Origin of the sequence: Vibrio pectenicida, assembly GCA_024347015.1 — a bacterium.
GTDB classification, from domain to species: Bacteria; Pseudomonadota; Gammaproteobacteria; order Enterobacterales; family Vibrionaceae; genus Vibrio; species Vibrio pectenicida.
Genome location: AP024890.1, coordinates 1,036,963 through 1,094,633, shown reverse-complemented (window position 1 = coordinate 1,094,633; position 57,671 = coordinate 1,036,963). Strand labels below are relative to the sequence as shown.

Below are 57,671 nucleotides of genomic sequence, written 5' to 3'. Positions count from 1 at the left end.
GGAGTTATCAAGTCAAGCTGGCACGGCAATTAACAAGATTAATCAGGAAGTACACACCATTGAAGAGATGAACCAGCATATTGCCACTGCGGCTGAAGAGCAAACGGTGACAGTGAATGAAATGAATCGCAATATGGTGAGTTTAAGTGATATGGCTTCATCGGTGTCGGCAGAGTCAGCACAGATGTCGAGTGCGAGTACAGAACTTGACCGTGTCTCAGACAATTTGATGTCAATGATCCATCGCTTCAAGCTAGCTTAGCTTGAGGCCTTGAGCTGATATGGTAGAATCGACTCAAATTGTTCATTAATTAAGTTCCTGATGAGACATTTAAAAACGTCTATCCATCCTGATATTGACCATTTGGATGATAAAGTTATCATTCAAAGAAATGCGGCTAGAGCAATTGTGGTTGATGGAGAGGAGATTCTCCTACTTTACACACAGCGCTATCATGATTACACCATTCCAGGTGGTGGTATTGATGATGGAGAGGATATAATTGCTGGAATGATAAGAGAGCTAGAGGAAGAAACTGGCGCTCAAAATATCCATAATATAAAACCATTTGGCATCTATGAAGAGTTCCGTCCATGGCATAAGCCTGAATTTGATGTATTACATATGCACTCCTACTGCTATACCTGCAAAGTTGACCGTAAGCTGGGAAAACCAGCTTACGAAGATTACGAAATCAAAAACGGCATGAGTGCAATGTGGATTAATATCCATAACGCTATTGCCCATAATGAAAAAACCATTGCGAACAGTCCTAAAAAAGGTATGAGTATTGAGCGTGAAACGTTTCTTTTACACTTAATTGCCAAAGAAATGCTTTAGGCAACATGTTGCCCTTGTCGTACTTTATTATTGGTGCCAAGGCACATTTTTGTTGCTAGTGTTTCTATGAGTGCGATATAAGTGCCTATACTTATTTAAGTAACTGAATTAATAATAATATACCTGAGGTTGGAAAGGATATTGCCAATGAAGCAAATATGCCGCATTCTTTTAGGGGCTATACTCGCTAGCCTTAGCTCCATCGGACAAGCCAAAGTGATCGAAACAACCAGCTTGGTTGGATTTGGAAAAGCTAAATACCCAGACAATTTTACCCATTTTGATTATGTAAACCCCAGTGCACCAAAATATGGCAAGATAACTTATGGCAATATTGGAACCTACGATAACTTCAATCGTTATGCATCAAGAGGGGTCTCAGCTGCAGCAACTGGAGAATTGTATGATTCTTTGATGTACTCCCCCAGTGATGAAATCGATGCATATTATCCTTTAATTGCTCAAAGAGTCAGATATTCTGATGATTTTACTTGGCTTGAACTTGATATTAATCCCAAGGCTCGATTTCATGATGGAGAGTCAATAACAGCGGAAGATGTCGCTTTTACCTTCGATAAATTTATGACCGAAGGGGTGCCTCAATATCGTTCTTATTACAAAGACATCAAGTCCGTTATAGCAAAAAATAAATATACGGTGCGGATTGAGATGGCGACGCCAAATCGCGAAAAGTTATTCAGTTTTGCTCAATCCACACGGGTATTGCCGCAGCATTTTTGGAAAGATAAAAACTTTTCAGAACCAATACCTGTTCCCCCAGTTGGCAGTTCGGCTTATAAAATTATCGATTATAAGTCTGGCCAAAGTGTAACCTACGCTTTGGTAGAGGATTATTGGGCTAAGGATCTTCCAGTTAATGTTGGCCGGCATAATTTTAAGCAAATTCAATACGATTATTATCGTGATGATACCGTTATGCTTGAAGCATTTAAGGCGGGTGAATTTGATTTTCGCCTCGAAACCTCGGCAAAATTTTGGGCCAATTCTTATACAGGGGCCAACTTTGATAAAGGTTTTATCACTAAACAGGAAATCCCCCATCAAAAGCCTGAAGGTAATAAAGGATTTGTTTTTAATACTCAGAGGGAAGTGTTCAAGGATGCAAGAGTAAGAGAAGCGCTGAGCTATGCGATGGACTTTGAGTGGATGAATAAAAATATGTTTTATGGTCAGTATTCGAGAACTCGTAGTTATTTTCAAAATACAGATTATGAAGCGAAAGGCTTACCCAGTGAGAAAGAGCTCAAGGTTTTGGAACCGTTCAAAAAAGCTATTCCTCCACGAGCTTTGACACAAGAGTTTGAGCCACCAAAAACCGATGGTTCGGGGCATATCCGTGCGCAGATGAGAGTCGCGTTTAAATTGTTAAAAGAAGCGGGCTGGGAATTAAAAAACAAAGTGCTTACCAACAGTAAGACGGGTGAGCCCTTTAGCTTTGAGTTAATGATTTACAGCCCGACGGACGAACGCATTGCTACACCGCTGCAAAATAACATGAAGCGTATGGGCATTAACATGAAAATTCGCACCATTGATACAACGCAGTATACAAAACGATTGAGAGATCGAGACTTTGATATGATCTCCAGAGCTTATTCTGCAAATCCATATCCCAGCCCTAACTTACTCATTATATGGAATTCTAATTATATCGATTCAAGTTACAACTTTGCGGGAGTGATGGATCCAGTCGTTGATAGCTTGACGATGACAATTGCCCAAAAGCAGCAGGACCCAGAAGCTTTGCTTACTTTAGGGCGAGCGCTTGATCGTGTTTTGCAGTGGAATTTTTACATTATCCCACAATGGTACGTCAGTACATATCGTGTAGCCTTGTGGGATAAATTTGATCGCCCTGAAACGATACCTAAATACGATCTTGGGGTTGACACTTGGTGGGTCTCGAAAGATAAAGCGGCCAAATTACCTGCAAAACGACGTTAACGCTGAGGGATATATATGACAGCTTATATCTTTCGCCGACTATTATTGGTTGTCCCCACTTTATGGGCGATTATAACGATTAATTTTTTTATTATTCAAATCGCTCCAGGCGGCCCAGTCGAGCAAGCCATTGCTCAAATTGAAGGGCACAGTTCCGGAATTATGGAGCGTTTTGCAGGTGGGGGTAGTGAAGTTTCTCTTGATTTAGAAAACGATGTTAGCCTAAGTGGATATAAGGGTTCAAGAGGTTTAGATCCTCAAGTTGTTGAAGAAATTAAAAAACAGTTTGGTTTTGATAAACCTATCCTTGAGCGCTACATAGATATGCTTAAAGATTATGCCACCTTTAACTTTGGAGAAAGCCTCTTTAAAGGTGGTAATGTTATCGATTTAATTGTTGATCGTTTACCAGTATCTATTTCTTTAGGGTTATGGAGCACACTGATTATCTACTTTATTTCGATCCCGTTAGGTGTAATGAAAGCAATACATCATGGGTCGAGGTTTGATATTTGGTCGAGTGCTATGGTGATAGTAGGTTATGCAATCCCAGGCTTCCTATTTGCTATTATATTGATTATTTTGTTTGCTAGCGGTAATTATTTTAGTTGGTTCCCATTACGCGGTCTTGTTTCAAGTCATTTTGATCAAATGGTGTGGTATGAGCAAATTATTGATTACTTTTGGCATTTGGCCTTGCCAATACTCTCAATGGTGATTGGTGGGTTTGCAACTTTAAGTATGTTAACTAAGAACTCATTTCTTGATGAAATTAGTAAGCAATATGTGGTTACTGCTAGAGCGAAAGGCTTGGACGAAAGCAGTATTCTTTATAGGCATGTTTTTCGTAATGCCATGCTAATTATTATTGCTGGTTTTCCGGCAGCATTTATCAGTATCTTCTTTACAGGCTCAATGTTGATTGAAGTTATGTTTTCACTTGAAGGGATCGGTTTGCTTGGTTTTGAGTCCACAATCCAAAGAGACTATCCAGTGGTATTTAGCTCACTCTATATCATGACATTACTGGGTTTGGTGCTGAGTATTATTTCTGATTTAACATACACTTGGGTCGACCCAAGAATTGACTTTGAGGCCCGTTAAATGAAGAAAAATAAGGTGGCTAATCCGTTAAATCAAGCGCGTTGGCACAGGTTTAAGGCCAACAAACGTGGTTACTGGTCGCTATGTATATTTATGGTGTTATTTGTCTCAAGTTTATTTGCTGAGTTAATTGCCAACGACAAGCCACTGTTGATTGAATATGAAAACGCTTGGTATTTTCCTATTACCACTCAGTATGCTGAAACCATGTTTGGCGGTGAGTTTGAAACCGAAGCCGATTATAAAGACCCATATGTCGTGGAGTTAATTGAAGAAAAGGGTTATATGATTTGGCCTACTATTCGATTTAGCTATAGTAGTATCAACTATAATATTTCCGGCTCTGTCCCTTCAGCTCCTGATAGTGTTAATTGGTTGGGGACAGATGATAAAGGTCGTGATGTACTTGCTCGGATTATTTATGGTTTCCGAATTTCTGTGCTGTTTGGCATCATCCTTACTGTGATTTCGAGTGTCATTGGTGTCATTGTTGGCGCAACACAAGGTTATTACGGTGGCTGGTTAGATTTGTTCGGCCAGCGTTTTATTGAAGTTTGGTCGGGAATGCCAACATTGTTTTTGTTGATTATTTTATCCAGTTTTGTCGAACCAAATTTTTGGTGGCTGTTGGGTATTATGGTGTTGTTTAGTTGGATGAGTTTGGTCGGGGTAGTGAGGGCTGAATTCTTGCGTTGTCGAAACTTTGATTATGTTAGAGCTGCATTAGCTATGGGGGTTGGTGATAGTCGCATTATGAGAAGGCATATGTTGCCCAATGCCATGGTAGCGTCTTTGACTATGATGCCTTTTATATTATCAGGTTCAGTGACCACTCTGACATCTTTGGACTTTCTGGGATTTGGTCTTCCTGCTGGTTCACCTTCCTTAGGCGAGTTACTTGCTCAAGGTAAGGCCAACTTACAGGCCCCTTGGCTTGGCTTTTCAGCTTTCTTGGTATTATCTATTATGCTCACCCTTTTAGTATTCATAGGTGAAGCGGTACGAGATGCCTTTGACCCCCACCATCAAGGCAGGTAACTATGGCGAAAGATATACTTACATTGAATGGTTTGTCATTAGGTTTTGGCGTTGGTAAAAATATCGACCAAGTGACAAAAAACGTGTCGTTTACTATCGCTAAAGGAGAAACACTGGCGTTGGTTGGTGAAAGTGGCTCGGGAAAATCAGTCACCGCAAACGCTATCCTCAAGCTTCTGCCCAAAGGCTCTTCTCATTATTTGGAAGGTACGATTAACTTTGATGGTTCAGACATACTTAACTGCTCCGAACGAGAGCTAAGAGGTATACGGGGCAACCGTATTGGCATGATTTTCCAAGAGCCGATGGTTTCTCTTAATCCGTTACATAGAGTCGGGCGGCAACTAGTAGAAACACTGGAGATACACAGTGGTGTTCGTCAGAACAAAGCGCAAAAACTTGCGATTGAGTGGCTAGAAAAAGTAGGAATTCGTTATCCAGAAGTGAAGATAGATGCTTACCCTCATGAGTTATCTGGTGGTGAAAGACAAAGAGTCATGATCGCAATGGCTTTGATAAACAAACCGGAGCTTTTGATTGCAGATGAACCAACGACAGCGCTAGACGTCTCTGTTCAGGCACAAATATTGGAGTTATTAAGAGATTTACAAAAAGAAATAGGCATGGCGATGCTCTTTATTACCCATGACCTAAGTATTGTTCGGCGAATTGCTGACAAAGTTGCTGTGATGCAAAATGGTGAGTTGGTCGAACAAGCGGACTGTTATTCATTATTTTCAGCCCCACAGCATACTTACACTCAGACACTTATTCATTCGGATCCTAGAGGTTTACCGGTAGATGTGCCTGAAGAATCTGAAAGCCTTGTCACGGTCGATAAACTTAAAGTTTGGTTTCCTATAACTGGTGGATTGCTTAAGAGAGTCGTATCGCATATTAAAGCGGTTACTGATATGGACTTTGACTTAAAACGAGGCCAGTCAATGGGTTTAGTCGGTGAAAGTGGCTCTGGTAAATCAACCACTGGTATGGCAATTTTGCGCCTGGTAAATTCCGAAGGCTCTATACGCTACCAGCAACAAGAATTGCAAGGGCTAGGTCGAAAAGAGATGCTCCCATATCGGAGTAAGATGCAAGTTGTCTTTCAAGATCCGTTTTCTGCGTTAAATCCCAGAATGTCTGTCGCTCAAGTGATTGGTGAAGGTCTTTATGTTCATCATGACTTAGATGAATTGACGGTTGAACGAATGATTTGTGAAGCAATGGAAGACGTTGACCTAGATCCAGAGACTCGCTATCGGTTTCCGAATGAATTTTCTGGTGGCCAACGACAAAGGATTGCTATAGCAAGAGCCTTAGTACTCAAGCCTGAATTCATTCTTCTTGATGAACCGACGTCATCTCTTGATCGTACAGTTCAGGCTCAAGTACTTGAATTATTAAAATCTCTCCAGCAAAAATATGCTTTGACCTATTTATTTATTAGTCATGACCTAAACGTAGTAAAGTCGCTATGTCACCATACCATTGTGATGAAGCAGGGGTTGGTTGTCGAAAGTGGAGAGACATTAGATCTGTTTGAAAACCCGAAGCAATCTTATACACGTAAGTTGGTCGAGCTATCAAAGTTTTGAATGTAGATTATTATAAGTTGAAGCCCTAAAAGATGAAGATAAGGCTTCAATGGTTGTTATAGGTTATGGCTTATAGATCTTGCTCTAAATAGGCCTTTATAATACCGTCTAACTCTCCAGTTTCTTTTAGTTTGGTTAGTACTGAATTAAAGGTAGTAACAAAATCATCTTTAAAGGGGTATTTATCGGGCTGGATAGTAGTAAAGCCTAGGTAACCTTGTTCAGCACTCACGACTGCTCCCAAAGTTAGCTTCCAATCAATTGGCAGTAACCCATCAGTAGTCATTCGCCTGATTTCCCATAAAATAGATAGACGATCGTTCATATAACAATCAATCTTATTCTCGTACAATTTTATAAGGCTGGGTCGGCTGCCTTTAGCTTCGGATACTGTGATTTTCCCTGCTTTAACTGCATTCCAAAACTCATTGCCACCTAGTGAAAAAGCTTCATTTACACCAATAGTCAAACCCAAATAATCGGCTGGCCATTTGCTCAGAGGACGATCTTTAACACTGGCGTTATTGCAAAAAACAACGACTTCTTCATTTAAAATCGGCGTTGAGTACGGCGAGATATAAAATCGTTTATCGGCGTAGTAGTATGGTGGGAATAGAGCGAACCCTCGTCCAGACTTGAGCATTTTCAGCCCTCGTTTCCATGGTATGGGTACGATTTTAATTTGATAACCAGGCATATCTTTAAAAACCCGACGAAGAATATCGCTATAGATGCCTTTTGAAATGCCATTTTCTACATAGCTGTAGGGAGGGTATGCGTCATCGCCATAAACCAATACTTTTACGGGTGGTTCGAAAGCAAAGACACGCCACGAAGCAATGAGTAAAATGATTGTCCATTTGAGCAAAGCGGATCCCTTTAATGTGCTCCTTATAGTAGTAACTTTAGTTTATTTATTTCACGATAGGCATTAGACTTTGCTTTTTTCACCTTTAAATTTAAGCAAAATATGACAGAAGACGACAAAAATGCTCAAAAAATTGAAATTGAAGCGATTGGGGTGGATGTATCAAGTCAGCCTGTTGAGTTGTATAAGGTATTTAAACTGGCTAATTTAGTTGGTGGTGGTGGTGAAGCAAAACACTTGATAGCGGATGGTTATGTTGCCGTTAATGGTGAACTTGAAACAAGAAAGCGTCGAAAAATGTATCATGGTGATTTTTTTGAGTTTAACCAGGAGTTTTATGTCGTGATTTGTGATGAGCAGAGTATTGATCAAGAAAGCGTTGATGATGGTATTTCTGGAACTAGTGGTGATGGTGAAATGCAAGCAACAAAATCAGATAAAGGGAAGCGAGAAAAGCGTAAAAAGAAAAATGACATTGGGCGCACCGATATTGATTTCTTCTAGGCAATATTAACTAGGCGGTTTGACGTACACACTTTCAATTTTCATTGACGTGTCGTATAACTCAAAAAAAGCCCCGTAACTTTTAACGGGGCTTTTATGCTTAATACCAAAGGTCTTCAGGGTGTATCTTACTTTCAGGTGCATAGGAATCATCATCGAGTGGATGCTCAGATTTATCGCGCAAGCTCTCTAATTGATGCTCAAGCATTTGGACAGTGTCGTAATCACCCTCTGAGCAAGCAATATATATTTGCTGCTCGATAGCTCGAATACTATCTCGTATACTCATGCCCTACCTCCTGCGTTAACAAATGGTCGGCCGAATAGATTTATCTATTCTCAAAACGATTATAGTCAAGGAGGCCAAATTCTACAGGCTGATTTTCTTTATACCAGTGGTGAATTTCGTTTTCAACTAATGAAAGGTATGCGGCTGGATAGCTACCTATGATGCCATGAACCAAGGTAAAATCATCAATTGTTCTCAAAGATTCGTCATGCTTTGGAGATAGATGAGCTTTTAGTATGTCATACAGTTCTTGCTTTTGGTTATCAGACTGGTAGGGGACCTGACTGGGTTGATTAAACGGTTTATTTTTCGTATAAAAAAGGCCTAACATTTGTGCTAAGCCTCTGGAGGATGGGAATGGTAGTTTGCTATCAGAGGCGTTAGGCTTTTGTTAATCGGCTAATTTTAGCCATTGAAATTGGCTTGGTGAAAAGTGCTATTGCAATACAGGTTGCCATCATGAAAGCAGAAATCGTATATGCGAGATTGTAGTTCTCACCATTAGCCACAGAAAGCCCTACTACTGCTGCACCAATCGCGCCTCCGATTCCCCATGCTGTGTATAGCACACCGTAGTTAGTCCCGTAGTTTTTAAGGCCATAGAACTCAGCGGTAATCGTTGGAAATACAGCCAACAAAGTGCCGTAACCAACCGCAGCAAGGGCAGTTCCGATAATAAGTGTGAACTCGCTATCGAATGTAGCAAACAAAACCATATTGATGCCCTGAAGAATAAACGCCAGCAATAAAGTCTTGATACCACCAATTTTGTCAGCAAGGATGCCAGCGACAACTCGGCCACCAGAGTTAAATATGGCGAGGATTGAGGCTAGATAAACTGCATTTGGTAAGTTTGCTTGTACACTGGCAATCGTAGTAATGTTTCCAATAATCATAAGGCCAACTGATGCAGCAAACGCATACATGATCCAAAGTGAGTAAAACTGAGGTGTTTTAAGCATGGACTTCCAAGTTAGATCGTGAGAATCGCTAATGTTCAGCGTAGACTTACCGGTTTTATTGTTTGGTAAGGCTGGTGTATAGCCAGTAGGTGGATTGTTGATTGTCGCCGCAAGAGGGACAGTGATAGCTAAGATCCCAATACCAAGTACAATAAAGCTAGATTGAATACCTATGCTATTTATTAAAGCTGATGTCAGTGGCGCAAGATAAATAGCTGCAAGACCAAATCCGGCCGCTATAAGACCGTTAACCATTCCCTTTTTCGATGAATGGAACCACTTCATTGCTGATGGAGATAGGCAAGCATATCCAAAACCAATCCCAGCACCTGTCATCACACCAAAGGTGAGGTTTAAAAGCAATGGAGAGCTCACAAAACCAGACGCAATCATGCCAAATCCAGTCAAAGTGGTACCAAGGATAAGAATCTTACGTGGTCCCATTTTGTCTTGGAGTATCCCAGCAATAAGAAGGCAAGTTGAAAAGGTAATGGTCGCAATGGCATAAGGTGATGAAGCTTCAGCGGCGCTCCAACCTAACTCAGTAACTAAGGCTTTGTTGAACACACTCCAAGCATATAGGATGCCAAGACAAAGGTTGATACAGAATCCTGCTAATAGTATTCGTGTCGCTTTATCAATCTTGCTCATTTTTTTTCTCATTTTACCTCTGCACATGAGAGGTCAACGTTATAGTCAGTTTATTCAAATTTAGTTTGCGTTTATCAACAAAACTCATAGTGGGCGCGGATTATACCCAATATTGAAGTGATTGAAATCACTTTTTTGCATGAGTTACTTTTCTATCAGTTGTGGATATGCAAATGTGTATCGTTTCATCTTTCGAGCCTTAGAAATGATAACGCGTAAGCTGGCGCATAAGTGATTTACGTCTAATATTACAAGTATCAATACCGATTTCACTTAGTGTACCAAAGTCTGGAAAAAGTAAGCGGTCGTAGTGACTCACTTAAGGAATGACAAACCATGTTCAAAGGACAATGTGATGGTGCGTGTTAGTCTATTTATTTGCACCTTTCTGTTTACAGCGATTTCAATAGCTGATCAGCTACAATCACAACCTTTGGTTGTAACCAATTCCAAAGCGTGGAAACCATTTTCTTATCTAGATGATGATCAGAATCCAGCTGGTATTCTAATCGACTATTGGAAGCTTTACGCTCAGCATAATGGGATTGAGGTTAAATTCCTTCTACTCGATTGGAATGATTCATTAGAAGCGGTAAAAACCGGAAAGGCTGATGTTCATGGTGGCTTGCTGTGGTCTGAGCACAGAGAAGGCTACCTTGACTACACACCATCGATAATCACTATAGATACCCAAATGTACATTAATCGAGACTTGATTGGCTTAGATCTCAATGAATTCATGTTAGGGCTACATGAGTATAAGGTAGGAGTCGTAACGGGTGGATATGAAGAAGAGTTTACGCGCACACATTACCCAAACCTCAAGTTGGCGGCATTTAATAACAACCAAAAAATGATTGATGCTGCATTTAGTGGGGAGATTTCAGCCTTTGTAGCTGATCTGCAGGTGGGTAATTTTTATTTGCTCACCAGCAATAAAGCCAATGCTTTTATTGGTGTAAGAAACCTTTATTCAGGCGATCTTAGAGCAGCGGTTAAAGAGGGCAATAAGGTCCTACAGGATCAGGTCACCAATGGTCAGGAAGCGATCACGATAAGCGAAAAACAAAGGATACTCAGCCGCTGGATGCACATAAATACCGTGTATCCTGCTTATTTAGCGCCAATTTTAATCGCGATAGCTGTCGTTGGTGCTGCATTATATATTGTTGCTCTTAGGTATTCTGTGCGGATGAAAACTCGTGAGCTGGCTGAGGCAAATGAAGAATTAAAAAAATTGTCAGAAACGGATTATTTGACAGGCTTGAGTAATCGTCGGCATTTTGTATCGGAGTTTCATGAGCGACTTGGTAGGCCGGGTGATGTGTGTGTTATGGTATTTGATATAGACGATTTTAAAATGATCAATGATACCTATGGTCATCAAGTTGGCGATCATGTTATTAAAACAGTTGCTGAGACGATTAAAGGTAGTGCAGGTTCAGAACAGCTCTTGGGGCGAATTGGGGGTGAAGAATTCGCTTTAGTCATGAACAACCAAGATGAGCTGAGAGTCAAAGAGTTATCCCATTCTATCTGTGATTTGATTAGAAATCTTGATTTTGACGGCCAAGCGCCTCACAAGGTGACACTTAGTTTAGGCTGCGCCTATTATCCAAACTCAAGCGCTGATATACAGCTGTCAGATGCTGATGATTTAATGTATCAAGCCAAAGAACAAGGAAAAGATAGAGCTGTAGTACGTAATATGGCGACTTAATGCGCTATTGAAGCATTGCTGAGGTTGAAAAAAGGCCAGTTTGCGCACAAAGCAATCAAACGGACCAGTATAGCGAAAAAAAACCTTTTCTTTTCATATTACTGTGGCATATTAGACGTGTTCCAGCGACGCGGCGTGCATCGTATAATGGCATTACCTCAGCCTTCCAAGCTGATGATGTGGGTTCGATTCCCACTGCACGCTCCAATTTTTTCCCCTCTCAGTTATGATTTTTTATTACTTCAAACAAGTGATTTCTCAAATGTATCTAAAGACTGGATGTACCTAGCCATCATTATTGTGACTATGGTTTCAAGTAAGCCATCTTCTGAAAATACCTTTACCTCTTTCATCTTGTATCCGCTGGCTCTTTGCCTACCAATCTCAATAGGCCTGATGATCTTAAAGTTTAAGTTTCGAAAATAGCAGGCTCGATTCCGAGGGCAGAGTTAGTCTTTCTCATACAGAACATGAAAGGTATTGCAGTGGAAAATGCTGCAAAAGGGGTATTTTCACTCTACCTAACACTAATGATTTATCTGTGGTTTTCGATGGTTCTTGCCGCAGTTGCAGGACCTTTGACTATAGTGTTAGTGTCCTAGTTCACTGCTAACTAGCTGTCATGAACGCTTTAGTATGATTGATGTTGTTAACATAGATAGTTTTGGACTCCATATGTGATGGTCGACTGAATATGTCATATTAACGCTAGGTTGATTGCGAACTATCGAGTGTAACATGCCTCATGTATTACATAACAATGTGTTGAGGATTCTGTAGCGATCGCTTAAAATTAATCTAAATCCTACAGTATAAGGTTTATTATGAATAAGCTTTTAGTTTGGCTTGGACTTTCTGCGACAAATGAAGAACGAGAGATCTTGAAACATTTGCGCCAAAAGCAGGCATCGTCAATGAGAGTTGTGGGTCGCGGGACGTTAACCAACGATGCATCACAAGTACGTTCAACTGAAAAATCAAAAATATTCATCTCCAAGCTTGATCGAATTGTAGGATAGGCATGCTTCTATTGCTTATCCTGCCTACTCTTATTTCAGGTTATATTGTTTTTACAAAGCACCCATACAACTACTACAGATTGCATCGCTACGATGGTCAATTACTCTACTTAGAAAGTGCTAAGTCGGGCTTTATGTGTACAGTATGTAGCAGCTTGGTCACTTTATTTGTCAATAATTATGTTCCACCAAAGGTCGATATCTTTGGTTATGATTTCAATCTCGATCTGTATTCGTTCTTTTATTCCATAATATTACCTATCGCTCATGAAGATGCTGATGAACTTACATGGGTTCTTTTGATCGCTACAGGAGCCATAGGTCTGGCATATTTTTATGCCTTTTGGGGTGCTGCTAGACTCCGCCTGAAGGCCGTTGATTTAACGGATTTACTGTCTATTCGTCGTATAAAACTATCTATTAAAAGACATCGTTTTTTGATGAGGCGTAAAGATGAGTCAGCATTGTCTTCAAAAGAGAAAGCTAAAATTGTACTGATGTCATCAATATTGAAAGACAGCCCAATGGATGCGCTTTTCTATAACTCATATCTTATCGATGGTTTTTATCTAATGATAACTATGGATGATAGAAAAGTGTATATAGGGCGTGTACTGAGCCTTGGTGAGCCAAACGAAGCAGAGGGTATGGATCAAGAAATCACAATAACCCCATACGCAAGTGGATATCGTGATAAAGATACACTAGGTGTCAGTTTAACGACAAAATACAATGAAGTATCAAGAGATGTAGCCTTAACTATCAGACAAGATAAAATTATTTTGGCAACTCATTTTTCTGAGGATATCTATGAAGAGTTCCAACGAAATCTAAAACGTAAATCAAGCTATGTACTTTGCTGAATAAATTACATTTGTGGCAATTGCTTTCAAGAACTACAAATACAAGACCTCCTTAAAAAATACCACACACCAACATGTTAGATTACTAACACTTGGCACTTTCAGTTGTATTATTAGCACTAGACATTATGTGTTTCATATTGCACAGTATTTTTAACTTTAATAGCTAAAAAAGGAATAGCAATGTTCAGTCACGTTATGGTCGGCACAAATGATATTAATCAATCCAAAGCTTTTTATGATGCCGTGATGGCCGTTCTCGGATATTCAGAAGGTATAATTGATGACAAAGGTCGCTGCCTCTATGTAACAAAAGAGGGCGTATTGGGTATTACCAACCCCATAGATGGCGAACAGGCGACTCATGGCAATGGAATGACAATCGGGCTTAAAGTCAGCAGTCCTGAACTGGTGGATGCATGGCATGCCGCTGGTCTAGAAAATGGCGGCACAGCGTGTGAAGCGCCTCCTGGTATACGTGAAGGCGGAGGGCGGAAATTATATTTGGCTTATTTGCGAGATCCTGCTGGCAATAAGCTTTGCGCTACTCATATTGAACAATAAGGATATTGATGTCAAAAGTCGTTTTAAAGGGCTTTATTTTGGTCCCTGAATCAGAATTGGGATTGGTTAACAGTGAACTTATCGACCATAAACGCCTTACGCTAGAAGAAGAGGGCTGTATTACTTTTCAAGTGATCGAAAATCCGCTGCGTTTTGATGCCTCTGAAGAGTTTATCGATAGGGCAGCTTTTGAGTATTACCCAAAACGAGTCACAACTTCTCGCTGGGGGGAAATAACCACTCATGTTCAGCGCTACTATGAAGTGTTTGAATGATTTGCTCGAAGTTTATTCATTGAGTTGAAAAGGACTGAAAACTATCAGTCCTTTTTTGTTTTAGTTATCGATTGGTTATGTTCTTCAGACTGAAAGTCAGAACTACTGCACTAACTTAAACACTAAAGCACTTACCGCGACGGCACCTGTTGCGAGGACAAAGAAAGTGGATAATTTGCCTTTATATGCGTGTAAGCTTTTTACTTTATAGACAGCGAGCATTGGCATTATAAATAAGATCATCGCAATAATTGGACCGGATAATGCTTCCATCATACCTAAAATACTTGGGTTAATAATAGAGACTGCCCAAATGCTTAAGAAGAGTACTAGTATACATACCCCATGTGCCTGACGTTGAGAGAGGGAAGTACTTTTTGTCAGCATCCCAATTAGACTCTCTCGCGCACCCAAAAAATGCCCAATGAAAGAAGAAGTGATTGCAATAAAGGCGACAATGGGTCCAAGCGTTGCGATAAACGGATTATCAGTAGCGTTGGCTAGGTACGACAACACCGAAACATTCTGCTCTTTAGCTTGTGCTAATTGATCGGGTGATAGTGTTAATATACAAGAGATAACAAATAGCATAACAAACACAATCAGCATTATGCTGGTGCGGCGTACAATATCTTCCGATTTAGAAGTAGCTTCTTTGCCGTAATGTCGACGCTGAGCATGAGCGAATGAAGAAAGAGCGGCGACATGGCTAAAGGAAAAAATCACCACAGGAGTGGCTAGCCATAAAGTACTGGTTAAAGAAGGTAATGATGGAATGATGAATTCAGGTACGTGCCAGCTGGGCACCAGGTAAATTGACAAAAATAGCAAAATGGCAACTAATGGATAGACCATGATTGAGAATACTCGAAGCATAGCTTTCTCACCTGCCAGCATGATGGCGATCAATCCGGCGACTAAAACACCAGACAGCCAAGCTCGGGGCATAGAGGCCATATCTGCTTGGTGAACCATAAAGCTATCGACTGTATTGGTGAGACCAACCCCATAAATTAGCAGAACTGGGAAAATTGAGAGGAAGTAAAGAAGAGAAATACCTTGTCCTGCAGCCGGACCAAAATGTTCGACAACGACGTCGGTAAAGTCGGCATCAGATCTACGTGAGGAGAGAACAAAGCGGGTAAAGCCACGGTGTGCTAAGTAAGTCATTGGATAGGCAAGTATGGCCATGATGATTAATGGAACCATTCCGCCTATACCTAAGTTAATGGGTAAAAATAGGATCCCTGCACCGACTGCAGTGCCAAACAGGCTCAGAACCCATTGAGTATCATAGGATGTCCACGGACTTGTCTTCGCTGTTAACGTATTTTGAATGTCGCTCACTTGTGCGTTACCTTTGTCTGTCACGGAATCGCAAAGGCTATATATTTTGTTAATGATTATCACACAATTTATACATTATGGTGATCCAACTCACGAAGTAAAATGTTAAATAGATTCAATTGGATACTTATTAATCATTACTGCTGGGTTAGTAGTTAATATTTTTTATTAATTAGATGTTAAAGACTAGAATTTTAAACCTTTAGCGCTTGGGCTATTGGGATTGGTTTGTATATCGATGCGATAGAAGAAATTCAAGAGCTTCGCATACCCAGTAATTGGTATTGCCTATGGAAAAGTGATAAGTAATAGATAGAATAGACGACTGTTAGGTTTTATAAAATCCAGATTCTATAAAATTAGTCATATCACTAATAGCATAATGTGTAAAAATCAGACGTCGAAACTAATGTCTCGAACACATTTTTGGAAATAACAGGCCTATTTTCTATGATTGGAAAGATCAGTGTTTCACCACATCCTAGCGTTATTTGGTAGTGTGCATCTACGGTTCTAGTGTGACCTGATTGTTCAATGCTCTCAACCAGAGGTTGTAAGTCTTTTATTGGTAGAAAGCGCCCTTTAAAGCATAGTTCCACATCACTTACCATACAGATTTCACCCAGTATTGGTAGAAGGCTGTCTAAGTCTTCAAGTTCAATTGTTACCATGTTTACACCTATAAGTTGTCTCGTTTGTACCATTACTCCCTGTATTTGTACTATTCAGGTGCAGACTTTAAGTTAGGCAATGAATTATATAATAAATATAAATGAACTTTTATGATCTTTTTCTTCACTCTTATATTGTTGGATTTCTAGTGATTTTTAGATTTATGGGTAAGATAATGATGAAGTGAATTAGGAAGTCGTAGAATAGCTGACAGGGTTCTACTTTTAGGAGAGTGCGATAGAAAAGCAGCCAATGGTGAACTTGGCTGCTTTGGGTAGTGTTGATTATACGTCGTAAGTTGTAGACGCGGTATCGCCGCCTGTTCCTGTCCAATTAGTATGGAAGAACTCGCCTCGTTGACGATCGATGCGTTCATAGGTATGTGCACCAAAGTAGTCTCGCTGTGCTTGAAGTAGATTAGCAGGCAAACGAGCAGTGGTGTAACCATCAAGGAAAATCAGGGCCGACGTTGTGCACGGCATTGGGATGCCAGCTTCAAGAGACTTAGCTGCCACTTTACGCCATGCTGTCAGACTGTTTTGTAGGATGTCTTTGAAATAGTCGTCAGAGCCTAAAAATGCGAGTTCAGGTTTTTTCTCGAATGCATCACGGATATTGCTCAAGAATGCAGAGCGGATTATACAACCGCCACGCCACATTAAAGCAACGTTACCATAGTTTAGATCCCAGCCATTTTCGTTGGATGCTTCACGCATCAGCATAAAGCCTTGAGCGTAAGAGATAATTTTAGAGGCGAGTAGAGCTTGACGAAGCGCGTCGACCCACTCTTGCTTGTCACCTTGAACAGGTGCAATGGTTTTACTAAATAGCGCCTCTGTTTGTACACGCTGGTCTTTCAGTGCAGATAAGCAACGAGAAAATACAGACTCTGAAATCAGAGTGAGCGGAATACCAAGATCTAGCGCATTGATGCCTGTCCATTTACCAGTGCCTTTTTGGCCCGCTGTGTCTAAGATTTTTTCAACCAATGGCTCTCCATCGCTATCTTTGAACCCAAGAATATCAGCTGTGATCTCAACTAGGTAACTGTCAAGCTCAGTTTTGTTCCAGTCAGCAAATACAGTTTGCATTTCGTCTGCGGACATACCCAAGCCATCTTTCATAAATTGATAAGCTTCTGTGATTAGCTGCATGTCGCCGTATTCAATACCGTTGTGAACCATTTTAACGAAGTGCCCAGCGCCATCATTACCAACCCAGTCACAGCATGGTTCACCAGCATCAGTTTTTGCAGAGATACCTTGGAAGATCGGCTTAACGGCTTCCCAAGCTTCTGGTGTACCACCAGGCATAATAGAAGGTCCAAAACGTGCGCCTTCTTCACCGCCTGATACACCCGTTCCGATAAAATGAATACCTTTCTCACGAAGTGCTGCAACACGACGGTTGGTATCTGGGTAGTTAGTGTTACCACCATCAATGATGATGTCACCTTTGTCTAGCAGTGGCACAAGGGCTTCAATGAATTTGTCGACCACATCGCCAGCACGAACCATTAGCATCACTTTACGGGGTGTCTCAAGCTTTTCAACCAACTCTTCGAGTGAATAAGCACCAATGATGTTAGTGTCTTTTGCTGGGCCTTGCAGAAATTCATCTACTTTAGCAGCGGTACGGTTATGAGCGACCACTTTAAAGCCATGGTCATTCATATTTAGGATAAGGTTCTGGCCCATGACTGCTAGACCAATAACACCGATATCACCTTTCATTGTTTCTCTCCAATTTTTCAATAGACGCTCGCGTTACGCGATTTTTTCTGCGGCGTCAGAATCTAAGTACCATTCCGTTTCACCAGTTTGAGACTGGATTTTCGCCGCAGGATAGGGCAGCTCAGTTGCGGGAGTGGTATGAATTTCTTGAACAATTTCTACTTTGCCAGCACCAAGTACAAGGTAGCTAATTCGTTTAGCTGCTTGCAAAACCTTGGCAGTTTTAGAGACGCGAATTTGACCTGACTCTGGGTGGGAAGCTAAAACAGAGAGCTTCTGTTCCTCATAGTTAGTCTGGCCTGGGAATAAAGATGCGGTATGACCGTCTGCGCCAACACCGAGCAATATCCAATCAAAAACAGGTGTGCCGTTATCTGTTGGGATGACTTCTTTCATCTCTCTAGCAAATCTCTCAACTTCTTGCTCGGGTTTTTCCTCACCGCGAATTCGATGGACATTCTCAGCAGGAATATCGACTTGACTAAAAAGTAGAGTGTTAGCTTCACCATAGTTGCTTTGCTCGTCATCAGGGGTAACGCAACGCTCATCTCCCCACCAGAAATGAAGGTTTTGCCACTGAATAGACGTTGCGTATATTTCTGAAGCCAATAGCTTAAACAACATTTTGGGCGTGCTGCCACCAGACAGTGATATATGCACAGGGCGGCTAAGTTCGCTCAGTACCTTAATATCGTTAGCTAGGCTTTCAACGACCTGTTGAGCCGTTTGGAAAATCTTATGGTTGATCATAGTTCACAATAATCCGTATCTGTTAAATTTTTGCATGGGAAACGCCAAGCTCTATTGTCACGTTTAAGAAGCTCATCTGACTCTTTTGGCCCCCAAGTACCACAGGCATAACCGAATAAGGCTTGTGGATCTTGTTTGAAGTCTAGAATTGGCTGCACATATTGCCAACATGCTTCAACGGCATCACTGCGAGCAAATAAAGTTGCATCACCATTAAGTGCATCAAGTAACAGGCGTTCGTAGGCCGTTAACATTTGAGTTTCGGGTAGATCAGCATAGTGAAAGTTCATGCTCACCTCTTTTGCATTAAATCCTGCTCCTGGTTCTTTAAGGCCAAAGCTCATCTGAATCCCTTCATCAGGCTGGATTCGAATGATCAACTTATTCTCAGGCGCATTTTGACCAAAAACGGGGTGCGGTGTCTGTTTGAAGTGAATGACGACTTCAGTGACTCGAGTTGGCAGCCGTTTCCCAGTGCGAACGTAGAAAGGTACACCATTCCAACGCCAGTTATTAATATAGGCCTTTAGACCAATGTAGGTTTCAGTTCGAGAGTCATCGGCAACGCCGTTTTCTTCACGATACCCAACAAGATGTTGGCCACGAACATCCGATGCAGTGTATTGTCCGAGGACTAAGTCATTTCTAAGTGCTTGCTCATCTAGAGGCTTAAGGCATTGCAGCACTTTAATCACTTCGTCGCGCATTGAGTCAGCATTGATTTGCGCGGGGGGCTCCATGCCAACCATAGCGAGTACTTGAAGTAAGTGGTTCTGGAACATATCACGAACCGCTCCGGAACCATCGTAATAACCACCGCGTTCTTCGACGCCAAGATACTCAGCCCCGGTAATTTCCACGTAATCGATAAAGTTACGATTCCAGAGTGGCTCGAACATGGCATTAGAAAACCTAAATACAAGTAGGTTTTGAACCGTTTCTTTACCTAAATAGTGATCGATACGATAGATCTGGTGTTCTTCAAAATGTCCGTGGATTTCTTTATCGAGATTTTTTGCTGAATTTAAGTCATAGCCGAATGGCTTTTCTATGATAAGACGCTTCCAGCCATTCGTCTCTTTGTTTAAGCCATGTGCTGCTAAGCTCGCTGGGATCACACTGTACAAGCTTGGTGGAGTGGCTAGATAGAAGAGAGTATTATGTTGCTCAAAATGATACTGTTGTGACAGCTGATCGAGGCGGTTAACCAGTATGCTGTAGTCTGCGGTATCAGAGGTATTGATGGCTTGATAGTGTAGATGGTCAATAAACGCATTGAGCGTTGCAGGCTCTGTTTTTTCCATTTCCTGAAGTGAATGCTTCAGTTTTTCGCGGTAAGACTCATCGCTATATTCCGTGCGGCTGACACCAAGGATGGCGAAATTTGTTGGAAGCTGCTTACTCGCGTAAAGGTGGTATAAAGCTGGGATCAACTTACGATACGTCAAGTCTCCCGAAGCACCAAAAATAACGATGCTGCTGTTTTCTGGTATTACCATCATCTTTCCCTTAGAAACGAGGTAGTTATCATATGTCGTTCATACAGTGAACTCAGAGAGCCAACCCTATCAACGGCAATTTAAAATTGATAATTGGTCATGCCTATTAGTCTAATAGCCAGAAATGAATTATTTCGAGCTATGAGATAAATCATAACTAGGCAGCGTATTGTCTATGAGTATTGAATATACATCAACCTCTGTGAAGGCAATCGATTAAATATTGACTGAATATTGGCTGATTCAGTGGATTCTGCCACCTTTGGCTTCGGCTAAATTGCGCTAGGGTGTGGGATCATAGATGACGATGTTAAAATAATGTTTTTAAGTGATCTTTAACGGCCTTTATATAGTCTTCTCGTGCGACTGGTACGATTTGCGACGAGTCTAAGAACATTTCTGCGTATTTTTGGTCAATTTCATGTTCAAGGAAGAGAAGGTATAGCTTAGGATCAATATGTCCTGATGTGGCCATATGGGTCATTATTTTAAGTGATTCGGAAAGGTTTTTGGCCTTTTTGTATGGCCTATCACTGGATGTTAATGCTTCGAATACGTCAGCAATTGCCATGACACGGGCTGGGATCGAAAGCTCATTTTCACTTAAACCTCTCGGGTAGCCTTGGCCATCGATTCTCTCATGGTGCCCACCCGCAATTTCTGGAATGTTTTTGAGATGTTCTGGGTAGGGAAGGCAGCCCAGCATCGTTAGGGTTTGAATGATATGATCGTTAATCATAAAACGTTCCTCATCATTCAGAGTTCCGTAACGAATCGATAGATTGTAAAGCTCTCCACGATGGTATTTAAGTTTACCCGGTTCTAGGACAAACTTTTCTGTCCAAACATCTTGTGGACTTTCACCTTTAGACCAAGGTATTTCATGAACTTTTTTATCGCTCAGTATCGATTCTAAAACAGGGAGTGGTTGTTTCTCTCCTGCACGTTGTTTTTCTATCCAAGATACGCCAGCTTGATCATCGAGCGTCCTTTTCCATTGCCTTTGCGCGATCTGCTTAAGTTTGTCGATGGCGCTCTCGTCCATTTGTTCACTACCAATGTTGCATTCGGCAATAAAATGGAACTCCTCATCCAGCGAGGTTTGTGTTGCTTGAAGTGTTTTCTTTAAGCTAGCAGCGTCACCTCCATTATGTAGACCTTGCCAATAATCGACTTCTGCTTGAACTTTAAGGAGCTCGAAGCGCATTCTTACTTCGTGTATGCGGTCATAAATAGTTTCAAGCTTGGTCGCCTTATCTATCACATATTCAGGTGTTGTGACTTTTCCGCAATCATGAAGCCAAGCTGCCAGATTTAATTCTTCCCATTGGTCTTCAGTCATCGCGAACTGCGGGAAATAGTCTTTATCTTTGTGGGCTACATTAGTTAACATTTGGGTTAGTTCAGGTACGCGTTGACAGTGGCTTCCTGTGTACGGTGATTTGGTGTCAATCGCGGAGGCGATAAGTTCGATAAAGGCATTCATCATATCTTTTTGCTGCTGCATTTGATGAATGTTTTCTTTAGCAATTTCAGCAAAACTCAAGAGTTCTTTTAAGAAAGCATGTTTATCACTTTGTTCTTTAGTAATGGCTCTTTCATAGCCAAGAAGCAATACTCCGACAAGTTGAGATTCACGATTAAGCAAAGGGAAGAAGTAGACATCTGAGTTATAGAGATTATCGATATATCGACTGAAAGCGTTATCACTGCGGTTCAAGTGGACAATTTCACCTTGGCGTAAATCCTTTTCAAGCCATGCTGTATCTTTAAGAAATTCATTGATATCGATTTTAAATGGAATGATGGCGTGATTTGCGACAATGTCAAAGCTGTTCTCTTTTTCCTGTACAGAGAACAGAACAATAGTTTCAGCGCGAGTGACCAGAAAGCTTTGATGAGTGATGGTTTTACCTAGAACGGAAAAATCTTTGTTACTGGCGGTTTCACGCAGCAAGCGGAGAAGGTCATGTAATGTATGCTCCATTAATTCAATAGATTCAGTAAGATTGGAAACTTCACGAATTAAGCTCTTCGGATAGCGAGTTTTTTTGAAATCAAAACGAGCGATATTATCAGTCAGTTGGACTAGATTCTGTAAAGGGGTTGATAGTTTGGTTGCGACTAACCAAACGGTCATGAAGCTTATGACCAGCATTGCTATCGCTACACTTATCTGTCTGTTTCGCATTGACAATAAATCGCCAAGTAATTCTTCTTGTGGAATGGCTTCCGCGAGAAGAAGGCGAACATGTTCGTTTAACCACACAGGTGTCAGCGTAACAGACCAACTTTTCCCGTCTCGTTCAATGACTTCGTAGAGTGTTTGAGTGCTATGCCGATTTAGAATAGGCTCAAATAAACTATCTTGAATAGCTTGTTGAACCGTTTCTTTTTCTTGGTCTAGATCAATATTGGTTTGATGCTGTGCCAATGGCCGAAACTGAGTGTCGAATAAAGCAACTTGAGTCGTTTTAGAAAGACTAAGGTCAGCAATTTGATCGGATAGTGAAGAAAGTGTGAAGTCTGCTGCTACGACTTCCTGACCATCTGGGGAGCGGCGAGACAAGGTTACGCCATTGGTCTTTAGGAAATAAAAAAAGTAGGGTTCAGTTAGACGTATTTCTCCATCGGACTCTGCATTGATGTACCATGGCCTGACTCTCGGGTCGAATTCATTATCGTTGGTTTTCTTATAGCCAATTCGGTTGTAATCATAATCGAAGAAATGAAATTCATTTAGACCTTCAGCCTTTGTGAAATTGATCATAATACTTGCATTAGGTGGAGCCTCAAACCTTTCTCTTGATGGCTTGTCATGCAATGGACGAAGCATGGTAAACCCGCCATGTTCGTTTGCGTAAAATAATGCAACAAGGCCTTGGTTTCTCTCAAATATAAGATTGGCTGAGGCGAGGAAACGTTTTGCTTTTATAGGCGGCTCTCGTTCATTAATCACAGCACTAAGGGCCATAAAATCGAGCGTGGTTAGTATTGGTGCAGCGCGCACCTTAAAAGTTGACTCAAGTTTGCGACTGTTCTCGTTACTTAGCTCTTTCGCACTGACAGCAAGAAGTTCTTGAGAATGATAGTAACTAATAGAGATCAGAACCACGCCGACTAGTGTAGTCAGAACAAGGAATAAGCTTGTGATGTGGATACTGAGAGAATAGTGGCGTTTCTTCATTTAATTACCATTTAGTGGTTACCTAATAAGTATCGACCAATATACCAATCATGCAAAAGTAAAGATTAATGACTTAACATTTGTGTCCCTAGTTTGATGATTTTCAAATTAAATTGCTGTTATATCGGCTATAACTATTATAGAAATAGTTGAATGGAAGTGATGAAATGTTAACTCGGACGTATCAAGTTGAAGTGTTAGCGACACCTGAGGTGGTTTGGCAAGTGCTAACGGAAAAGAATTTATATGAACAATGGGCAAAAGCCTTTTCGCCACGATCGCAATTTGAAGGTGAGTGGGAAGAGGGTAACAGTATTTACTTTTTCGACCCAGATCTTGGCGGTACTCGCGCTATCATTGATCGAATAGAGGAATATAGAGAGATTGAATATACCCATGTCGCTATTTCTAACCCTGAGCACGTAAAAGACCTTGATAGTGATACTGCACAAAAATGGATAGGGACTCGTGAGCATTATCAGATAACTCCTAACCAAGAATCTGTGAGCTTGAAGGTGGTGATTGATACACATCCAGATTTTGTCGATATGCTTGATGAGGGATGGAAGAAAGCCTTCCCATTGATAAAGGTAATAAGTGAGCAGCAAGGTCGTTAGTTTGGTAAAGTGCGGTTTTACTCTGTAATCAAATCAAGCAAGACCATATAATGAAAAAAATAATTATTGCCCTTACATTTATATTCTCGATTCAGGCTTTTGCATCGGACTTTGATTTGAAAGCCACCATGAAACAAATGAAGATTGAGTTTAAACAAGCAGCACAAGCGACGACTGTCAGTGATATGAAAATGTCTGTAGACAATATGTCACAACTCGTTGAGCAAGCTAAGAAGGGGGATTACCCACCAGAAAAGTTTGACACTTACTTTGAGGGTTTTAGCAAACTCTCTACGACCTTAGACAAGATTGAATTACAACTTGATGCAGGAGATCTTACTTCAGCTCAAAAATCATTGCGTCAAGTGGATGAACTTCGTATTGAATATCATGATAAACGCAACCCAAGTATCTGGAGTAAGATATTTGGCTAAGATGATCCCCGTTCATGAAACTTGGGGAGTTAAACCTGAATCCAATCTTAACCATGTTGATTTTAACCATGGCAGTGAAAAGAACTGCCGTGGAATCTTGAACAATCTGTATTGCCTGAGTCCACTGGGTATATATACGTGGCGCAACTGCTCGTATAGTCGCTGTGGTTTTTCCACTAGATGCAGTGGCTATTATCTTATTTGGACTAATTGATTGGTTTGTTTTCAATTCTAAAAATTAATTAGGTATTTAATCAAATAAGGCCACATTTTAGTGGCCTTATTTTTAATTTTAAGGTGACTACTTAACTTTCCAATTGACCACTTCGCCTGCTCTGATTGGTACAACAATATCTTGACCAAACGGCATTGACTCTGGTGCATACCACTCTTCATTTATGAGTGTTATTGTATCTAAATTTCTCGCAAGACCGTAGAAATCTGGTCCATTATGGCTTGCAAAGGATTCCAAGTTCTCTAACTTACCCTCTTGCTCAAATACTTCTGCGTATAGTTCTAGTGCCGCATGCGCCGTATACGAACCCGCGCAACCACATGCTGCTTCTTTCATTCCTTTGGCGTGTGGAGCAGAGTCCGTACCTAAGAAGAATTTCTTACTACTACTGGTGGCGGCGGTAATTAAAGCCGCTTGGTGAGTATTACGTTTTAAAATGGGCAAGCAGTAGAAATGGGGCTTAATCCCACCGACGAGCATATGATTGCGGTTATAGAGAAGGTGATGAGCAGTAATGGTTGCAGCAACATTATCGTTAGCGCTATTGACGAAGTTTACGGCATCGGCAGTTGTAATATGTTCAAGTACAATTTTGAGGTTTGGGAAGTCGTTTACGATTGGTGAAAGAACGGTATCAAGAAATTCTTTCTCGCGGTCAAAAATATCCACATCGTGGTGCGTTACTTCTCCATGAACGAGTAGCAACATTCCGACTTCCTGCATAGCTTCAAGTATGGGATAAATATTTTTTGCTGAGGTGACGCCTGAATCTGAATTGGTTGTTGCTCCAGCAGGGTAGAGTTTTGCGGCAACGACTTGGCCACTTGCTTTGGCTTTTCTTATCTCATCAACGGAAGTATTGTCTGTAAGGTACAAAACCATCAGAGGCTCAAATTGCGAGCTGGGCTTCTGAGCCATAATTCGCTCACGATATGCAATGGCCATTTCGGTGTCAGTAATCGGTGGGATGGTATTTGGCATAATAATAGCTCGGCCATTGTAGCGACTTATGTCGCGCACAGTGTCTGCCAAGACATCGCCATCGCGCAAGTGAACATGCCAGTCATCGGGACGAGTGATCGTAAGTGTTGTCATTATTGCTCCCACCATAGTTTTAGTTGTCTGATTGGAGCCTAAACGAAAGGGATAAGTGTGAAGGCAAACGCTTACGTTTAGGCGACAGGATGATAGAGCAAAGTGCTGGTAAATGCATCTATTTTTTCGTGTCATGGATTGTACTTAGCGAACCCAATGAATTTTAGCGTTAGTTTTTATCAATGTTCACATCCAGATAACAAACCTCACAATACTTAGGTATAATAGCAAAAATAATTAAATCCTTAGGGATAGCAATGTCAGCTCCAAGTCTCTCACAAATAAACGTTTATCCGGTTAAGTCTTTAGGTGGTATTACTCAGTCTACTTGTTGGGTTGAGAAACAAGGTCTTATGTTTGATCGCCGTTTTATGCTAGCGTTAGCCGATGGTTCCATGGTGACAGCACGAAAGTACCCCCAAATGGTAACCATCCAATCAAGCTTAACAGCTGATGGTTTAATTTTTGTTGCCGAAGGTAAACCACCGCTCAAGTTACGATATGCTGATTTTAAAATGCAAGAAGCGCCAGCTCAGGTTTGGAAGGATAACTTTACTGCATACACGACAACGGATGAAGCCGACGATTGGTTTAGCGATGTATTGAGCTTAAGGGTTGAACTGCTTTTTAGTGGTGAGCAATCGAACCGGGTGCGAGAAAATGTAGGGCACAATGTCAGCTTTGCCGATGGTTACCCCATGCTGGTAATTGGGCAAGGTTCACTTGATGAACTGAATCGCCGCAGCCCAGAACAGCACTCTATGGACCAATTTCGCTCAAATCTTATTGTTTCAACCACCGCGCCTTTTGAAGAGGACAGTTGGAAGCGTATTCGGATTGGTGAGGTGGAGTTTGAATCTGTAAAGCCTTGTGAACGTTGTATCTTGACCACTATTGATGTTAGTAAAGGTAAACTCCGTGAGACTAAAGAGCCACTTAAAACTCTGTCTCAATTTAGAGCAAATGAGCGAGGCGGTGTGTTTTTTGGTCAAAACCTTGTCGCTAAGAATGAAGGCATGATCCGACAGGGTGATATGGTTGAAATTTTGGAGTACAAGGACAAAGAGTCCTACCCAGATAATTCACCCAAGCGGTTTAGTATGACGTGTGTTGAAAAAGAGCCTTTAGCTCGGGATTTTGTGACTTTCTGGTTAGAGCCCGAGCCAGGGGTGACACCCAGCTATTTACCAGGTCAACATCTGCCGATTTCGGTAAAAATAGGCGATGAACATATCGCAAGGCGTTATACATTATCATCCAGTCCATCAAGGCCAGGAAAATTGGCGATTTCAGTCAAGCGTATAGACGAAGGCAGAATATCTAATTGGCTTCATGATCATTTTAACCTAGGAAACACATTGGTGTGTGAGTCTCCGCAGGGCAGCTTTCATCTTGGAGAGCAGTATGATAAGCCAATCTTGCTGTTGTCTGCGGGAAGTGGTGTAACTCCTATGCTATCTATGCTTAGATATTTGTCTGATAACGACCAAGCTGATGATGTGTTTTTTTATCATCAATGTCGAAGTGTCGAAGATATTCCATGCCAGCCGGAGCTTGATGAATTAAAGCGCAAACATCCCGGTTTAAGAGTATTAATTTCTTTATCTCAACCGCCTGCTGATTGGTTTGGCTTGAGAGGTCGCTTGTCGATGTCTCATCTTAAGCAGATAAAAGAGGTAGAAAAAAGACAGGTTTTTGTCTGTGGCCCAGATGGGTTTATGCAGAAAGCCAAAAACTTGTTACTTCAAAAAGGCTTGGCTGAGGAGTGTTATCATCAGGAAGCATTTGGAGTGTCACAAATTAGCACTAAACCATTTGAAGAGCTTCAATTGAGCGTCAATGGTCGCGTGTTTACTGGAAATAACCGAAAGCCACTGTTAGATCAAGCTGAAGATGCTGGAATAAGTATTGCGAACAGTTGTCGAGCTGGTTTGTGTGGAGCATGTAAAGTCACTGTTGAATCAGGCAAAGTACATCAGCCTGATGTGCCTGGATTACAGGACTCTGAACGCAACATGGGTGTTGTACTGGCTTGCTGCTGTGTACCTGAAACAGATATTGAGATCACTAGCTAGGAGGTTTTGTCTAGGTAGTTTGGTGATTAAATAGAGAGCGCTTATTGTCAAAATACGCTCTCTTTATTGTTATTCGTTAGCCGCTGATTATACGACCACTTGTAATATGGTTTCATTATCCTTGGCGTAATTCTCGATTTCTTTGGGGGCTTTTTGATCGGTAATTACAAGGTCTACATCTGCAATTGTACCTAATTTAACCATGGCGTTGCGGCCAAATTTGCTATGGTCAACACCGAGAAAAACAGAGCGGCTATTTTCAATAATAGCGCGTTTGACTCGTACTTCATGGTAATCAAAATCAAGTAGAGATCCATCATAATCAATACCGGATATACCTAATATACCAAAGTCCAGTCTAAACTGTGATACAAAATCAAGAGTGGCTTCCCCTGTCACACCGCCATCTTTACCTCGCACTTCACCCCCAGCCAAAATGACTTTAAAGTCAGGTTTAGACATTAAAATTGTTGCAACATTAATATTATTGGTCACGATGCGTAAATGATGATGATTGCTAAGTAGGGCACGAGCGATAGCTTCTGGTGTTGTCCCAATATCAATGAATAAAGTCGCCCCATCTGGAATGTGTTTCACTAGCTCAAGTGCAATTTTTTCTTTCTCTTTGTGATAAGCAACTTGACGAGTTTGATAGGAGGAGTTTTCTGCACTTGATGTGATGGTTGCGCCACCATGGTTTCTGCGGATCTTATTTTCATCGGCTAATTCATTGAGGTCTCGGCGGATAGTTTGGGGGCTGACGTTGAAACGCTCCACCAACTCATCAGTGCTAACAAAACCTTGTGTCTGAACAAGTTCGATGATTTCTTGATGACGCTTAATGGCTTTCACTAACTATGTCCTTATGTGAGGGAATGGCGCAAGTTTACGTTTTACGTCAGCTAAAGCAACGTTTTATGCGGGGTAATGTTCAAATAATATAGGCTTTATGGCAATATTTATACAGATAGCCAAATATATTGAATAGAGTAAGGTTGACTTTTACCTGTGGTTTTTTGTCGATTACCCAAAGTTTGCGATAGCCCTAATATGGAGTACAAATCCTTGACTACACTTTTGAATATAATAACTAATATACGATGTTTATATGGCATCTATTAACCAGCGTCAGGTAATACTATGAATCAAATAACCACGAATACTCGGCCTAATAAGGTGTCGGTTGTTGCGAGGCAACCAATCATCGATATGAACAAAGAGCTGTTTGCCTTTGAGCTATTGTATCGAGAAGGTGACACTAACGCGTTTAATACTCCTTACGAACAGAGGGCTACTATGCGTTTATTGTCGGAGCAGTTTCTCACCTTTCAAAAGCGAAACCTCAGTGATAAGAAGGGCTTTGTTAATTTTGAATATATTGACTTGATAGAAGGCGTGCCCTGTGATTTTTCTCCTGATGATATTGTGGTTGAAGTGTTAGAGACGTGTTCACCAACTCAAGAGTTATTTGATGCTATTGTTGACTTAAAACAAAAGAACTACCTTGTTGCGTTAGATGATTTTGTACCATCTCCCGCATGGGGCCGTTTTTATCCGCTCGTTGATTTTATTAAGCTTGATGTAAGAGAGTTATCATTCAAACAGTGCGCAAGTATTATTCGTGATTTTAAAAATTCAGATATTCAATTTATCGCAGAGAAAGTTGAAAATCACCAAGAGTTTATCCAAGCACAGAAATGTGGGTTTCACTTATTCCAAGGGTATTTTTATCAAAAACCTGAAGTGATCAAAACGCAAAAGTTAACAGCATCGGCTATGGATATCTTTAAACTTTCAGCTTTGGTAGCCAAAAAAGATATCGATCTGCTAAAAGTTAATCAAATTGTTGAACGTAACCCTGTACTTTCTGTACAATTACTAAATTTTGTCAATAGTGATTCCAGAGTGAATTCAAGAATTGAAAGTACGATGCAGGCACTGTCGTATCTTGGTGGAGATAGGGTGCGCAAATATGTCACCTATTCAATGGCCTCAGCACTTTCTCCAAGCAAACCATCTATTTTAGTTAGAAATTTACTGACACGAGCCAAACTTATGGAGTGCCTTGCTCAGTATGTAAAAGTTCCTTCTGTAACTGAATCTGCGTATTTGTGTGGGATGTTGTCTTTGATTGAGGGCTTGCTGGATATGGCCTTAAAGGATGTGCTTGCATCTCTAACACTTTCAGATTCAATTGTTTCTGCTTTAGTTAATAAAGAGGGCATGTTAGGAGATCTACTGGGTATTGCAGAAGCGATTGAGAGGTCAGACTGGGAATCCCTTGAACATTTACAATCTAAAACATTATTAGACGATAAAACGATAATGTCGTGCTTAGACAAGGCAAATAATTGGATAAACGACTTTGCCGCGTAAATGAATATAACTATATGCATGGTTATAAAGGCTCACTGGATAATTAAGTGAGCCTTTTTTATTGCAGTATCATGACACGTTATGCCACTTTGAAACGATTGACCAAATCTTGCAAGCTACCTGATACTTCAGCAAGTCCTAGTGCGGCACAATCAATCTCTTCAGATGCATTTCTAAGATCACCCGATGAATCTTTTACATTTGAAATGTTTCTGTTGATTTCATCGCAACTCACTTTTTGTTCTTCAGTGGCTGCCGCTACAGTGGCATTGATGGTCGCTAGTTCATCGATTTTTGCACTTAAATTACGTAGGTTAACACTCACACCGTTGACAAGGTTTATACCTTCTTGAGCCGAATGATTACTTCGTTCCATTGAATTAACTGTTGATCGTGTTACCTCGGACAAGCGAGAAATATTGCTTTGTATATCGACTGTGCTGTTTTGAGTTTTGGTTGCAAGCTGCCTCACTTCATCGGCTACGACAGCAAAACCTCGCCCACTTTCGCCTGCTCTTGCAGCCTCAATTGCTGCATTTAAGGCAAGTAGGTTAGTTTGTTCAGCAATACCTGTAATTACCTTCAAAATATTGTTAATTCTTTCTACTTCATTTTGCAATTCTGAAAGGGTTTCTGCAGAAGATTGTACTTCATGCCCGGTTTTTTCGACGAATTGGGCAGCTTGCTGAGCTTGTTCTGAGTTCAGCAATGCACTTTCTCGACACTGATGTGTATAGTCAGAAGCGGTAGCGCTGCTCTGCGATACTTCCAGCAAAGCTTCGTTAAATTGAATCATTGACTCTGTTACGTTACTCGCTTGTAGTGTTTGATCTTCCGCCGCTTTGTATGAGTTGTCTGTAATCTTGCTCAGTTGTTTACTAGAGTGTGTAATTACATCGGTACTTGTTTTTACCGAATCAATAATCACTTTTATTTGTTCGATAAAGGTGTTTACACTTTGTGTTAAAGAGTCGAACTCAGGAATATTAGACATTTTAAGACGGGTGTTTAAATTGGCATCCCCAGAGTTCAGCTCGTAAAATTGATGTCTGAGTATACTAAGTGGTTTAAGCAAGTAGCGAACTAAAACGATGGAGATCACCCAAAAAACAATGATCATAACAATAGTGGTGGCAGTACCTGCTGAAATAATATAATTACCGAGTTGCTCTTTGGGTGCGAAAGCTTCTTTTTCGTCGACTTCAGACATGATAGCCCATGTGTGGTTGGGTACTTTTACAGGGCCATAGGCTGATAATACTGGAACGCCGCGATAATCTTCGAATATATCAAAACTGTTGATGCCTCTTAGTGCTTCGGTTACGCCCGGAGTATTCACCGGTTGCAAAGAAATACTGGTATTTTTTAACTCAATGTCCTTAGCCGCAGAGATCCCTTTTTTACGAATAGTATCAAGGTATGCGCTTTTGTCTTCTATTAGGAATCGACTTTCATTGCGTAAAGTACCGTCAGAGCCCACTAGGTATGTCTCACCTGTGTTACCAAACCCTCGGTCTTTCCACTGACCTCCTTGTGTCATAATTTTATTGAGTTCATCAATTGGCATCTGGAATATGAGTACGCCGACAAGGTTCCCTTTGTCAACAATAGGGGTCGACATAAAACTTGCTGGTGCGTTATAAGAGGGGAGGTAAGGTGCAAAATCAGTTAGGAATACTTCACCTTTTTTGAGTGATAATGCCTGTTGAAAAGCCTGTCCTATTCCTGAATTAGTATATGGACCATTTTTTAAGCTTGTTGCAAAGTCGAGTTCTTTAAAAACGCTATAAACAATGTGGCCGCTTTTGGGGTTTACGATAAATATGTCATAGTAACCAAATGTTTGTAGAAACTGACGAAAAGTATCATGATAATGTTCATGTTCTCGAGCATATCTTGAAGAGTTCTCCAGTACTGTCAAATTATCTTTGTTGCCGAGAGGATTAGGGTTGTCGGCAATAAAATCAAATTGCATGTTATAGGTTAAATCCGATAAGCCAGAAAACATGTCAGTAACCTTGACTTTATCTTGATTTAACTGGCTATATTGAACGGAAAACTCTTTAGTATAATATTCATTAACTGTAGTTTTGAGCTGCGAGTCGCTGAGTTTTCGTATTGGTTCATATGCTGAGAAGGCTTGCGTGAAATCAACAGCAGCTTCTCTTGTTGCTACATTGTTAGCCATAGAAGTGATTTGTCCTTCTATATCTGAGAAGTAGTTTTCTACCTCGGCTCGAACAAGTTCTTTTGTTGCCGTTAACTTTTCTTGAGATTGCTGGAGCAATACTGAGCGCATTTCTTCCATCGACAAATAGGTACTAATGGATGTACTTGCCCCAAGAGAGAGGGCGATTGCACCTAATATAGCGAGTATGAACCTGAGCTGTAGTGACATTATGAATCCCCATCTTTCTTATCGTATGGTGTTTTTCAGAGCGTAAGAAAACTATAGGCATCAAGTTTCATCATTGGTGTTTAACATTGAAATTTTCGTTTGAAAATGAGACTTTGGAGATGTTTTGTAACGTGTATTTTAAGAGGTAAAGGTCTAGCGATAGCCTTGGTTTACATTTTTTTCAGGGCATTTGTGATCAAAAATTTGCTTGATACTTTTTATGAGTGCTGATTCATACTAAGGTTATAAGTACAAATATATTCGAGGAGATATGACTTTGGATGTCGCAGAAAAAAATAACTTAGATAGTCAACAGAATTTAAGTAATGAGGATGCGGTTAAGGAAAGCTCTTCGCCCACTGAAAAACATGAAGATTTTAGCAGTACAACGTCAGAAACTACGAGTTCAATTTGCCTCGGAGAAGATGCCTTCGATAAAGTGATGCCACTTTGCGATGTTGCCTGCATTGTTTCAACTCCGACAGGTAAAGTTCTTAAGTGCCGAACTAAATATATAGGTTTGCATTCTAAAAGTATTCTTTTACTTGAAATGCCAATGGTCTCGCCTCAGGAAAAATCAATTTTTATGAGACAAGGTTACCCCCTTAAAGCCTGTGTTATTTCTTCTAAAGGTGAAGGCGCTAGAGTCTATTTTAAGACTAAGATTGAATATGTTTTGAGTGGTGAGGATACTGACTTGCTGCTCGTTACTTTACCTTCTGCAACACAGGTCGTTGTTGGTTTGCGTGAAAGTGCCCGTTTAGAAATCAATCTCGATGGTTTTCTTGAACCATCAGACAAAAAGTACCAATGCCAAGTAAGGGATATTTCCCACCAAGGGTGCTTAATTGTTGTTGACAGGGATAAAGTTAGTTACCGAATTGGTTCTTTGATAAGTCTAAATATCTGCAGTTCAAACAAAGATGTTCCCCTAGTTGATGAAACGCTTCAAGCGATGGTGAAAAACATATCAAAAATAGGACGTTACTATAAGTATGGTGTTAAGTTTGAAGAGGAAAGCCTCGAAAGTGTGGACTCTCTTATTGAAGGTTTAAACTATTGTGCTTTGCAGCAGAGGTTTACGCTTTAAAAAATTAAATTGTGGTTTCCTCTAATATTAAGCTTTTCGACACAACCTCGATAATATTTTAAACTATACGACAATCTGCATCGGTCTTTATAATATCAAGTGTCTTTTGTCTAAGGCCTATTATCTATAGGACAAAAAATGTGAGAAAGTCGGTTAAACATTTGCATCCGTCATTACCTATTGATAGAGCACCTTCGGATTTTTTTATGAATTTCGAAGCTTTTCTATCGAATACGGAAACAAGAATGCATAGCCATCCTTGGGGGCAGGTTCAGCTAATTAGTGGTGGTATTCTTGAAATGGAAGCTCAAGGAACTCGATTTCTTGCGCCGCCTCACCTTGCGATTTGGGTTCCTGCTGGCGTTATGCATACCAGTTATAATCGAAAGCCTTTGTCATATTGTTCGTTAAATATTGCTGAGCGATTAACAACAAACTTCCCAAGTAGTACCAGTTTGATAAAAATCACACCAATAGTGTCGTCAATCATTGATGATTTTCGTCACAGAGAGATTAATATAGCCCAAAGTGAGCAGGATAAGAGATTAATACAAGTATTACTTGATCAGCTGGCAACTCGAGATACTCAACATCACTTTTTGCCTTCTTCCGATAATAAATATTTAGCCACGATATTAGCAGAGGTAGAAGAGAGCCCGCTTGATATCACTAGTCTTGCGCAATGGGCAGAAAAAGTCCATACCACTGAGCGGACTTTGGCTAGGCACTGCCAGTCTGAGCTCGGAATGAGTTTTACCGAGTGGAGGCTAAGAGTTCGTTACCTCTACTCGATGGAACTGCTACGAAGTGGCCAATCGGTTAAGGAAGTGGCATTAACTCTAGGCTATAACCAAGCCAGCCCATTTATTGCAATGTTCAAAAAGTACGCTGGGCAAACCCCTGAACAGTACAAAAATAAGCTTCGCTAATTGAATAGCTCATCTGAGGTAATTAGATCTTAGTTAGTACATAATCTAAACCACCCTTGATGGCGGCAACTTGAGCTTGATTACATTCCTCTGCTGTAACTTTTGGGCTGTCAGGATAGACTTCCGTTGTAGTACTGTAGATGGAATTTGTCACGCCACCACATAGTCCGAGTTTAGCCATTGGATAGTTTATTACACCTTTTTGAATGACAGGTGAACCAATAATTTTAGCGTTTTGATCTGCTGGTGCAATATGCGTTACATCACTCACTGATTTGATAACCGCAGTTTGAAAATCGGGTTGAGGGTTTTCACTATCCCCAACTGTGTAAAACCCGTCCGGAACTATTCCTGGTGTAAAGTCAGCACCGTCTCGTGCCGCTAGAGCTGGCCTAAATTCAGTTTCATCAGTGTCGGTAGTTTCATGCAAGTCGAAATGAACCAGAATGGTTTGTTCGACTGAATTTACTAGCTTGATAAGATTCGCTGATTCTTCGGCAGGGCTATCAGCGTAGAAAGAACGGTTTGGATCTATAGCAAGTGGATTCCATCGATTTATGGTCTCGTAACCCCATGGGCTGATACAGGGAGCAACCATGATATTGAAATATTTGCTGTAGTTTTCCATCTGGGTGTCAACAAATTGGAGAGCGCCATGAACACCGCTGGTTTCATAGCCATGCACACCACCCGTAATTAACACAACAGGTTTGTTGCTTTCCCAGTTATTACTCTTGATACAAAACAAAGGGTAGCGCTCTAAGTCATAAGATAATGCGCCATACTGCTCGACCTTAAATCGGTCTGTGAGTGCGTGGATTTTTGTTACCACTTCTTTGTGGTAGTCACGTTTGATTGAGGCATGGTCTCGCCAAGATTGATACTCGGCGTCTTGCCATTTTTTACCAGTAGTCCCGATTGGGTAAAATTCCTTTGCCTGCATTACATTTCCTATTGTTTGGGAGCATTAGACACACAGCATAAAATGCTCTTTTAATAGAAGCAATTCATATAATCTGCAGCGATAGTATTGAGCTTATAGTATTTATATCAGTAATTGAGTTTAAGTATGGGAATCTAGGTGGTACATTTAACAGCATATCAGTATGTTTAAAGAGACCCCTTATGGCTGGTGCGAGCTTATTAACTTTATTAGATGATATTGCTACGGTATTAGATGACGTTGCTTTGATGTCGAAAGTTGCCGCAAAAAAGACTGCTGGAGTATTAGGTGATGATTTAGCATTGAATGCTCAACAGGTATCTGGTGTTGCAGCCGAACGAGAGATTCCTATTGTACTAAGTGTCGCCAAGGGATCTTTTCGCAATAAATTAATTTTGGTACCAGCAGCGTTGCTCATTAGTTCTATTGCTCCTTGGTTAATTATGCCTTTACTTTTGATTGGTGGGCTATTTCTTTGTTTTGAAGGTGCAGAAAAAATAGCGGAAAGCCTATTTCATGCGGAGCAAGTTGAAGAAGACGAGGTTCCAACTGGGTCTATTGAGGAATATGAGACACGTAAGATTGCAGGAGCGGTGCGAACTGACTTTATTCTATCGGCTGAAATCATTGTCATTGCTTTGGGTACTGTACAGGGGCATTCAATGATTACACAAGTCATGGTCGTCAGCTTTATTGCGATACTAATGACCATTGGTGTTTATGGCTTGGTAGCAGGTATTGTTAAGCTTGATGATCTAGGCTTTTATTTGAATCGTATTTCCAAAGGCAAGGGAATAAGAGCTTGGCTTGGTCAAATCCTTATCGCTTTTGCACCCAAGTTAATGAAATTCCTTGCAGTTGTGGGGACAGCTGCCATGTTCATAGTTGGTGGTGGTATTGTTGTACATAATGTTCCCGTAATACATCATTGGATAGAGCCGGTGCTGTTGAATCTGCCCAATTTACCCTTAGCACATCTTCTGATCCCATCAATTCTGAATGGTCTGATAGGCTTGCTGGCAGGGGCTATGGTATTACTTGTTTGGACAGGTATAGAGAAAGTTCGCCACAGAAATTAAATCGTGGCAGTAGTGTATGTCGCTACTTTTATTTTGGCGTTTTTTACACAGGTCATAGTTCTGCAATGTCGATGAGTGCATCGACTAGAATCTCACTTGGTTGAGCTCCAGAAAGTAAGTGTTTTTTTTCAATTATCATGGCTGGTACAGCATTAATGCCAGCTTCAAGCCATTGGTGTTCTGTGGATGAAACGGTTTCAGCCCAGCTCTCATCTTCTAAGATTTGTTCACAGAGATTTCGCTCGAGTTCAAGAGAATCTGCGATATTAAGCAATGTTTGTGGATTGCTGATATCTTGGTTATGGGTGAAATAAGCTTTAAATAGAGCCATTTCTAACTCTAATTGTAGGTTTTTCGACTGTGCCCAAAGTAATAACTGATGAGCTTTACGGGTATTATAAATCTTCATGTCGTCCGTAAAGTTGAACTTGAAGCCCAAATCGTGGCCTAGCTCGGTAATGGTTTGTCTAGCAGATATGCTGGCTTCAAGCGAAGTACCGTATTTTTCAGTAATGTGCTCTCTAAGATTTTGCCCTTCGCGTTTCATCATTGGATTAAGCTCGAAAGGATGCCAGTAGATTTCAGCTTTGAGGCTATCAGACAATGTCAAAAGAGCGTTCTCAAGGTTTTTATACCCTATGATACACCACGGACATACTATATCTGATATGAGGTCGATACGGACACTTTTAATCATCGATAACTATTAACCCCTTGTTTGACTTTATTAAGCACCAAGACCTGAGAGGTTTGTTAGTAGTAAGAAAAAAAAAGCCCTCTCCCGTTGGGGGAGGACTTAAGCGTAATTAAAGCTTGAATTTATTAAGTATAGCATCCTGCTCTCTAATATTTTCGGTTTGAGCTTGCATAGCGACATTGGCATTTTCTGCTGCTTCAGCAACTTGTTCCGACAGATCTTTTATCTTAACCGTATTGTTATTGATTTCCTCTGCGACTAGGTTCTGTTCTTCAGCCGCAGATGCAATTTGCATATTCATATCACTGATACTCTGAATTGCAGCACGAATACTGTTAAGTGCATTATTGGCTTCTTCTGCGCGTAATACTGCGCCATCGGCTGTTTCCTTACTCATGTTCATTGCATTGGCTACTGATGTTGCACCAGACTGTAGCTGTTCGATCATGTTACGAATTTCTGTCGTTGACTCTTGGGTTCTTTGAGCAAGGGTTCTAACTTCATCAGCGACCACAGCGAAGCCTCGTCCAGACTCACCCGCCCGTGCGGCTTCAATCGCGGCGTTAAGTGCTAGCAAATTAGTTTGATCGGCGATGTCATTGATAACCTTAAGGATGGTTTCTATGTTATCCGTTGCCGACTCTAGATTTTTTACTTCTTCTACTGCTTCATCAATACGTTGGGAAAGCTCACTGATTGATGCAGATGTATCACCGACCACCTTTGTGCCAACTTGAGTTGCGTCATCGGCGTCTTTTGCTGCTGCTGCTGCTCCTTGGGCGTTATCTGCTACGTTTCCTGATGTTGTTGTCATTTCATGCATAGCAGTTGCGAGTTGCTCGAGTTCTTGCAGCTGATCCTGCATGGCACTAGCTGACCCTTGTAAGCCCGATGAAGTCATTTCTGATCCTTTAAGGATCTCCTCACCAATTGATTTTGATTGAGTCAATAGCTGTTGAAGCGTGCCAATAAATGTATTAAAGCCTTCGGCCAATTGGGAAAACTCTTGGTCTGTCGCTGTATCTAAGCGTTGTGTTAGGTCACCATCACCAGAAGCTACATCTTGGATTGCGTTATTAAGTGTGCCCAAAGGACGCATAAGCGCTGTTATCAACACAAGCAGAATAGCCACGCTGATCACCAAGGCAATTGCAGTGTACACTATGGAGCTGTTACGCAAGTCGGTCAGTGATTGGTAGGCGATTTCTTCATCCAATATGACACCTATATACCAGTTTTCTCCGGGTACTTTTGAATAGTCGAGAGTATATTTTTTACCTTCTATTTCTATCTGTTGTGGATCTTCTTTGATAGTGACTTCGCCGAGAAAGTCTTTCATCGGCTTACCGTTCATTTCGGTATTTGGGTGAGCAATAGTTGTTCCATCACCTGATACGATAAACACATAACCAGCATCAAAAAGTTGAACTTTATTCACCAGCTCTGCTAATCCTGCCAAGCTTACATCGTAAAAAATAGCACCGATAAAGTCACCATTGTCATAGACGGGAGTGGCGATAGAAACCAAAATCTCACCACTTGCCGAATCAGCATACGGGGCTGTGATAATTAGCTTTCCGGATTTTTTTGCATCTATGTACCAAGGTCGAGCCCGAGGGTCCCATGTTGGACCAGGGCTCCAACCAGGATCATTATTGATATTTGAACCATCTTCTTCAAACCCCAACCCAGCTAAAAGAAAGGTTTCTTTTACAATTGGACGAGTGATGACCATTTCTATTGCACTAGGAGAAAGGTTCGCCTCAAGCATACTGGTTGCATAATTAGCAATTATCTTTCGACTGTTAATCTCTGCTTCTGTTGTATCCCGGACACCGTCAACAATTTCGGCAACACTAGAGGTAACGAGTGATTTGACTTCGGCTTGGACTGTGTAGTACTGCTGGAGTGTCAGTAATGATACCGTGGCTAAAAATAGAAGAGATGATGCCGCCACGATTTTATGGCTGAATTTCATTGTCGACTTCCCATGTCATTAAAGCTTATGTCTTCTATTATAGTGCGATAGTGAGCAAATGCTCATTATCAGGGTGTGCCAAATGTTATTTTTTTACTTTGAATAGGGAAAATTAGCCGGAGTTATCTTATTGAACCTGTTTTTATACCTGCTTATGGCTGAGTTTGTGCCAATTTATATTATTTTAATATTCAGCTGTTTATATGGAATTTAAACTAAAAATTATCTTTAAATTTACGAGCTTTCAGCGGAGGTATACCCAAGAATACTTTGCTCTAATTGTGTAAAAACAAAGTGGTTATTTTCGAATAAATCAGCGATAACCTTGGATCTTTTTACACCTGACTGCATGCGTTTGGTTGCTTCCCTTAATTTAAGTGCTAAGTGCTGTTCTGCCAAAAGCTTATTGTCGCTTATTGATGGTGACCATTGTTTAAGGTAGGCAGTCAGTTTACTTTCCATCAACTTAGGATCTAAGGTTACCAGGTCATCCAGTAGTACAACGAGGAGCTTCTGCTGTGACTCATGAGATTGCTGACTATCTAATAGCCTATTAAGGATTGCGGTGGTTAATTCGTTGAGTTGTACGTAGCCACCTTTTTGAGGCAGCAATGCTGAAACTCGAGATGAAACCTCGACTCTTTGAACTTGAGTTCTGGGGAAAAAAGTGAGAGCGCATAATGAATCAAATGGAATCCAGACGGTCTGACCTCTTTCAATGACATATTCAACTTTACCAAACTTTAGCAAAGCCATTCCTTGTTCTACTTTTAGTAGTATATGCTTAAGGCTTTTTCTTCTATGCTGCACTACTAGATAGGGAAAATCATCATTATGATTGGAGATTGAGTAATGCATAGGTTGATTCGGACTCTTATGGTGCAGGAGAAGTTAAGGGTAACGTTTCTAGTGATAAAAACCAACTTAACAATGATTTTTGATCCATTCAGTAAATCAATGCTGGTCGGACCTTAATTATTATTGCGAACTATAGCTGCTAATCACCCGTTCTCAGCGTAGAATAGGCATGTTTCCTACGAGAATAAGTAATACATGACTGCTAATAAAGACCCTTATTTTGATATTCGTCCATACAACGACGATGAAATTCCAGCTGCGATCAATCGACTGATTGCCGATGAAGAGTTCATCAGTGCAATTCTTCAGCATAGATTTGCTCGCCACGCTAGCTGGTTAAAGACTCTGATGTCACCATTGGTAAAGGTCTATCTTAAAATGAAGTGGTCTAAGCTCAACTCTGTCGATAGTATTCAGACGGAAGTGAAGAAGTACCTTGAGCAAACACTCAATACAACCACGGCAGGTGTGACGTACTCAGGTCTGGATAAATTGGACCAACAGAAGTCGTATCTATTTATCTCTAATCATCGGGATATTGCGATGGATCCAGCATTGGTGAATTACGGCTTGAGCAAAAGTGAGCACAAAACAGTTCGCATTGCGATTGGCGATAACTTGCTGAAAAAGCCATGCGCTACCGAGTTGATGAGGCTTAATAAGAGCTTTATTGTTAAGCGCTCTGTTAAGGGGCCGCGAGAAATGATGAAAGCATTAGGTACTTTATCTAGTTATATCAAGCATTCATTAGACTCAGGAAACTCGATCTGGATTGCACAGAAAGAAGGGCGAGCTAAGGATGGGAATGATTTTACCGACCCAGTTATTCTTAAAATGTTTCATGTAGAGGGCCGTAAGCAAAAAATTGAATTCTCCGAATATATACAGTCTCTTAGAATAGTCCCTGTGTCTATTTCGTATGAAAATGATCCTTGCGATATCGCTAAAGCGCTGGAGTTGTATGAACTTGAGACTCGCGGCAGCTATGAAAAAAGTGAGTTTGAGGATATCTACAGTATTATTCAAGGTATTGTTGGTGAAAAAGGGCGCGTACATGTTGCATTTGGTGATGTGATTAATAGTGAGTTTGACTCTCCAGAAGCGCTGGCTGAAGAAGTTGATCGCCAAATACATGCTAACTATAAACTTTATCCAATCAATGAATTAGCAGCAGGTAATGAAGAGGTTGAACAGAATATCAAAGATGTATTGTCTAGTAAGATGAATCAACTGCCAGAAGAAGCGCAGGCTCACTTACTTGCAAGTTATGCCAACCCACTTAAAAATAAGGGCGCTTAAATTAGCGTCTTTATTCCACTTTTTCTATGGCGCAACAGCCCCACCTAAGTTTAAACTCTTAGGCCATTTTGAAATACGGTTACCACCGAGGAAAATATTTCCTTTTACGGTCATTTTATTGGGAAATTCAGTGATTTTTGAACCACCAATATACAGGTTACCTTCAACGACTATCCCTTCAGGTAATGCATCTAAAGGTGTTCTAATAACACTCAGATCTCCTTTTACTTTTAAACGTGCTGGGAGTTTAGTCAAAGGTGTATCTGTTAGGTTTATATATCCACCAACCTTGACACCACCTGGCCAGCGAGTCATTTGTGAAGCGAGTAGGTTCGCATAACCCTTTATGTTGACACCTTTAGCTATCTTTTTTAGTGCACTATTTGAAGCATCTAAGCTTCCTTGAATATCAACATCAGCTGGAATCTCTTTAATGCTTGTTTTGGCAATATTGAGATTACCTTTGACGACTAAACCTGCTGGCAACTCGGAATAAGGCTTATTACGTAAGTCCAGATTACCATAGTTGTCGATATGATTAAGAATGTGGTAATGGTTTATCGGTTCGCTTAGCGCCTTAGTAGTAAACAAACCGGCTATGATAATGGCGAACCATTGCTTCATATCGTGACCCTAAAAGTGATTTATTATAAGTATTAACGACGGGCCAATGTCGGGTCAATATTATATATCGAGATTGCAAGCAAAAGCGGACATATCGCCCGCTTTTTATTTTTAACGGGCTAGAGAGCGAGCCTTAAGTTCGAAAATTAATTTTTCAGCACTGACACTAAATTTAAATTTAGCATTAAGTTGGGTTGAGTTTTCTGTGAGCGTTGTTACGTGGTATTGAACATCTTTGGATACTTGATAAGCTAAGTCGATGTATTTTTCTAACTCAGTTTCTAGCATGGTTTTGTTTTCAGAATGAATGGTGACTTCTGCAATATCATCACCTTCTTTAATAATGAAACCCATTTCACCAGCACAGCCACATGCCTCACAGATCTCGGCACTCTCCTGTTTTGTGTTCATTATGATAATCCTCTTACAAAAATTAAGGTTATTTTATCGATATATTCGATAGTGGTCCACAAAAATCCATTAGCCTTAATAAATACTTTTATAAAATGTTATGTTATAAGAAGGTTGCAAAATCTTTAGCATTGATAGACATGTTAGATAATGTGATTTTAGTCATATATTAATAAATATCATGTGTTTGTCGGTTGAGGATAGTGTTTATCGAGTTGTAAGCAATCTTAATTTATACGATTATCGGAAGCTAAATTATATAAAAGAAAGATAGCAATTGTTATTTTTATAAATTTCGATGATGTCGTGGTGTATAAAATTATCTTATATGACCTTATAAACATTGGTTTATTCAAGAACTGTCTTAGATTCGATGGTGTTTTTGTTGTTATCCCTTCAAAGGTCTTTGTCTAATGTTATGTAGGATAGTTAATAGGCATCATAAGTAATTTGCTTAAGTTAGATGGATTTATAGAGAGAAGAGCCCGAACATGCCAAAGCGTAGTAAAGAAGAGACCGAAATCACGATTCAGAAGATCATGGATGCTGTCGTGGACCAGCTGTTACGTTTAGGGTATGACAAAATGTCATACACTACTCTGAGCCAGCAAACAGGCGTGTCGAGAACAGGCATTAGCCACCACTTCCCTAAAAAAACAGATTTCACGGCGGCCCTCGATGGGCGAATTTTTAAGATGTTTGTTGAACATCTGAGCTTAGATGGCAGTTTGCAAGACTTTTCAGATAGTTGGAATAGAGCATTAGACAGCTCAGAATTTTTGGCAATACTTCGTTTGCTGTTCCACCATATTGTGACTTCACAGAATACGCATGATTTTGCGAAACTTGGCATTGATCGTTTATATCAAACAGCAGAGTCTCAGTTTGGTGGAAATAGTGCTAAAGAAATCGAGTGGCTGATCGGTAAGTCACTGGTAAAAATGTCAAAATAAACTAACAATATTCACAGCTACTATGTGGGTCTGTTGATCTTTTGTATTGAACCAAATTAAACTGCAAAAGATCAACTGGATTTGGAAATGCCTTCCACTTGGAAAGTTTTTATATCTTTCTAAATTGGTTGACCAATTGGCCTTGGGATTTTAAGTTTTCGACTAAGCCTTCACATTCTTCTTTCGTGTCACTGGCAAGAATGTTGGTCGCTGAACACACCTCACTAATGGATTGAACGCTGGAGTTCATATCTTCAGTAACTCGAGCCATTTCTTCAATGGCGGTCGCTATTTGATTATTGCGATCAGATATATCGGTCACTTGGCCAAATAATGCATCCAGCTTTTCCCCTGAAGTGTCAGCGCAACTTACGCACACTTCAGAGAGCTTGTTACCTTCATCCATTGCCTGGACGGCTTTATCTGTACTGGTTTGAATGAGCTTAATGATGTTCTGTATTTCTTCTGTCGATTCATGACTTCGCTGAGCAAGTTTCCGCACTTCATCAGCAACTACTGCAAAACCACGGCCTTGATCGCCAGCTCGAGCGGCTTCTATAGCGGCATTAAGAGCTAGAAGGTTTGTTTGTTCTGCGACACCTTGTATAACAACGAGTACTTCACCAATGGTACGTCCATGTTCAGAGAGTTGCTGCACAACACCTGATGCGACTTCTAACTGACTGGAAAGCTCATTCATAGATGTGAGGGTTTGCTCGACCGATGTTTTGCCTTCAACGACCGCTGCATTAGCCTTTTCAGTCGCATCAGAAGCATTTTGCGCATTTTGAGCAATTTCATGAGCGGTTGAGTGCATTTGATTGATTGCAGCAGCGACTTGCTCAGTTTCCGATGTTTGTCCTGAAAGATTATCTGCTGTTGTTTCGCAGTTGTTAGCAGAAGACTGTGCTGCTGTAGCAATTTGCTGATTTGAATCTTGAATCCGGCCAACGACCGCATTGAGCTCAGATTGTCTCATCTTCATTGCTAAAGAAATTTCTGATATATCATCTACTTCACCGTTATAGACTAACTCCATTAATGGATTATCAAATACCTTTCGAGCTTGTTTGGAGATTGCTTCTAAACGTCTTGTTAGCCAAAAGCCTGAAAGTGTAGCCAATACAAAAAATACCCAGATTGCGGCAATAGGAGAGAGACTTGCTACAGCGGTAGAAATAATACCAGAGCATAAAAATGCAGCTCCAAGTCTTTGCCACAAGCGTGTCCGAGGTATTTTAAGCTTGGTAGGTGTTTTACCCGCTTTGAGCTGGGCGTAGATTTTTTCTGCATTGGCAACATGTTGACGACTAGGGCTTAAACGGACCGATTGGTATTCTGCAATTTTCCCATTTACTTTGATTGGGGAAGCAAAGGCGTCGACCCAATAATGGTCGCCATTTTTGCAGCGATTTTTGACAATCCCCATCCAAGACTTACCCGATTTCAAAAAATCCCACATATCTTTAAATGCTTCTGGTGGCATATCAGGGTGACGAACAAGGTTATGGGGTTGATCGATAAGTTCATCGATTGTGTAGCCTGCAACGTCACAAAATTCTTTGCTGGCATAAATGATGTGACTGCTCGTTTTCGTTATAGAGAGCAAGTTAAACTCTGGCGGATAAGTGACCTCTTTTTGAGTCACTGGCTTGTTTACGCGCATTGGGCTAACCCTGTTTAGTCTAAGCTACATTGGAATTAATGTATTTGTCATTAGTATATGCAGAAAAATGGATATTTGAGAACGTCGAAGTATCTAGTAACTTCAGTCGTTATCCTTTACAGCATAATCTTACGATCTAGTCGATGTTAACCTTTTTAATAATATTGTTATTGTTATTGGTGCGGTTAGAGGGCGATGATAGAAGATCTTGACGAGTGCTAGTTGTACTTCGATACTTAAGAAATTCGAAGAGCTCGTAAATGGTTGGGAGTCGGCGTACAATTTCATCAAGCTCTAGAGTAAATCATTAAGTCCACATTAATCTGTGGGTGCAAGTAGTCCCGGGAGTGGGAATGAGTGAGCATCTGACTAGCGTACTTATTGTTGATGATAATGCTGAAAATAGAGTATTGCTTAGTGGGTTGCTAAAACCCCACCATCGCCTGTTTGTTGCAACTGGTGGTCAACAAGCGATTAATATTTGTAAGAAAAAAAAACCAGACATTGTACTTTTGGATATCATGATGCCAGAGATGGATGGCTATGAAGTCTGCGAACGGCTATCTGCTGACCCAGATACTTTTGATATTCCAATCATATTCCTAACGGCCAAATCGCAAATTGAAGATGAGCAAAAGGGTTTTGAAATAGGTGCCGTAGACTATATTCACAAACCAGTAAGCCCTCCGATATTGATATCTCGTATTAATACTCACTTAAAGCTGAAAAATGCGGTCAACGAGTTAGCTAAGCAAAATGAATTACTTGAAAAGCGAGTAAAAGAGCGTACATACGAGTTAGAAATGATACAAGATGCAACTATTGGCGCGATGGCATCGCTTGCGGAAACGCGTGATAATGAAACAGGTAATCATATCCGCCGTACGCAAAACTATGTAAAAGTGTTAGCAGAAGAATTAATTAATATGGGGCACTATGCCGACGAGTTAACGCCGGAAACCATTACCTTGTTATATAAGTCAGCACCGCTGCATGATATTGGAAAAGTCGGGATCCCTGACGGAGTGCTTTTAAAGCCTGGTAAGTTAACGGCAGAAGAGTTTGATGTGATGAAGCGTCACACTATACTGGGCCGAGCGGTTTTGATGTCGGTGGAAGATTCGATTGACTTTAAATGTGAATTTTTAACTATAGCGAAAGAAATTGCCTATAGTCATCAGGAAAAATGGGATGGTAGTGGTTACCCAGAAGGACTATCGGGCACGGATATCCCGCTAAGTGCTCGTTTAATGGCGCTTGCAGATGTTTATGATGCTCTAATTTGTGAGCGTGTTTATAAGCCCGCCTTTCCGCACGATAAAGCACTTGAAATTATCGCAGAAGGAGGAGGTAGCCACTTTGAACCTCTTGTCGTAGAAGCTTTTCTAAATGTTGAACATGTATTTAGAGAAATAGCGACTAAATTTAGAGATGACGGTTTTGAAGACGAAGCAATTAATTTTTTGTCTGACGATGAATAGTCTACATAGGACGATTTATCTTTTTTGGTGTAACCATTTGTTAGTAGGTTCTGTGTTGTTTGGCAATGATGAATTATCTCCTCCGAGCTTGTAAATTTTTTTGCTTTAGGCTCCTTCGATAATCTCATCATCTGTTACACTGAAATTACTGATAACTATAACAGTGATAGGTGTGTGAATGTCTTTACCTGTTCTCATTTGTGATGACTCTGCTCTTGCTCGCAAGCAAATGGCTCGCTCATTACCAGCTTCCCTTAATGCAGAAATCACGTTTGCTGTCCATGGTCTAGATGCTTTAGAGCAATTAGAACAAAACGAATTCAAAATCATGTTTCTTGATTTGACCATGCCTGAACTTGACGGTTTTGGCACTCTGGATGAGATACAGGCTCGCGGGATTGATATCAAAGTGGTGGTTGTCTCAGGTGACATTCAGCCCAAAGCGAAAGAACGTGTTATGGCTTCTGGTGCCAAAGCCTTTATCCAGAAACCAATAGACAAAGACATACTTAACAGCGTGCTTAAAGAACTTGTTGAACCACAGTCCCAGCCTCAGCTTATAGCACAACCAGCACTTGATCTTCCGGTGCTTAAACGTCGAGATATCTACCGTGAAGTAGCAAACGTAGCAATCGGTGTGGCTGCCGATGCACTTGCGAGGCACTTCGATGTGTTTGTTCATCTTCCTTTACCTAATGTTAATATTTTGGAAGTTAGTGAATTGCAAATGGCATTGAGAGATCTTGCCGACAATGACCAAGTTTCTGGAGTTTGTCAGGGTTTTAGTGGTGAAGGGGTCGCAGGAGAAGCCCTTGTTATATTGAGTGATTCTAGCGTCTGTGACCTGAAAAAATTGATGAAAGTACCGACTGAAAGTGAGGAACTTCAGGAACTAGAATTACTGATGGACGTATCTAATATCTTGGTAGGTTCGTTTCTTAACGGTTTGGGTAAGCAGGCTGAAGTTCGATTTTTTCAAAGCCCGCCAGTGCTGTTAGGACAACATATCTCAATTGATTCTATTATTCAAAATACAGAAGGCTCATTTCAACAAACCATGACATTTGAAGTGAGCTATAACATTGATGGAACAGCAATACGTTGTGATTTATTGTTCATGTTTGTGGATGAGTCTCTTCCATTACTCGACGACAAGTTATCATATTTAATGGAGGACTTCTGATGGTCAATCTTCCTGCTGAATTTGAGCAGTTTCATTGGATGGTCGATATGGTACAAAATGTCGACTTGGGTCTTATCGTTATTAACCGAGAATATAAAGTTCAAGTTTGGAACGGGTTCATGACGCACCACAGTGGTATTCATGGCCATGATGCGATTGATAAAACTATTTTTGAGATTTTTCCAGAGATCCCAGAAGAATGGTTTAAAATGAAAACCAAACCTGTGTACGATCTAGGTTGCAGAAGTTTTATCACATGGCATCAGCGCCAATATTTATTTAAATGCCGAAATGTTCGCCCTGTGACCCAACAGGCAAGATATATGTACCAAAATGTTGCATTGAACCCAATGAGAACGCCTACAGGTGAAATAAAGTCATTGTTTTTATCTATTCAGGATGCGACTTCTGAAGCGTTAAGTGTAATTAGTCCACACAAATAACGTTACATGTATAGGCAAAAATAATCAGAGATACAGTTTAAAAGGGTCAGCGTTAGTCTGGCCCTTGTTATATTTAGGGGAAGAAATGTCATCAAGAATACCGTTATATAGCGCCGAGCAAGTTAAATCTGGCGAAGTAGAAGCCGCAAACGCTAAATCCATCTCTATGTATCAGCTCATGCTCAAAGCAGGAAAGTCAGTGTTTGAGGTAATGATCCAGCAATACCCAAAATGTAAGCGTGTACTGGTTGTTTGTGGCGGCGGCAATAATGGGGGAGATGGCTATGTAGTGGCAAAGTTGGCGCTCGAAGCCGGAATGCAGGTCTTAGTATGGCAAAGTGTTGATAAAGAGAAACTCTCTGGTGACACTTTGGCGGCTTATAATGAGTATCTCTCTCTTGGTGGTGTAATTGGTGTACCGGACTTTTCAAAAAAATTAGATTTTGACTGCATTATCGACGCCATATTAGGCACGGGCCTTAATGGAGAAGTACGGACATATACGGCTCAACTTATTGAAAAGTCAAATAATAGTGATATTGAAACTATTTCTGTCGATTTGCCTTCGGGGTTATCGAGTGATACCGGAAGCTGTTTGGGTGTGAGTGTAAAAGCGCAACATACGGTGTCGTTTATTGGTCTTAAATGTGGATTATTTACTGGCCAAGCACGTGCTTATACTGGTGAGGTTCACTTTAATGGATTGGATGTTGAAGATGTGTTTGATCAGCAAAACTTACCTAAAGCCTATCTTTTAAATTCTGCCCAAGATTTTGGCCCCTTAACAAAGCGAAATAAAGCGGCCCATAAAGGTCATCATGGTAAAGCGCTTATCATTGGTGGAAACCAAGGAATGGGCGGTGCTGCCCTGCTCAGTAGCCAAGCTTGTATGCGCGTTGGCGCGGGGTTAACCGCTTTGCTGACGCACTCAGAAAATACTATGGCATCGACAATAACTTGCCCTGAAGTGATGGCTTCATCATGGCAAGATGAATGGTCTGTGGAGCAACGGGTTAACCAATGGTGTGATTGTATTGCCATTGGGCCAGGGCTTGGCACAAATGAAGTCTCAAAGCAGATGTTTGACAGGGTCTGCGCATTAAATCTTAATAAAGTGCTTGATGCTGATGCCCTCAATTTTCTGGCGAGTAATCCAAATAAGGATGACCTGCGAATATTAACGCCTCACCCTGTCGAAGCAGCGCGATTACTCAACTGTTCAATTGATGAAATCGAAGGTGATAGGTATTTGGCAATAAAGAAACTACATGATCAATATGGCGGCGTTATTGTGCTAAAAGGCGCAGGTACTTTAGTATTTGATGGTAAGCATACCTATGTTTGCAATGCAGGTAATCCAGGGATGGCAACCGCAGGTATGGGGGATGTATTAACAGGCGTTATTGTTGGCTTATTAGCCCAAGGCGAAAATCTCATTAGTGCTGCGGTAAAAGGGGTGATGATTCATAGTATTGCAGCAGATAAAGAAGCGAAAATTAATGGAGAACGTGGTTTGTGTGCCAGCGATTTGTTGCCATATATACGCATCTTGGCTAATGATTAGAGCAGTTGGGTGAGTGTGATATGACGTATTACTGAGGTGAAATTTGGTTTGCAGACATTCGAAATGGTACCACAAAAAAATTGCAATTATCAGTCTTGCGGGAAATAAATCACAGCCTATAATGCTGAAAACCGGAGCGTCTGCCAACGCTCCGGTTTTTTTGTGTCCGAGGAACAGTAATCGCGTCTGCCAACGCTTTTACATCGCAGTTTGCCAGTGACACTTACACTATTGAATCAAGGAAATGCACAATGCGTATCGAACAAGAACTTAAGTTAGGTTTTAAAGATGTACTATTTCGCCCAAAGCGATCAACGCTAAAAAGCCGTTCTCAAGTTGAATTGACCCGCGATTTTACATTCAAGCATAGCGGCCGTCAATGGTCAGGAACCCCTGTTATTGCTGCGAATATGGACTCGGTTGGTAGCTTTGATATGGCAAAAGCGCTGGCTGAACATGGTGTTATGACCGCGGTTCACAAGCACTACACGGTGGACGATTGGGCTCAGTTTGTTAAACAAGCCGATGCAGCCACATTGAAAAATGTCATGGTTTCAACGGGTACATCCGAAGCCGACTTCCAAAAGACCAAAGACATCATGGCGCTGAGTGATGAGCTTATTTTTATCTGTATCGATATTGCTAATGGTTACTCTGAGCATCTTGTTGAATACATCGAAAAAGTACGAGCAGCGTTCCCAGACAAAGTGATTTCTGCGGGTAATGTCGTGACTGGCGATATGTGTGAAGAGCTTATTTTAGCGGGCGCGGATATCATAAAAGTGGGTATTGGCCCAGGCTCTGTGTGTACCACGCGTGTGAAAACCGGCGTTGGCTACCCTCAGCTATCAGCGATTATTGAATGTGGTGATGCTGCTCATGGGCTTGGCGGTGTGATCATTGGTGATGGTGGTTGCTCATGCGCGGGTGATGTGGCAAAAGCATTCGGCGGCGGCGCTGATTTTGTTATGCTTGGCGGCATGTTAGCTGGTCATGAAGAATCGGGCGGCGAGCTGATTGAAAAAGACGGCAAAACCTTTATGAAATTCTATGGCATGTCATCTGAGTCCGCCATGAAGAAACATTCAGGTGGCGTAGCCCAGTACCGCGCAGCCGAAGGAAAAACCGTACTATTGCCTTACCGTGGCAGCGTTCACGATACTATCTCAGACATCCTTGGCGGCGTACGCTCAACCTGCACCTACGTAGGCGCAGCAAAGCTTAAGGAGCTTACCAAACGTACCACTTTCATCCGTGTACAAGAGCAAGAGAATAACGTATTTGGAAGAGAGTAAAGCCCCAACGTTTCAGTAAAAACGACATTTACATATAAAAAGCCGCGTTTGCGGTTTTTTTTGTGTTGTACGGGTACTTGTGGATATCTTGATTAGATAATTCCCCTTGCAATATGATTTAAGTTAATAAATTCATATATTTATTAATTAAATATCTAGGCTAATGAAATAGGTTGTGTAACACTCGATGCTCAGTTTGATATGCAACTAGAGTGAAGCGTGTACTGGTGGGTTAATCATAAACAGACTTTCAAAGAAGAAATTACAGGTGGTTACATTTGGTCGCCGAAGACAAATACTAATGGAGCTAGAAACCAAAGTTACGAAAATATGCAAAAGACCCGTGTTGGGGATATTGTGTTCTCTTTTGCGTTTGCTGAGATAAAAGCAGCTGGTGAAGTTATAGAGTCATGTGTTTCTGCTACTAAGCCAGATGATTTTGGCATTAAAGGAAGCTATTGGGGTAACGAGGGGTGGTTGGTAAAAGTAGACTGGATGATTTTCGATAACCCTTTTCGACCCAAAGATCATATTGAGGAAATCAGACCATACCTTCCAGAAAAATACTCCCCTATCCAGAAGTCAGGGAATGGAAATCAAGGCTGTTATTTAGCAAGTATTAGTGATGAATTGGCACATATTCTTTTTAAACTCGCAAGTTTTGAATATGATAATACATCATGCATTCTATACGACGACCCTGAACATGAAATTCGAGACACGGATGCTGTAAATGGCATTCAATTGGATCGCGATATTTCCGAAACGGAAAAAGAACAACTAATCATTGCAAGAAAAGGGCAAGGTAGATATAGAAAAAACCTTGAACGGGTTGAGCCTTTTTGTCGAGTGACAGGTTTAATGGATAAATCATTTTTAATTGCAAGCCATTGTAAGCCATGGCGTGACTGTCAAAATCATGAACGTTTAGATGGTAATAATGGTCTTTTACTATCTCCGCATATAGATAAATTATTTGATAAAGGATGGATTTCGTTCACGCAAAATGGCGATTTGTTAGTCGCAAACGATAAAGTTATTTCAGTGCTGCGTATATGGGGAGTTGAGTATCCACTTAATGTTGGACGTTTTACCCGAGCGCAGGAAGTTTATCTTGCATACCACCGCTATAACTATGGATATTAATATATTATCTAGCTATCACTAATTCTTATTCAACTCTTGAAATAAGTGGATGAAGCTAATTGTAAAATCACCAGCTATTTTCCTAACTGGTGATTGACCATAGTATTAAATGAATATAAATAGAAGGCGAGCGAATTAATGGCCTTTCTAGCAGTAACTCATACTGAGGTTTTCACTTATAACTTTTCAAATACTTTGATTTAATAGCATCGAAAGTACCATTTTGTTGCACTTCAGTAAGCCTTTGGTTGAGGTCTGCTAATATTGCTTCGGCATTGTGAGTCTGTTTATTAACAATTAGGTAATAGGCCTTCTCATCAGTCACTTTGTACAGTAGGTTGTCTTGCGAGTTGTATATTTTTTGATCGATTTGATAAAGGCCTTTTTCCATTCCATATAAAATAGGCTCAATTTCACTTAGAAATATCTGGCAGCGGTTTTTACTTAATAGACTCAGAGCCTTAGAGGTACTATCGACAAGATTTATCTCATTTTTATAGTTAAAATGTTCGTAGTTATAACCTACTATACCGCAGGCTTGATTTTTATTGATATTGGATAAGTCTACCCAGACACTATCACTACCGGTGTAGAAATAACCAAGGCTGGATTTATATAGAGGAAATGCGTAGTCCATCAATTCGACATTTTGGTGTTTAAGGCTTGTAGATATAGCCACATCACATTGTGAGCCTTTGGCTTTCATGTCTCGCATCACTTTCGACCAAGACATGGGTGATATGGTGTATTCGTAGCGCGTTTTACTGAATATCTCTTTGACTAAGTCTGGCAGAATTCCCGTTATATCAGTTGCTTTGACTTTGGAAAGATTTTCATCCCATATTGTATATGGAACCCATGGACTGCCATCACCTAAACAAATTTTTACTTGTTGTAGGTTATTGCTTGCATAAGATTTAGAGGAAAGAGCGATGAGCGTAAATATTAGAACCACGTATATCCTTGCCATAACAATGCCAAAATAGTCTGCAACTAAGGTGAAGTATAGACAATACGGTTGACTAAGTGAGGAATTGGTCGATAAATGAAGTCGGGCTTATTGGAGGTAAACCACCCTTGGAAGTCGGTAAAATAATTATGTAGCCGCACTATTCACGAGTTTATTTCATTGCAGGTGAATAGTGCTGTTAAGAATAAGGCGAGTTAATGGCTCTTCCAACTGTAACCAAGGCTTAGGAAATAAAGCGCGGGGTCATTAAATTGTGCGACTGTATTGCCAAGTGGCCCTTGGAATTCTGAAGGATCAATCAAGGTGGCTTCTAAGGCAACTGAGATAGTATTGGAGTCATCCAATTGGTAATCAATGCCAGAGCCGATTCTATAAGCTTTACCGGCAGGAATAGTAATATCACCATGAGATTGGTCGGTAAACATGCTTGAATCGTAGGCAAAACCTGCATTCCATGTGATGCGGCTATTAAACTTATATTGAGTGCCAAATGCGATTTGATAGGTATCTTGAGTGTCTGCGCCCATTATTGTTTGGTAATCACTCCAGTCTTGCCAGTTAACGTTCCCCAAGACGGCAAGTTTATCGTTAATATTGTGAAAGGCACTAAACACGAGTTGCTGAGGGGCTACTGCATTGCTGGAATCAAACTCAAATTCAGCTTTATTGGTATAAGATATGCCGATGCGGGTGTCTGCGCTAAATTCATAAAATAGACCAAGCTTGCCATTAACTTGGACATCAGTGTCGTGTTGGTCGATGTTCACGGTATTGGAATTGCTGGAGTGTGCCTCTAGGTCAAATATGCCATAGTGGACTCCCAGAGAGGCACCAAGCGATAATTGGTCGTTAATTCGGTATGAAGCTGATGGTTGGAACGTTAGAGCTTGGGTGGTTGCACTGGGTACTTCAAGGCGAGAAAATAAATGCTCGTATTGGAGGCCTAATCCGTAGTTGCCGTATATGCCTGCACCAACTGTCCAATTTTCGTTCAGCTGTTGGCTGTAAAAAGCGGAGCCTAACGGAACATATTGGATAGTGTTTCCTGCGTTACCGCCTCCTACTGTGTCTAAGGTGGCATCGCCATAGAGGTTAATAAAGTTACCTGAAAAGGATTTTCCCTCTACATTGGCAAGGCCAGCTGGGTTGGCCGCAATAACCGATGAATCTTGAGCTCGGGCCGCCATACCAGCTGATGCTAGTCCGATATCAGTAGTTGATGTTTCATAAAGATAAAGGCCTCCAGCGTGGGCACTGGTGATAAGTATCATTGGCACTACAGCAACGATGTTGTTAATAGCTTTCATGGTAAACCTGCAAATATCTATACCATTAATGTAAATGGATGGTGGATAACGCCGACTCTTTGAGCGACGTCATCTCGAGTTTAAGGTAGCGCGTCCTTGCGCTTGGGACCTATTCTTGGATTACTGTTTTTTGAGCTGATCAAGTTGCTTGAGCTTTTGCTGTAGAGACAGCGAGCGGTAGCTCATATCAGCGGGGTTCATAGTTTCGCCTTGCTGCAGTGGGTAAGCTTCCAATGTGTTGGTGAATTGTCCAACTACATCTTGAATTGGAACAAATAGCCACATGTTGTCTGCCATCCATCTCAGGTACATGCCTGATTCTTTGGGCGCTTTTTCAAATGGGTCTGCACGTAAATGGATGATTTGAGGCCAGTTAGGCGTGGCTCGTGTGGCATCTGAAATATTGCCTTCCATAGTGGCAAAGTTGAGTTTCCAGTCATTCCATCGCACTGCATTTAACTCACCATTTGATGAAAAATACATCAGAGATTCACGGGGACCTTGCTTTTGCTTACCTTGGAAGTAAGGCATGAAGTTATAGCCATCGATATGAACGTGAAAGTCTTTACCATTGGCTTTATAGCCTTTGGCTAATTTCTCTTTTACATCGGGGACACCCGCGGCAGAAAGAAGAGTTGGCAACCAGTCTTGGTGAGCCATCATATCGTTATATTTGGCACCAGGTTTGATAACACCAGGCCAGCGAACAAGCTGAGGGACACGCATGCCACCTTCCCAAGTGGTGCCTTTCTCTCCATGGAACGGTGTAGCACCGCCATCTGGCCAAGTGACCGTTTCCGCGCCATTGTCGGTTGAATAGATAACAATGGTGTTATTTGCTACGCCGAGCTCATCTAGCTTATCGAGTAAGATCCCGACTTGATCATCATGCTCTAACATGCCGTCCGCATAAATACTTACACCAGACTTACCTCGATATTTCTCTTGTAGACGGGTCCAAACATGCATACGCGTTGTGTTATGCCAAATAAAGAAAGGTTTGTCGGCTTTAACGGCTTTTTCCATAAAGGCAAGCGAGGTTTCTAGGAACTCCTCATCAGCATGTTCCATACGTTTGCGCGTCATCGGGCCGGTATCTTCAATCTTACCGTCAGCGAAGGATTTAATCACACCACGAGGACCGTAGTTTTTACGAAACTCTGGATCTTTAGGGTAGTAATAGGTTTCTGGTTCTTCTTCTGCGTTGAGGTGATAAAGGTTACCGAAAAACTCATCAAAACCATGATTAGTAGGAAGATGTTGGTCCTGATCACCTAAGTGGTTCTTACCAAATTGTGCGGTCATATAACCTTGTTCTTTTAGAAGATCGGCGATGGTTGGTGCCCAATCTGGTATACCATGAGCTGAACCTGGCATGCCTATAGTAAGCAAGCCGGTACGGAATGGTTCCTCACCAGTAATAAATGCGGCTCGACCTGCCGTACAAGATTGCTGACCGTAGTGATCAGTAAATAATGCCCCTTCATTGGCTATGCGATCAATATTCGGGGTCTCATAACCCATCATGCCCTGATTGTAGGCACTGATATTCCAGTAACCCACATCATCACCAAATATTGCTAAGATATTTGGTTTATCTGCGGCCATTGCTGCCCCTGAGGTCGCGAGTATGCCGATACCAACAGCAAGCTTGCTTATTTGGTTAGCCATAAAAACTCCAAGTTGGTTGTAAGTTGAAACGAGTAAGGTGTGTTCCGTACTTCGTTGGCTAAATACGTTAATGCTGCTATTGGATAGTGTCGCTTTATACTGCTTATAACCATAGGTTATGTGGTAACTTAAGCTATTGTTTTAAAAAGGTTAATATCACTTGCTTCTGTTTTTCTGATGGAGCTGAAGCTCGACTTATATCACGTTAATTCACTTAAAAATCACAGTTATAAGATCTAGGTTTGAGTTTAGGATTTTTTATGCTACTAGGTTCGCATTGATTTGTTTTGTCGGCTATAAGTTTGTGTGCGGAATGCATTTTCTATTACAAACAGAGGTTTATATGACAGTGAAATATGGCGTGAAACGCCGGCTAGCGATTCTTGCCGCTGCTTTACTCGGTGTGACGACGAGCAGTATCGCAGCAGAAAAACCCAATATCCTGGTCATTTGGGGTGATGATATTGGTCAAACCAATGTCAGTGCATACACATTTGGGTTAGTTGGTTACAAAACACCGAACATCGATAGCATTGCAAAAGAAGGTATGATGTTTACCGATTATTATGGTGAGCAATCTTGTACGGCAGGTCGAGCCTCATTTATTACCGGCCAAACAGTTTTAAGAACAGGCTTGAGCAAAGTAGGTCTGCCTGGGGCTGATTTGGGCCTACAAGCAGAAGATGTGACCATCGCTGAGCTACTAAAACCACTTGGTTATATGACGGGGCAGTTTGGTAAGAACCACTTAGGTGATAAAGATGAGCACCTTCCAACTAACCATGGTTTTGATGAATTTTTTGGCAACCTCTACCATTTAAATGCTGAAGAAGAACCGGAAAACGTCGATTACCCGAAAGACCCTGAATTTCGTAAGAAATTTGGCCCTAGAGGCGTGATTAAATCGTTTGCCGATGGAAAAATTGAAGATACTGGCCCATTAACGCGTAAGCGGATGGAAACCGTGGATGAAGAAACCTTAGATGCCGCACTTGATTTTATGGATCGTTCGGTAAAAGCAGAGAAGCCTTTCTTTGTCTGGTGGAACGCAACTCGTATGCACTTTCGCACTCACGTTAAAGAAGATAACTTGGGCAAAACGGGCATCAGTTACTACGCTGACGCTATGGTAGAGCACGATAATCATGTTGGTCAGCTATTGAAGAAAGTTGATGAGCTGGGCATCAAAGATAACACAATTGTATTTTACTCTACCGATAACGGCCCTCACATGAATACTTGGCCTGATGCTGGTATTACGCCATTCCGTGGTGAGAAAAATACTAACTGGGAAGGTGCATTCCGTGTTCCAGCCATGGTACGTTGGCCTGGTAAGGTACAAGCCGGTAGTGTTTCAAATGAAATCATGCATCACATGGATTGGATGCCAACCTTCCTAGCAGCAGCA

At 41.0% G+C, this 57,671-nt stretch carries 50 protein-coding genes, 1 tRNA gene and 1 pseudogene (2 of these 52 only partly in view); 29 read left to right on the top strand and 23 right to left on the bottom strand.

What is annotated here, in order from left to right; genetic code table 11:
* From OCV27_RS19905 to OCV27_RS19880, 6 genes are all read left to right on the top strand, one after another.
* On the top strand, positions 1-262 hold the 3' end of the coding sequence (locus OCV27_RS19905) for a methyl-accepting chemotaxis protein (RefSeq protein ID WP_125320809.1). The gene continues 1,376 nt to the left of window position 1, outside the view; the window shows 262 of its 1,638 coding nt (coding positions 1,377-1,638); its start codon lies beyond the left edge, outside the window; the stop codon is at positions 260-262.
* 60 nt (positions 263-322) lie between these two features.
* A complete protein-coding gene (locus OCV27_RS19900; protein ID WP_125320808.1) occupies positions 323-841 on the top strand; it encodes an NUDIX hydrolase in 519 nt (172 codons plus the stop codon).
* Positions 842-988: 147 nt separating this feature from the next.
* Positions 989-2,806 carry an extracellular solute-binding protein gene (locus OCV27_RS19895; RefSeq protein WP_125320807.1) on the top strand — a complete coding sequence of 606 codons (1,818 nt, stop codon included), beginning with the start codon at positions 989-991 and terminating at the stop codon, positions 2,804-2,806.
* Between the two features lie 15 nt (positions 2,807-2,821).
* Positions 2,822-3,910 carry a microcin C ABC transporter permease YejB gene (locus tag OCV27_RS19890; RefSeq protein WP_125320806.1) on the top strand — a complete coding sequence of 363 codons (1,089 nt, stop codon included), beginning with the start codon at positions 2,822-2,824 and terminating at the stop codon, positions 3,908-3,910.
* Positions 3,911-4,948 carry an ABC transporter permease gene (locus OCV27_RS19885; protein ID WP_125320805.1) on the top strand — a complete coding sequence of 346 codons (1,038 nt, stop codon included), beginning with the start codon at positions 3,911-3,913 and terminating at the stop codon, positions 4,946-4,948. It begins immediately after the preceding gene.
* A gap of 2 nt (positions 4,949-4,950) precedes the next feature.
* Positions 4,951-6,543, top strand: a complete 1,593-nt coding sequence (locus OCV27_RS19880) for an ABC transporter ATP-binding protein (RefSeq protein WP_125320804.1) — start codon at positions 4,951-4,953, stop codon at positions 6,541-6,543.
* Positions 6,544-6,613: 70 nt separating this feature from the next.
* Here OCV27_RS19880 and OCV27_RS19875 read toward each other — a convergent pair whose 3' ends face one another.
* Entirely contained in the window at positions 6,614-7,411 is a 798-nt protein-coding gene (locus tag OCV27_RS19875) for a substrate-binding periplasmic protein (protein WP_245986700.1), read from the bottom strand.
* A 102-nt stretch (positions 7,412-7,513) separates the two neighbouring features.
* On the opposite strand from OCV27_RS19875, the gene OCV27_RS19870 reads away from it, so the two are divergent.
* Positions 7,514-7,915: an RNA-binding S4 domain-containing protein gene (locus OCV27_RS19870; protein WP_125320802.1), complete on the top strand. Its 402-nt coding sequence runs from the start codon at positions 7,514-7,516 to the stop codon at positions 7,913-7,915.
* A 100-nt stretch (positions 7,916-8,015) separates the two neighbouring features.
* On the opposite strand, the gene OCV27_RS19865 is transcribed toward OCV27_RS19870, so the two are convergent.
* The 3 genes and pseudogenes from OCV27_RS19865 to OCV27_RS19855 all read right to left on the bottom strand — a co-directional run bounded on the left by OCV27_RS19865 (position 8,016) and on the right by OCV27_RS19855 (position 9,817).
* On the bottom strand, positions 8,016-8,204 hold the full coding sequence (locus tag OCV27_RS19865; protein WP_125320801.1) for a hypothetical protein: 189 nt from the start codon (positions 8,202-8,204) through the stop codon (positions 8,016-8,018).
* A gap of 40 nt (positions 8,205-8,244) precedes the next feature.
* Positions 8,245-8,508: pseudogene (locus OCV27_RS19860) on the bottom strand (hypothetical protein); the annotation flags it as partial.
* Between the two features lie 76 nt (positions 8,509-8,584).
* Positions 8,585-9,817: an L-lactate MFS transporter gene (locus tag OCV27_RS19855; RefSeq protein WP_125320800.1), complete on the bottom strand. Its 1,233-nt coding sequence runs from the start codon at positions 9,815-9,817 to the stop codon at positions 8,585-8,587.
* Positions 9,818-10,172: 355 nt separating this feature from the next.
* Here OCV27_RS19855 and OCV27_RS19850 point away from each other — a divergent pair, with 355 nt between their 5' ends.
* The 6 genes from OCV27_RS19850 to OCV27_RS19825 all read left to right on the top strand — a co-directional run bounded on the left by OCV27_RS19850 (position 10,173) and on the right by OCV27_RS19825 (position 14,258).
* The gene (locus tag OCV27_RS19850; RefSeq protein WP_125320799.1) at positions 10,173-11,537 is read left to right on the top strand and encodes a transporter substrate-binding domain-containing diguanylate cyclase; all 1,365 of its coding nucleotides are present in this window, start codon (positions 10,173-10,175) and stop codon (positions 11,535-11,537) included.
* 133 nt (positions 11,538-11,670) lie between these two features.
* Positions 11,671-11,744: transfer RNA gene (locus OCV27_RS19845), tRNA-Gly, on the top strand.
* Positions 11,745-12,361: 617 nt separating this feature from the next.
* Positions 12,362-12,556 (top strand): hypothetical protein, encoded by a 195-nt coding sequence (locus OCV27_RS19840; RefSeq protein WP_125320798.1) that lies wholly within the window; start codon positions 12,362-12,364, stop codon positions 12,554-12,556.
* 2 nt (positions 12,557-12,558) lie between these two features.
* Positions 12,559-13,419, top strand: coding sequence for a hypothetical protein (locus OCV27_RS19835; RefSeq protein ID WP_125320797.1), 861 nt, complete (start codon positions 12,559-12,561; stop codon positions 13,417-13,419).
* 183 nt (positions 13,420-13,602) lie between these two features.
* The gene (locus OCV27_RS19830; RefSeq protein ID WP_125320796.1) at positions 13,603-13,983 is read left to right on the top strand and encodes a VOC family protein; all 381 of its coding nucleotides are present in this window, start codon (positions 13,603-13,605) and stop codon (positions 13,981-13,983) included.
* An 8-nt stretch (positions 13,984-13,991) separates the two neighbouring features.
* On the top strand, positions 13,992-14,258 hold the full coding sequence (locus OCV27_RS19825) for an antibiotic biosynthesis monooxygenase (RefSeq protein WP_125320795.1): 267 nt from the start codon (positions 13,992-13,994) through the stop codon (positions 14,256-14,258).
* A gap of 102 nt (positions 14,259-14,360) precedes the next feature.
* Here the strand turns inward: OCV27_RS19825 and OCV27_RS19820 are convergent, their stop codons facing one another.
* The 6 genes from OCV27_RS19820 to OCV27_RS19795 all read right to left on the bottom strand — a co-directional run bounded on the left by OCV27_RS19820 (position 14,361) and on the right by OCV27_RS19795 (position 23,446).
* Positions 14,361-15,605: an SLC5/6 family protein gene (locus tag OCV27_RS19820; RefSeq protein ID WP_125320794.1), complete on the bottom strand. Its 1,245-nt coding sequence runs from the start codon at positions 15,603-15,605 to the stop codon at positions 14,361-14,363.
* 371 nt (positions 15,606-15,976) lie between these two features.
* Positions 15,977-16,276, bottom strand: a complete 300-nt coding sequence (locus OCV27_RS19815) for a hypothetical protein (RefSeq protein WP_125320793.1) — start codon at positions 16,274-16,276, stop codon at positions 15,977-15,979.
* Between the two features lie 285 nt (positions 16,277-16,561).
* Complete coding sequence (gnd, locus tag OCV27_RS19810; RefSeq protein ID WP_125320792.1) at positions 16,562-18,010, bottom strand: decarboxylating NADP(+)-dependent phosphogluconate dehydrogenase; 1,449 nt, start codon at positions 18,008-18,010, stop codon at positions 16,562-16,564.
* Positions 18,011-18,043: 33 nt separating this feature from the next.
* The gene (gene pgl, locus OCV27_RS19805; protein WP_125320791.1) at positions 18,044-18,760 is read right to left on the bottom strand and encodes a 6-phosphogluconolactonase; all 717 of its coding nucleotides are present in this window, start codon (positions 18,758-18,760) and stop codon (positions 18,044-18,046) included.
* Positions 18,757-20,259 carry a glucose-6-phosphate dehydrogenase gene (gene zwf, locus OCV27_RS19800; RefSeq protein WP_185759766.1) on the bottom strand — a complete coding sequence of 501 codons (1,503 nt, stop codon included), beginning with the start codon at positions 20,257-20,259 and terminating at the stop codon, positions 18,757-18,759. The genes pgl and zwf overlap by 4 nt, the downstream gene beginning before the upstream one ends.
* A gap of 310 nt (positions 20,260-20,569) precedes the next feature.
* Positions 20,570-23,446, bottom strand: coding sequence for an HD domain-containing phosphohydrolase (locus OCV27_RS19795; protein ID WP_125320789.1), 2,877 nt, complete (start codon positions 23,444-23,446; stop codon positions 20,570-20,572).
* Between the two features lie 167 nt (positions 23,447-23,613).
* Between OCV27_RS19795 and OCV27_RS19790 the strand changes: the two genes are divergently transcribed.
* Together OCV27_RS19790 and OCV27_RS19785 are read left to right on the top strand one after the other, a co-directional pair.
* A complete protein-coding gene (locus tag OCV27_RS19790; protein WP_125320788.1) occupies positions 23,614-24,063 on the top strand; it encodes an SRPBCC family protein in 450 nt (149 codons plus the stop codon).
* Between the two features lie 50 nt (positions 24,064-24,113).
* Positions 24,114-24,497: a cytochrome b562 gene (locus tag OCV27_RS19785; protein WP_125320787.1), complete on the top strand. Its 384-nt coding sequence runs from the start codon at positions 24,114-24,116 to the stop codon at positions 24,495-24,497.
* A 301-nt stretch (positions 24,498-24,798) separates the two neighbouring features.
* Here the strand turns inward: OCV27_RS19785 and pyrC are convergent, their stop codons facing one another.
* Complete coding sequence (gene pyrC / locus OCV27_RS19780) at positions 24,799-25,827, bottom strand: dihydroorotase (RefSeq protein WP_125320786.1); 1,029 nt, start codon at positions 25,825-25,827, stop codon at positions 24,799-24,801.
* Positions 25,828-26,084: 257 nt separating this feature from the next.
* On the opposite strand from pyrC, the gene OCV27_RS19775 reads away from it, so the two are divergent.
* Positions 26,085-27,902 (top strand): hybrid-cluster NAD(P)-dependent oxidoreductase, encoded by a 1,818-nt coding sequence (locus OCV27_RS19775; RefSeq protein ID WP_125320785.1) that lies wholly within the window; start codon positions 26,085-26,087, stop codon positions 27,900-27,902.
* An 87-nt stretch (positions 27,903-27,989) separates the two neighbouring features.
* Here the strand turns inward: OCV27_RS19775 and OCV27_RS19770 are convergent, their stop codons facing one another.
* Complete coding sequence (locus OCV27_RS19770; protein WP_125320784.1) at positions 27,990-28,754, bottom strand: DeoR/GlpR family transcriptional regulator; 765 nt, start codon at positions 28,752-28,754, stop codon at positions 27,990-27,992.
* Between the two features lie 288 nt (positions 28,755-29,042).
* Here OCV27_RS19770 and OCV27_RS19765 point away from each other — a divergent pair, with 288 nt between their 5' ends.
* Positions 29,043-30,278 (top strand): EAL and HDOD domain-containing protein, encoded by a 1,236-nt coding sequence (locus tag OCV27_RS19765; protein ID WP_125320783.1) that lies wholly within the window; start codon positions 29,043-29,045, stop codon positions 30,276-30,278.
* 79 nt (positions 30,279-30,357) lie between these two features.
* Here the strand turns inward: OCV27_RS19765 and OCV27_RS19760 are convergent, their stop codons facing one another.
* Positions 30,358-32,676, bottom strand: coding sequence for a methyl-accepting chemotaxis protein (locus OCV27_RS19760; protein ID WP_125320782.1), 2,319 nt, complete (start codon positions 32,674-32,676; stop codon positions 30,358-30,360).
* 271 nt (positions 32,677-32,947) lie between these two features.
* Between OCV27_RS19760 and OCV27_RS19755 the strand changes: the two genes are divergently transcribed.
* A complete protein-coding gene (locus tag OCV27_RS19755; RefSeq protein WP_185759765.1) occupies positions 32,948-33,766 on the top strand; it encodes a PilZ domain-containing protein in 819 nt (272 codons plus the stop codon).
* Positions 33,767-33,906: 140 nt separating this feature from the next.
* The gene (locus tag OCV27_RS19750) at positions 33,907-34,695 is read left to right on the top strand and encodes an AraC family transcriptional regulator (protein ID WP_125320780.1); all 789 of its coding nucleotides are present in this window, start codon (positions 33,907-33,909) and stop codon (positions 34,693-34,695) included.
* A gap of 22 nt (positions 34,696-34,717) precedes the next feature.
* Here the strand turns inward: OCV27_RS19750 and OCV27_RS19745 are convergent, their stop codons facing one another.
* Positions 34,718-35,638: a M14 family metallopeptidase gene (locus OCV27_RS19745; protein WP_125320779.1), complete on the bottom strand. Its 921-nt coding sequence runs from the start codon at positions 35,636-35,638 to the stop codon at positions 34,718-34,720.
* A gap of 182 nt (positions 35,639-35,820) precedes the next feature.
* Between OCV27_RS19745 and OCV27_RS19740 the strand changes: the two genes are divergently transcribed.
* On the top strand, positions 35,821-36,717 hold the full coding sequence (locus tag OCV27_RS19740) for a DUF808 domain-containing protein (RefSeq protein ID WP_125320778.1): 897 nt from the start codon (positions 35,821-35,823) through the stop codon (positions 36,715-36,717).
* Between the two features lie 52 nt (positions 36,718-36,769).
* Here OCV27_RS19740 and OCV27_RS19735 read toward each other — a convergent pair whose 3' ends face one another.
* From OCV27_RS19735 to OCV27_RS19725, 3 genes are all read right to left on the bottom strand, one after another.
* The gene (locus tag OCV27_RS19735; RefSeq protein WP_171360587.1) at positions 36,770-37,414 is read right to left on the bottom strand and encodes a DsbA family oxidoreductase; all 645 of its coding nucleotides are present in this window, start codon (positions 37,412-37,414) and stop codon (positions 36,770-36,772) included.
* Between the two features lie 109 nt (positions 37,415-37,523).
* Entirely contained in the window at positions 37,524-39,392 is a 1,869-nt protein-coding gene (locus tag OCV27_RS19730) for a methyl-accepting chemotaxis protein (RefSeq protein ID WP_125320777.1), read from the bottom strand.
* 234 nt (positions 39,393-39,626) lie between these two features.
* A complete protein-coding gene (locus OCV27_RS19725; protein WP_245986697.1) occupies positions 39,627-40,250 on the bottom strand; it encodes an AraC family transcriptional regulator in 624 nt (207 codons plus the stop codon).
* A 195-nt stretch (positions 40,251-40,445) separates the two neighbouring features.
* Between OCV27_RS19725 and OCV27_RS19720 the strand changes: the two genes are divergently transcribed.
* Positions 40,446-41,549: a 1-acyl-sn-glycerol-3-phosphate acyltransferase gene (locus tag OCV27_RS19720; RefSeq protein WP_125320776.1), complete on the top strand. Its 1,104-nt coding sequence runs from the start codon at positions 40,446-40,448 to the stop codon at positions 41,547-41,549.
* Between the two features lie 24 nt (positions 41,550-41,573).
* On the opposite strand, the gene OCV27_RS19715 is transcribed toward OCV27_RS19720, so the two are convergent.
* Positions 41,574-42,173: a leucine-rich repeat domain-containing protein gene (locus tag OCV27_RS19715; protein ID WP_125320775.1), complete on the bottom strand. Its 600-nt coding sequence runs from the start codon at positions 42,171-42,173 to the stop codon at positions 41,574-41,576.
* A 111-nt stretch (positions 42,174-42,284) separates the two neighbouring features.
* On the bottom strand, positions 42,285-42,584 hold the full coding sequence (locus tag OCV27_RS19710; RefSeq protein WP_125320774.1) for a YfcZ/YiiS family protein: 300 nt from the start codon (positions 42,582-42,584) through the stop codon (positions 42,285-42,287).
* A 491-nt stretch (positions 42,585-43,075) separates the two neighbouring features.
* Here OCV27_RS19710 and OCV27_RS19705 point away from each other — a divergent pair, with 491 nt between their 5' ends.
* The gene (locus OCV27_RS19705; protein WP_125323224.1) at positions 43,076-43,537 is read left to right on the top strand and encodes a TetR/AcrR family transcriptional regulator; all 462 of its coding nucleotides are present in this window, start codon (positions 43,076-43,078) and stop codon (positions 43,535-43,537) included.
* A gap of 109 nt (positions 43,538-43,646) precedes the next feature.
* Here OCV27_RS19705 and OCV27_RS19700 read toward each other — a convergent pair whose 3' ends face one another.
* Positions 43,647-45,203, bottom strand: coding sequence for a methyl-accepting chemotaxis protein (locus OCV27_RS19700; protein WP_125323223.1), 1,557 nt, complete (start codon positions 45,201-45,203; stop codon positions 43,647-43,649).
* 353 nt (positions 45,204-45,556) lie between these two features.
* Between OCV27_RS19700 and OCV27_RS19695 the strand changes: the two genes are divergently transcribed.
* The 6 genes from OCV27_RS19695 to OCV27_RS19670 all read left to right on the top strand — a co-directional run bounded on the left by OCV27_RS19695 (position 45,557) and on the right by OCV27_RS19670 (position 52,315).
* On the top strand, positions 45,557-46,684 hold the full coding sequence (locus tag OCV27_RS19695; RefSeq protein ID WP_125323222.1) for a response regulator: 1,128 nt from the start codon (positions 45,557-45,559) through the stop codon (positions 46,682-46,684).
* 178 nt (positions 46,685-46,862) lie between these two features.
* Complete coding sequence (locus tag OCV27_RS19690; protein ID WP_125323221.1) at positions 46,863-47,867, top strand: response regulator; 1,005 nt, start codon at positions 46,863-46,865, stop codon at positions 47,865-47,867.
* Positions 47,867-48,310, top strand: a complete 444-nt coding sequence (locus OCV27_RS19685; RefSeq protein WP_125323220.1) for a PAS domain-containing protein — start codon at positions 47,867-47,869, stop codon at positions 48,308-48,310. Before OCV27_RS19690 ends, OCV27_RS19685 begins: the two co-directional genes overlap by 1 nt.
* 85 nt (positions 48,311-48,395) lie before the next feature.
* A complete protein-coding gene (locus OCV27_RS19680; protein WP_125323219.1) occupies positions 48,396-49,874 on the top strand; it encodes an NAD(P)H-hydrate dehydratase in 1,479 nt (492 codons plus the stop codon).
* A gap of 251 nt (positions 49,875-50,125) precedes the next feature.
* Positions 50,126-51,169, top strand: coding sequence for a GMP reductase (locus tag OCV27_RS19675; protein ID WP_125323218.1), 1,044 nt, complete (start codon positions 50,126-50,128; stop codon positions 51,167-51,169).
* Between the two features lie 330 nt (positions 51,170-51,499).
* On the top strand, positions 51,500-52,315 hold the full coding sequence (locus OCV27_RS19670; protein WP_125322715.1) for an HNH endonuclease: 816 nt from the start codon (positions 51,500-51,502) through the stop codon (positions 52,313-52,315).
* Positions 52,316-52,487: 172 nt separating this feature from the next.
* Here the strand turns inward: OCV27_RS19670 and OCV27_RS19665 are convergent, their stop codons facing one another.
* The 3 genes from OCV27_RS19665 to OCV27_RS19655 form a co-directional block, all read right to left on the bottom strand.
* Entirely contained in the window at positions 52,488-53,285 is a 798-nt protein-coding gene (locus OCV27_RS19665; protein WP_125322714.1) for a substrate-binding periplasmic protein, read from the bottom strand.
* Between the two features lie 194 nt (positions 53,286-53,479).
* A complete protein-coding gene (locus tag OCV27_RS19660) occupies positions 53,480-54,592 on the bottom strand; it encodes an OmpP1/FadL family transporter (protein WP_125322713.1) in 1,113 nt (370 codons plus the stop codon).
* Between the two features lie 120 nt (positions 54,593-54,712).
* Positions 54,713-56,263 (bottom strand): arylsulfatase, encoded by a 1,551-nt coding sequence (locus tag OCV27_RS19655; protein ID WP_125322712.1) that lies wholly within the window; start codon positions 56,261-56,263, stop codon positions 54,713-54,715.
* A gap of 343 nt (positions 56,264-56,606) precedes the next feature.
* On the opposite strand from OCV27_RS19655, the gene OCV27_RS19650 reads away from it, so the two are divergent.
* Positions 56,607-57,671: the 5' portion of an arylsulfatase gene (locus OCV27_RS19650; protein WP_125322711.1), read on the top strand. 483 nt of this gene lie beyond the right edge of the window; 1,065 of the gene's 1,548 nt are visible here — the first part of the coding sequence; the start codon lies at positions 56,607-56,609; its stop codon lies off the right edge, out of view.

Coding starts and splice junctions, on each gene's coding strand:
- OCV27_RS19900 (WP_125320808.1), top strand. CDS start 323: ATGAGACATTTAAAAACGTCTATCCATCCTGATATTGACCATTTGGAT.
- OCV27_RS19895 (WP_125320807.1), top strand. CDS start 989: ATGAAGCAAATATGCCGCATTCTTTTAGGGGCTATACTCGCTAGCCTT.
- OCV27_RS19890 (WP_125320806.1), top strand. CDS start 2,822: ATGACAGCTTATATCTTTCGCCGACTATTATTGGTTGTCCCCACTTTA.
- OCV27_RS19885 (WP_125320805.1), top strand. CDS start 3,911: ATGAAGAAAAATAAGGTGGCTAATCCGTTAAATCAAGCGCGTTGGCAC.
- OCV27_RS19880 (WP_125320804.1), top strand. CDS start 4,951: ATGGCGAAAGATATACTTACATTGAATGGTTTGTCATTAGGTTTTGGC.
- OCV27_RS19870 (WP_125320802.1), top strand. CDS start 7,514: ATGACAGAAGACGACAAAAATGCTCAAAAAATTGAAATTGAAGCGATT.
- OCV27_RS19865 (WP_125320801.1), bottom strand. CDS start 8,204: ATGAGTATACGAGATAGTATTCGAGCTATCGAGCAGCAAATATATATT.
- OCV27_RS19855 (WP_125320800.1), bottom strand. CDS start 9,817: ATGAGCAAGATTGATAAAGCGACACGAATACTATTAGCAGGATTCTGT.
- OCV27_RS19850 (WP_125320799.1), top strand. CDS start 10,173: ATGGTGCGTGTTAGTCTATTTATTTGCACCTTTCTGTTTACAGCGATT.
- OCV27_RS19840 (WP_125320798.1), top strand. CDS start 12,362: ATGAATAAGCTTTTAGTTTGGCTTGGACTTTCTGCGACAAATGAAGAA.
- OCV27_RS19835 (WP_125320797.1), top strand. CDS start 12,559: ATGCTTCTATTGCTTATCCTGCCTACTCTTATTTCAGGTTATATTGTT.
- OCV27_RS19830 (WP_125320796.1), top strand. CDS start 13,603: ATGTTCAGTCACGTTATGGTCGGCACAAATGATATTAATCAATCCAAA.
- OCV27_RS19825 (WP_125320795.1), top strand. CDS start 13,992: ATGTCAAAAGTCGTTTTAAAGGGCTTTATTTTGGTCCCTGAATCAGAA.
- OCV27_RS19815 (WP_125320793.1), bottom strand. CDS start 16,276: ATGGTAACAATTGAACTTGAAGACTTAGACAGCCTTCTACCAATACTG.
- gnd (WP_125320792.1), bottom strand. CDS start 18,010: ATGAAAGGTGATATCGGTGTTATTGGTCTAGCAGTCATGGGCCAGAAC.
- pgl (WP_125320791.1), bottom strand. CDS start 18,760: ATGATCAACCATAAGATTTTCCAAACGGCTCAACAGGTCGTTGAAAGC.
- zwf (WP_185759766.1), bottom strand. CDS start 20,259: ATGGTAATACCAGAAAACAGCAGCATCGTTATTTTTGGTGCTTCGGGA.
- OCV27_RS19795 (WP_125320789.1), bottom strand. CDS start 23,446: ATGAAGAAACGCCACTATTCTCTCAGTATCCACATCACAAGCTTATTC.
- OCV27_RS19790 (WP_125320788.1), top strand. CDS start 23,614: ATGTTAACTCGGACGTATCAAGTTGAAGTGTTAGCGACACCTGAGGTG.
- OCV27_RS19785 (WP_125320787.1), top strand. CDS start 24,114: ATGAAAAAAATAATTATTGCCCTTACATTTATATTCTCGATTCAGGCT.
- pyrC (WP_125320786.1), bottom strand. CDS start 25,827: ATGACAACACTTACGATCACTCGTCCCGATGACTGGCATGTTCACTTG.
- OCV27_RS19775 (WP_125320785.1), top strand. CDS start 26,085: ATGTCAGCTCCAAGTCTCTCACAAATAAACGTTTATCCGGTTAAGTCT.
- OCV27_RS19765 (WP_125320783.1), top strand. CDS start 29,043: ATGAATCAAATAACCACGAATACTCGGCCTAATAAGGTGTCGGTTGTT.
- OCV27_RS19760 (WP_125320782.1), bottom strand. CDS start 32,676: ATGTCACTACAGCTCAGGTTCATACTCGCTATATTAGGTGCAATCGCC.
- OCV27_RS19755 (WP_185759765.1), top strand. CDS start 32,948: ATGACTTTGGATGTCGCAGAAAAAAATAACTTAGATAGTCAACAGAAT.
- OCV27_RS19745 (WP_125320779.1), bottom strand. CDS start 35,638: ATGCAGGCAAAGGAATTTTACCCAATCGGGACTACTGGTAAAAAATGG.
- OCV27_RS19740 (WP_125320778.1), top strand. CDS start 35,821: ATGGCTGGTGCGAGCTTATTAACTTTATTAGATGATATTGCTACGGTA.
- OCV27_RS19735 (WP_171360587.1), bottom strand. CDS start 37,414: ATGATTAAAAGTGTCCGTATCGACCTCATATCAGATATAGTATGTCCG.
- OCV27_RS19730 (WP_125320777.1), bottom strand. CDS start 39,392: ATGAAATTCAGCCATAAAATCGTGGCGGCATCATCTCTTCTATTTTTA.
- OCV27_RS19725 (WP_245986697.1), bottom strand. CDS start 40,250: ATGCATTACTCAATCTCCAATCATAATGATGATTTTCCCTATCTAGTA.
- OCV27_RS19720 (WP_125320776.1), top strand. CDS start 40,446: ATGACTGCTAATAAAGACCCTTATTTTGATATTCGTCCATACAACGAC.
- OCV27_RS19715 (WP_125320775.1), bottom strand. CDS start 42,173: ATGAAGCAATGGTTCGCCATTATCATAGCCGGTTTGTTTACTACTAAG.
- OCV27_RS19710 (WP_125320774.1), bottom strand. CDS start 42,584: ATGAACACAAAACAGGAGAGTGCCGAGATCTGTGAGGCATGTGGCTGT.
- OCV27_RS19705 (WP_125323224.1), top strand. CDS start 43,076: ATGCCAAAGCGTAGTAAAGAAGAGACCGAAATCACGATTCAGAAGATC.
- OCV27_RS19700 (WP_125323223.1), bottom strand. CDS start 45,203: ATGCGCGTAAACAAGCCAGTGACTCAAAAAGAGGTCACTTATCCGCCA.
- OCV27_RS19695 (WP_125323222.1), top strand. CDS start 45,557: ATGAGTGAGCATCTGACTAGCGTACTTATTGTTGATGATAATGCTGAA.
- OCV27_RS19690 (WP_125323221.1), top strand. CDS start 46,863: ATGTCTTTACCTGTTCTCATTTGTGATGACTCTGCTCTTGCTCGCAAG.
- OCV27_RS19685 (WP_125323220.1), top strand. CDS start 47,867: ATGGTCAATCTTCCTGCTGAATTTGAGCAGTTTCATTGGATGGTCGAT.
- OCV27_RS19680 (WP_125323219.1), top strand. CDS start 48,396: ATGTCATCAAGAATACCGTTATATAGCGCCGAGCAAGTTAAATCTGGC.
- OCV27_RS19675 (WP_125323218.1), top strand. CDS start 50,126: ATGCGTATCGAACAAGAACTTAAGTTAGGTTTTAAAGATGTACTATTT.
- OCV27_RS19670 (WP_125322715.1), top strand. CDS start 51,500: ATGCAAAAGACCCGTGTTGGGGATATTGTGTTCTCTTTTGCGTTTGCT.
- OCV27_RS19665 (WP_125322714.1), bottom strand. CDS start 53,285: ATGGCAAGGATATACGTGGTTCTAATATTTACGCTCATCGCTCTTTCC.
- OCV27_RS19660 (WP_125322713.1), bottom strand. CDS start 54,592: ATGAAAGCTATTAACAACATCGTTGCTGTAGTGCCAATGATACTTATC.
- OCV27_RS19655 (WP_125322712.1), bottom strand. CDS start 56,263: ATGGCTAACCAAATAAGCAAGCTTGCTGTTGGTATCGGCATACTCGCG.